The sequence below is a fragment of the Ruegeria sp. CDSB022 genome, assembly GCF_059611145.1.
Map to the genome: position 1 here is coordinate 57,672 of NZ_JBXWOZ010000007.1, position 53,278 is coordinate 110,949.

At 57.9% G+C, this 53,278-nt stretch carries 64 protein-coding genes (1 of these 64 running past the window's edge); 42 read left to right on the top strand and 22 right to left on the bottom strand.

Annotation, left to right across the window (positions count from 1 at the left end):
* Window positions 1–34: 34 nt before the first annotated feature.
* Window positions 35–133, bottom strand: coding sequence for an isopropylmalate isomerase (locus AC2FIZ_RS12750; protein ID WP_271950909.1), 99 nt, complete (start codon window positions 131–133; stop codon window positions 35–37).
* 102 nt (window positions 134–235) lie between these two features.
* Between AC2FIZ_RS12750 and AC2FIZ_RS12755 the strand changes: the two genes are divergently transcribed.
* The 4 genes from AC2FIZ_RS12755 (at window position 236) to AC2FIZ_RS12770 (ending at window position 3,115) form a co-directional block, all read left to right on the top strand.
* Window positions 236–1,588, top strand: coding sequence for a mechanosensitive ion channel family protein (locus AC2FIZ_RS12755; protein WP_281995561.1), 1,353 nt, complete (start codon window positions 236–238; stop codon window positions 1,586–1,588).
* Window positions 1,589–1,750: 162 nt separating this feature from the next.
* Window positions 1,751–2,113 (top strand): ribosome silencing factor, encoded by a 363-nt coding sequence (gene rsfS, locus AC2FIZ_RS12760; protein ID WP_142638376.1) that lies wholly within the window; start codon window positions 1,751–1,753, stop codon window positions 2,111–2,113.
* Window positions 2,114–2,157: 44 nt separating this feature from the next.
* Window positions 2,158–2,628: a 23S rRNA (pseudouridine(1915)-N(3))-methyltransferase RlmH gene (gene rlmH / locus AC2FIZ_RS12765; RefSeq protein ID WP_281995562.1), complete on the top strand. Its 471-nt coding sequence runs from the start codon at window positions 2,158–2,160 to the stop codon at window positions 2,626–2,628.
* 1 nt (window position 2,629) lies between these two features.
* Window positions 2,630–3,115, top strand: coding sequence for a flavodoxin family protein (locus AC2FIZ_RS12770; protein WP_142638373.1), 486 nt, complete (start codon window positions 2,630–2,632; stop codon window positions 3,113–3,115).
* A gap of 2 nt (window positions 3,116–3,117) precedes the next feature.
* Here the strand turns inward: AC2FIZ_RS12770 and AC2FIZ_RS12775 are convergent, their stop codons facing one another.
* The 3 genes from AC2FIZ_RS12775 to AC2FIZ_RS12785 form a co-directional block, all read right to left on the bottom strand.
* Window positions 3,118–3,465 carry a hypothetical protein gene (locus tag AC2FIZ_RS12775; RefSeq protein WP_281995563.1) on the bottom strand — a complete coding sequence of 116 codons (348 nt, stop codon included), beginning with the start codon at window positions 3,463–3,465 and terminating at the stop codon, window positions 3,118–3,120.
* Window positions 3,466–3,655: 190 nt separating this feature from the next.
* A complete protein-coding gene (locus AC2FIZ_RS12780; protein WP_271950893.1) occupies window positions 3,656–3,790 on the bottom strand; it encodes a hypothetical protein in 135 nt (44 codons plus the stop codon).
* A 424-nt stretch (window positions 3,791–4,214) separates the two neighbouring features.
* Window positions 4,215–4,925: a DUF599 domain-containing protein gene (locus AC2FIZ_RS12785; RefSeq protein WP_142638369.1), complete on the bottom strand. Its 711-nt coding sequence runs from the start codon at window positions 4,923–4,925 to the stop codon at window positions 4,215–4,217.
* A gap of 82 nt (window positions 4,926–5,007) precedes the next feature.
* On the opposite strand from AC2FIZ_RS12785, the gene AC2FIZ_RS12790 reads away from it, so the two are divergent.
* The 6 genes from AC2FIZ_RS12790 (at window position 5,008) to AC2FIZ_RS12815 (ending at window position 11,205) form a co-directional block, all read left to right on the top strand.
* The gene (locus tag AC2FIZ_RS12790) at window positions 5,008–6,456 is read left to right on the top strand and encodes an FAD-linked oxidase C-terminal domain-containing protein (RefSeq protein ID WP_281995564.1); all 1,449 of its coding nucleotides are present in this window, start codon (window positions 5,008–5,010) and stop codon (window positions 6,454–6,456) included.
* 21 nt (window positions 6,457–6,477) lie between these two features.
* Window positions 6,478–7,578 (top strand): FAD-binding protein, encoded by a 1,101-nt coding sequence (locus AC2FIZ_RS12795; RefSeq protein WP_282022201.1) that lies wholly within the window; start codon window positions 6,478–6,480, stop codon window positions 7,576–7,578.
* 4 nt (window positions 7,579–7,582) lie between these two features.
* Window positions 7,583–8,905 (top strand): glycolate oxidase subunit GlcF, encoded by a 1,323-nt coding sequence (gene glcF, locus AC2FIZ_RS12800; protein ID WP_496791106.1) that lies wholly within the window; start codon window positions 7,583–7,585, stop codon window positions 8,903–8,905.
* 106 nt (window positions 8,906–9,011) lie between these two features.
* Entirely contained in the window at window positions 9,012–9,803 is a 792-nt protein-coding gene (locus AC2FIZ_RS12805) for a trypsin-like serine peptidase (protein WP_271950881.1), read from the top strand.
* A 38-nt stretch (window positions 9,804–9,841) separates the two neighbouring features.
* Complete coding sequence (locus AC2FIZ_RS12810; protein WP_496791107.1) at window positions 9,842–10,615, top strand: trypsin-like serine peptidase; 774 nt, start codon at window positions 9,842–9,844, stop codon at window positions 10,613–10,615.
* A 122-nt stretch (window positions 10,616–10,737) separates the two neighbouring features.
* Window positions 10,738–11,205 carry an Hsp20 family protein gene (locus AC2FIZ_RS12815; RefSeq protein ID WP_142638359.1) on the top strand — a complete coding sequence of 156 codons (468 nt, stop codon included), beginning with the start codon at window positions 10,738–10,740 and terminating at the stop codon, window positions 11,203–11,205.
* A gap of 122 nt (window positions 11,206–11,327) precedes the next feature.
* Here AC2FIZ_RS12815 and AC2FIZ_RS12820 read toward each other — a convergent pair whose 3' ends face one another.
* Entirely contained in the window at window positions 11,328–12,803 is a 1,476-nt protein-coding gene (locus tag AC2FIZ_RS12820; protein WP_142638358.1) for an NAD-dependent succinate-semialdehyde dehydrogenase, read from the bottom strand.
* Window positions 12,804–13,061: 258 nt separating this feature from the next.
* Between AC2FIZ_RS12820 and AC2FIZ_RS12825 the strand changes: the two genes are divergently transcribed.
* From AC2FIZ_RS12825 to AC2FIZ_RS12855, 7 genes are all read left to right on the top strand, one after another.
* Window positions 13,062–14,141 carry a hypothetical protein gene (locus tag AC2FIZ_RS12825; protein ID WP_496791109.1) on the top strand — a complete coding sequence of 360 codons (1,080 nt, stop codon included), beginning with the start codon at window positions 13,062–13,064 and terminating at the stop codon, window positions 14,139–14,141.
* A 270-nt stretch (window positions 14,142–14,411) separates the two neighbouring features.
* Window positions 14,412–15,530, top strand: a complete 1,119-nt coding sequence (locus tag AC2FIZ_RS12830; protein ID WP_496791110.1) for a hypothetical protein — start codon at window positions 14,412–14,414, stop codon at window positions 15,528–15,530.
* 22 nt (window positions 15,531–15,552) lie between these two features.
* Window positions 15,553–17,481 (top strand): AAA family ATPase, encoded by a 1,929-nt coding sequence (locus tag AC2FIZ_RS12835; protein ID WP_496791112.1) that lies wholly within the window; start codon window positions 15,553–15,555, stop codon window positions 17,479–17,481.
* Complete coding sequence (locus AC2FIZ_RS12840) at window positions 17,478–17,810, top strand: hypothetical protein (protein WP_281995570.1); 333 nt, start codon at window positions 17,478–17,480, stop codon at window positions 17,808–17,810. The genes AC2FIZ_RS12835 and AC2FIZ_RS12840 overlap by 4 nt, the downstream gene beginning before the upstream one ends.
* A gap of 148 nt (window positions 17,811–17,958) precedes the next feature.
* Window positions 17,959–19,296 (top strand): DUF6638 family protein, encoded by a 1,338-nt coding sequence (locus tag AC2FIZ_RS12845; RefSeq protein ID WP_496791113.1) that lies wholly within the window; start codon window positions 17,959–17,961, stop codon window positions 19,294–19,296.
* Between the two features lies 1 nt (window position 19,297).
* Window positions 19,298–19,564: a hypothetical protein gene (locus tag AC2FIZ_RS12850; protein WP_271950857.1), complete on the top strand. Its 267-nt coding sequence runs from the start codon at window positions 19,298–19,300 to the stop codon at window positions 19,562–19,564.
* A gap of 10 nt (window positions 19,565–19,574) precedes the next feature.
* Complete coding sequence (locus tag AC2FIZ_RS12855; RefSeq protein WP_281995572.1) at window positions 19,575–20,219, top strand: DUF1523 family protein; 645 nt, start codon at window positions 19,575–19,577, stop codon at window positions 20,217–20,219.
* Between the two features lie 52 nt (window positions 20,220–20,271).
* Here AC2FIZ_RS12855 and AC2FIZ_RS12860 read toward each other — a convergent pair whose 3' ends face one another.
* The 6 genes from AC2FIZ_RS12860 to AC2FIZ_RS12885 form a co-directional block, all read right to left on the bottom strand.
* Window positions 20,272–21,366: a flagellar basal body P-ring protein FlgI gene (locus AC2FIZ_RS12860; RefSeq protein WP_496703064.1), complete on the bottom strand. Its 1,095-nt coding sequence runs from the start codon at window positions 21,364–21,366 to the stop codon at window positions 20,272–20,274.
* On the bottom strand, window positions 21,363–22,370 hold the full coding sequence (locus AC2FIZ_RS12865) for a flagellin (protein WP_496791114.1): 1,008 nt from the start codon (window positions 22,368–22,370) through the stop codon (window positions 21,363–21,365). The genes AC2FIZ_RS12860 and AC2FIZ_RS12865 overlap by 4 nt, the downstream gene beginning before the upstream one ends.
* A gap of 2 nt (window positions 22,371–22,372) precedes the next feature.
* Window positions 22,373–23,824, bottom strand: coding sequence for a flagellar hook-associated protein FlgK (flgK, locus tag AC2FIZ_RS12870; RefSeq protein WP_281973563.1), 1,452 nt, complete (start codon window positions 23,822–23,824; stop codon window positions 22,373–22,375).
* Between the two features lie 33 nt (window positions 23,825–23,857).
* Window positions 23,858–25,153, bottom strand: coding sequence for a flagellar hook protein FlgE (locus AC2FIZ_RS12875; protein ID WP_271950842.1), 1,296 nt, complete (start codon window positions 25,151–25,153; stop codon window positions 23,858–23,860).
* 98 nt (window positions 25,154–25,251) lie between these two features.
* Window positions 25,252–26,091 carry a flagellar motor protein MotB gene (locus tag AC2FIZ_RS12880; RefSeq protein WP_496791115.1) on the bottom strand — a complete coding sequence of 280 codons (840 nt, stop codon included), beginning with the start codon at window positions 26,089–26,091 and terminating at the stop codon, window positions 25,252–25,254.
* Window positions 26,092–26,176: 85 nt separating this feature from the next.
* On the bottom strand, window positions 26,177–27,514 hold the full coding sequence (locus tag AC2FIZ_RS12885; protein ID WP_496689864.1) for a FliI/YscN family ATPase: 1,338 nt from the start codon (window positions 27,512–27,514) through the stop codon (window positions 26,177–26,179).
* Window positions 27,515–27,601: 87 nt separating this feature from the next.
* Here AC2FIZ_RS12885 and AC2FIZ_RS12890 point away from each other — a divergent pair, with 87 nt between their 5' ends.
* From AC2FIZ_RS12890 to AC2FIZ_RS12930, 9 genes are read left to right on the top strand one after another with little or no spacing between them, the layout of a single operon-like run.
* Window positions 27,602–27,988: a FlgB family protein gene (locus tag AC2FIZ_RS12890; protein ID WP_496689863.1), complete on the top strand. Its 387-nt coding sequence runs from the start codon at window positions 27,602–27,604 to the stop codon at window positions 27,986–27,988.
* 13 nt (window positions 27,989–28,001) lie between these two features.
* Window positions 28,002–28,388 carry a flagellar basal body rod protein FlgC gene (gene flgC / locus AC2FIZ_RS12895; protein WP_496689862.1) on the top strand — a complete coding sequence of 129 codons (387 nt, stop codon included), beginning with the start codon at window positions 28,002–28,004 and terminating at the stop codon, window positions 28,386–28,388.
* 11 nt (window positions 28,389–28,399) lie between these two features.
* Complete coding sequence (fliE, locus tag AC2FIZ_RS12900; protein WP_142638325.1) at window positions 28,400–28,690, top strand: flagellar hook-basal body complex protein FliE; 291 nt, start codon at window positions 28,400–28,402, stop codon at window positions 28,688–28,690.
* Window positions 28,691–28,693: 3 nt separating this feature from the next.
* Window positions 28,694–28,966: a flagellar biosynthetic protein FliQ gene (locus tag AC2FIZ_RS12905; RefSeq protein WP_496689861.1), complete on the top strand. Its 273-nt coding sequence runs from the start codon at window positions 28,694–28,696 to the stop codon at window positions 28,964–28,966.
* Window positions 28,966–29,676 carry a flagellar hook-basal body complex protein gene (locus tag AC2FIZ_RS12910; RefSeq protein WP_281995579.1) on the top strand — a complete coding sequence of 237 codons (711 nt, stop codon included), beginning with the start codon at window positions 28,966–28,968 and terminating at the stop codon, window positions 29,674–29,676. The genes AC2FIZ_RS12905 and AC2FIZ_RS12910 overlap by 1 nt, the downstream gene beginning before the upstream one ends.
* A gap of 21 nt (window positions 29,677–29,697) precedes the next feature.
* Window positions 29,698–30,483, top strand: a complete 786-nt coding sequence (gene flgG / locus AC2FIZ_RS12915; RefSeq protein WP_142638319.1) for a flagellar basal-body rod protein FlgG — start codon at window positions 29,698–29,700, stop codon at window positions 30,481–30,483.
* Window positions 30,483–30,899: a flagellar basal body P-ring formation chaperone FlgA gene (flgA, locus tag AC2FIZ_RS12920; RefSeq protein ID WP_281973569.1), complete on the top strand. Its 417-nt coding sequence runs from the start codon at window positions 30,483–30,485 to the stop codon at window positions 30,897–30,899. Before flgG ends, flgA begins: the two co-directional genes overlap by 1 nt.
* Window positions 30,899–31,630: a flagellar basal body L-ring protein FlgH gene (gene flgH / locus AC2FIZ_RS12925; protein WP_425595610.1), complete on the top strand. Its 732-nt coding sequence runs from the start codon at window positions 30,899–30,901 to the stop codon at window positions 31,628–31,630. Before flgA ends, flgH begins: the two co-directional genes overlap by 1 nt.
* 12 nt (window positions 31,631–31,642) lie before the next feature.
* Window positions 31,643–32,152 carry a flagellar basal body-associated protein FliL gene (locus AC2FIZ_RS12930; protein ID WP_282022185.1) on the top strand — a complete coding sequence of 170 codons (510 nt, stop codon included), beginning with the start codon at window positions 31,643–31,645 and terminating at the stop codon, window positions 32,150–32,152.
* 17 nt (window positions 32,153–32,169) lie between these two features.
* Here the strand turns inward: AC2FIZ_RS12930 and AC2FIZ_RS12935 are convergent, their stop codons facing one another.
* From AC2FIZ_RS12935 to AC2FIZ_RS12965, 7 genes are all read right to left on the bottom strand, one after another.
* Window positions 32,170–32,556, bottom strand: a complete 387-nt coding sequence (locus tag AC2FIZ_RS12935; protein WP_281995582.1) for a hypothetical protein — start codon at window positions 32,554–32,556, stop codon at window positions 32,170–32,172.
* Window positions 32,556–33,641, bottom strand: coding sequence for a flagellar type III secretion system protein FlhB (gene flhB / locus AC2FIZ_RS12940; protein ID WP_281995583.1), 1,086 nt, complete (start codon window positions 33,639–33,641; stop codon window positions 32,556–32,558). Before flhB ends, AC2FIZ_RS12935 begins: the two co-directional genes overlap by 1 nt.
* Window positions 33,638–34,411, bottom strand: a complete 774-nt coding sequence (locus tag AC2FIZ_RS12945) for a flagellar biosynthetic protein FliR (protein WP_281995584.1) — start codon at window positions 34,409–34,411, stop codon at window positions 33,638–33,640. Before AC2FIZ_RS12945 ends, flhB begins: the two co-directional genes overlap by 4 nt.
* Window positions 34,408–36,435: a flagellar biosynthesis protein FlhA gene (gene flhA / locus AC2FIZ_RS12950; protein ID WP_496791134.1), complete on the bottom strand. Its 2,028-nt coding sequence runs from the start codon at window positions 36,433–36,435 to the stop codon at window positions 34,408–34,410. Before flhA ends, AC2FIZ_RS12945 begins: the two co-directional genes overlap by 4 nt.
* Before the next feature lie 69 nt (window positions 36,436–36,504).
* Window positions 36,505–37,203, bottom strand: a complete 699-nt coding sequence (locus tag AC2FIZ_RS12955; RefSeq protein WP_496694097.1) for a lytic transglycosylase domain-containing protein — start codon at window positions 37,201–37,203, stop codon at window positions 36,505–36,507.
* A 73-nt stretch (window positions 37,204–37,276) separates the two neighbouring features.
* Window positions 37,277–37,705, bottom strand: a complete 429-nt coding sequence (locus tag AC2FIZ_RS12960; RefSeq protein WP_142638301.1) for an Lrp/AsnC family transcriptional regulator — start codon at window positions 37,703–37,705, stop codon at window positions 37,277–37,279.
* A 55-nt stretch (window positions 37,706–37,760) separates the two neighbouring features.
* Complete coding sequence (locus AC2FIZ_RS12965) at window positions 37,761–39,080, bottom strand: MFS transporter (RefSeq protein WP_496791117.1); 1,320 nt, start codon at window positions 39,078–39,080, stop codon at window positions 37,761–37,763.
* A gap of 161 nt (window positions 39,081–39,241) precedes the next feature.
* Between AC2FIZ_RS12965 and AC2FIZ_RS12970 the strand changes: the two genes are divergently transcribed.
* From AC2FIZ_RS12970 to AC2FIZ_RS13000, 7 genes are all read left to right on the top strand, one after another.
* Window positions 39,242–39,856: a ribonuclease D gene (locus AC2FIZ_RS12970; RefSeq protein WP_281995587.1), complete on the top strand. Its 615-nt coding sequence runs from the start codon at window positions 39,242–39,244 to the stop codon at window positions 39,854–39,856.
* Complete coding sequence (locus AC2FIZ_RS12975; RefSeq protein ID WP_281973575.1) at window positions 39,853–40,821, top strand: KpsF/GutQ family sugar-phosphate isomerase; 969 nt, start codon at window positions 39,853–39,855, stop codon at window positions 40,819–40,821. The genes AC2FIZ_RS12970 and AC2FIZ_RS12975 overlap by 4 nt, the downstream gene beginning before the upstream one ends.
* 11 nt (window positions 40,822–40,832) lie before the next feature.
* Window positions 40,833–41,432: an LPS export ABC transporter periplasmic protein LptC gene (locus AC2FIZ_RS12980; RefSeq protein WP_496791118.1), complete on the top strand. Its 600-nt coding sequence runs from the start codon at window positions 40,833–40,835 to the stop codon at window positions 41,430–41,432.
* Window positions 41,433–41,474: 42 nt separating this feature from the next.
* The gene (locus AC2FIZ_RS12985; RefSeq protein WP_142638458.1) at window positions 41,475–41,927 is read left to right on the top strand and encodes an LptA/OstA family protein; all 453 of its coding nucleotides are present in this window, start codon (window positions 41,475–41,477) and stop codon (window positions 41,925–41,927) included.
* A complete protein-coding gene (gene lptB / locus AC2FIZ_RS12990; protein WP_142638291.1) occupies window positions 41,927–42,685 on the top strand; it encodes an LPS export ABC transporter ATP-binding protein in 759 nt (252 codons plus the stop codon). The genes AC2FIZ_RS12985 and lptB overlap by 1 nt, the downstream gene beginning before the upstream one ends.
* 252 nt (window positions 42,686–42,937) lie before the next feature.
* Entirely contained in the window at window positions 42,938–43,501 is a 564-nt protein-coding gene (gene hpf, locus AC2FIZ_RS12995) for a ribosome hibernation-promoting factor, HPF/YfiA family (protein WP_271950796.1), read from the top strand.
* A gap of 60 nt (window positions 43,502–43,561) precedes the next feature.
* Window positions 43,562–44,026, top strand: a complete 465-nt coding sequence (locus tag AC2FIZ_RS13000; protein WP_281973576.1) for a PTS sugar transporter subunit IIA — start codon at window positions 43,562–43,564, stop codon at window positions 44,024–44,026.
* 48 nt (window positions 44,027–44,074) lie between these two features.
* On the opposite strand, the gene dalA is transcribed toward AC2FIZ_RS13000, so the two are convergent.
* A complete protein-coding gene (gene dalA, locus AC2FIZ_RS13005) occupies window positions 44,075–44,590 on the bottom strand; it encodes a divisome-associated lipoprotein DalA (RefSeq protein ID WP_142638285.1) in 516 nt (171 codons plus the stop codon).
* A gap of 168 nt (window positions 44,591–44,758) precedes the next feature.
* Between dalA and AC2FIZ_RS13010 the strand changes: the two genes are divergently transcribed.
* Window positions 44,759–45,358 carry a L,D-transpeptidase gene (locus AC2FIZ_RS13010; RefSeq protein ID WP_142638283.1) on the top strand — a complete coding sequence of 200 codons (600 nt, stop codon included), beginning with the start codon at window positions 44,759–44,761 and terminating at the stop codon, window positions 45,356–45,358.
* A 139-nt stretch (window positions 45,359–45,497) separates the two neighbouring features.
* Window positions 45,498–45,680: a hypothetical protein gene (locus AC2FIZ_RS13015; RefSeq protein ID WP_142638281.1), complete on the top strand. Its 183-nt coding sequence runs from the start codon at window positions 45,498–45,500 to the stop codon at window positions 45,678–45,680.
* A gap of 76 nt (window positions 45,681–45,756) precedes the next feature.
* Here AC2FIZ_RS13015 and hemH read toward each other — a convergent pair whose 3' ends face one another.
* Complete coding sequence (gene hemH, locus AC2FIZ_RS13020) at window positions 45,757–46,806, bottom strand: ferrochelatase (protein WP_281995589.1); 1,050 nt, start codon at window positions 46,804–46,806, stop codon at window positions 45,757–45,759.
* Between the two features lie 57 nt (window positions 46,807–46,863).
* Window positions 46,864–47,694, bottom strand: coding sequence for a methyltransferase domain-containing protein (locus AC2FIZ_RS13025; RefSeq protein ID WP_281995590.1), 831 nt, complete (start codon window positions 47,692–47,694; stop codon window positions 46,864–46,866).
* 16 nt (window positions 47,695–47,710) lie between these two features.
* On the opposite strand from AC2FIZ_RS13025, the gene AC2FIZ_RS13030 reads away from it, so the two are divergent.
* The 4 genes from AC2FIZ_RS13030 to AC2FIZ_RS13045 are packed head-to-tail and all read left to right on the top strand — an operon-like array spanning window position 47,711 to window position 50,020.
* Window positions 47,711–48,439: a ComF family protein gene (locus tag AC2FIZ_RS13030; protein ID WP_496791119.1), complete on the top strand. Its 729-nt coding sequence runs from the start codon at window positions 47,711–47,713 to the stop codon at window positions 48,437–48,439.
* A 37-nt stretch (window positions 48,440–48,476) separates the two neighbouring features.
* Window positions 48,477–48,734, top strand: a complete 258-nt coding sequence (grxC, locus tag AC2FIZ_RS13035; RefSeq protein WP_142638273.1) for a glutaredoxin 3 — start codon at window positions 48,477–48,479, stop codon at window positions 48,732–48,734.
* Window positions 48,734–49,564: a carbon-nitrogen hydrolase family protein gene (locus AC2FIZ_RS13040; protein WP_142638271.1), complete on the top strand. Its 831-nt coding sequence runs from the start codon at window positions 48,734–48,736 to the stop codon at window positions 49,562–49,564. The genes grxC and AC2FIZ_RS13040 overlap by 1 nt, the downstream gene beginning before the upstream one ends.
* A 15-nt stretch (window positions 49,565–49,579) precedes the next feature.
* Window positions 49,580–50,020, top strand: a complete 441-nt coding sequence (locus AC2FIZ_RS13045; protein WP_142638269.1) for a MarR family winged helix-turn-helix transcriptional regulator — start codon at window positions 49,580–49,582, stop codon at window positions 50,018–50,020.
* Between the two features lie 2 nt (window positions 50,021–50,022).
* Here AC2FIZ_RS13045 and ubiG read toward each other — a convergent pair whose 3' ends face one another.
* Window positions 50,023–50,769 carry a bifunctional 2-polyprenyl-6-hydroxyphenol methylase/3-demethylubiquinol 3-O-methyltransferase UbiG gene (gene ubiG, locus AC2FIZ_RS13050; RefSeq protein ID WP_142638267.1) on the bottom strand — a complete coding sequence of 249 codons (747 nt, stop codon included), beginning with the start codon at window positions 50,767–50,769 and terminating at the stop codon, window positions 50,023–50,025.
* A 48-nt stretch (window positions 50,770–50,817) separates the two neighbouring features.
* On the opposite strand from ubiG, the gene pip reads away from it, so the two are divergent.
* The 3 genes from pip to rimP form a co-directional block, all read left to right on the top strand.
* Window positions 50,818–51,795 (top strand): prolyl aminopeptidase, encoded by a 978-nt coding sequence (pip, locus tag AC2FIZ_RS13055; RefSeq protein WP_142638265.1) that lies wholly within the window; start codon window positions 50,818–50,820, stop codon window positions 51,793–51,795.
* Window positions 51,792–52,613: an ABC transporter substrate-binding protein gene (locus AC2FIZ_RS13060; RefSeq protein ID WP_496689854.1), complete on the top strand. Its 822-nt coding sequence runs from the start codon at window positions 51,792–51,794 to the stop codon at window positions 52,611–52,613. The genes pip and AC2FIZ_RS13060 overlap by 4 nt, the downstream gene beginning before the upstream one ends.
* A 161-nt stretch (window positions 52,614–52,774) precedes the next feature.
* Window positions 52,775–53,278: the 5' portion of a ribosome maturation factor RimP gene (gene rimP, locus AC2FIZ_RS13065; RefSeq protein ID WP_142638261.1), read on the top strand. 87 nt of this gene lie beyond the right edge of the window; the window shows 504 of its 591 coding nt (coding positions 1–504); its start codon is at window positions 52,775–52,777; its stop codon lies off the right edge, out of view.

Genomic DNA, 53,278 nt, shown 5'->3' on the forward strand with positions numbered 1-53,278 from the left:
ATTGAGATTTAGCTGGCGAGTGGCTGGACGCCGTTTATAGGCGGGCCAGAACCGTGCGGGCGGCCCCAAAGAACCGTTCACGCAGTCGCGTGCGGTCTTGCAACGTAGGTGCTGGGGTCAGATTGAGTCTCATGCGCATCAGATATATCGCGTCAGTCCGTCAATCAAGGCGCAATCCTGCGGCGGGCTTGCATCATGCGTCAACGCTGTCCAAGCTGACAAGCAGGAGACGTGCATGAACCCAGACCTGATACCCAGTTCGCTGTCTGATCTGTATCAGACCATGATCGAGGCCTTTTCCCTGCAATTCGATAGACTGGTCGATCTGGTCATTACACCGGGCTGGCGCCAACATCAGCTGGTCATCATCCTGGGTCTCTGGGCGCTGGCCTATGTGTTGAAGCTGTTTACGCAGGGCCGATGGGAGGCCTGGGCCCGTGCCCGCTCTGGTTGGCCCAAATGGCGGTTGCGTACGCTGATCCAGCTGATGCAACGTCTAACGCTTGTCTATTTCGTCACGCTGTCCTGGATGCTGTATCTGGTGATGCAGCAGATCACCTGGCCATCGCGCAGCTATATCATCGGGGTGGTAGCAACTTTGGCGACCGCCTGGCTGGCGATTGCGCTTGTGGCCCGTCTGGTCCGAAACCGGACGCTGCGGCGAATTTTCAAATGGGCAATGTGGGCCTATGCGACGCTGATTGCGCTGAACTTGACCGATGACGTCGCCGGGTTTCTGGATGGGGTGGCGATTTCGATCGGGGATTTGCACCTCTCGGCGTTGGGTATCCTCAAGGCGCTTTTGCTGATTGGCGTGTTGTTGACGCTGGCCCGTCTTGGCACCGGTGCTGCTGAACGTGGCCTCAAACGCAATGACGATATCTCGCCGTCAATGCAGGTCTTGTTGGCCAAGGGATTACAGGTCGTCATCTATGGCGCCGTCTTCATGGCCGCCATTCGGACGCTGGGCTTTGACTTGACGGGTATTGCGCTGTTGTCGGGGGCCATTGGCGTCGGCATCGGCTTTGGTTTGCAGAAAGTGGTGTCGAATCTGATCTCGGGCATCATCATCCTGATGGATCGGTCGATCAAACCGGGCGATGTGATTTCGCTGGGCGACACGTTCGGCTGGATCAACGCGCTGGGCGCGCGCTATGTCTCGGTGGTCACACGGGATGGGCGCGAATACCTGATCCCGAACGAGGATTTGATCACCAATCAGGTGGTAAACTGGTCGCATTCGGACCGGTTCGTGCGGCTGGATCTGACATTTGGCACTAGTTACACGGATGACCCCCATAATGTGCGGGCAACGGCAATCCATGCGGTTAAATCTGTCGAGCGTGTGCTCAGTGGCAGCGGACATGACGCGGTTTGCCATATCACCGGCTTCGGCGACAGCAGCGTGGACTATGTGCTGCGGTTCTGGATCAGCGATCCGACCAAAGGGCTGACCAATATACGGGGCAATGTCTATCTGGCGCTGTGGGACGCATTCCAGGCCGAAGGCATCTCGATCCCCTTCCCGCAGCGAGAGGTGCGCGTGCTGAACGACGACACCGATGCGCAACAGCTTGCCACCGACTAAGCAAACGTTGCGGCCCTTTGGCCCCGTGTTCATTGAAATGTTGCAATCTCCTTGCTACCTTATTAGTACCCCGGCGCCGGGATATCATGGCGCGCAGCAAAGGAGGACTATGTCCTGTCTCTACACACTCAGGCGGGTTTGCCCGCCGAAGATGGGGCCAACATGATGGCCCACTCTCAGTCAATCAGCGATAAGCTGCTTGAACGCATCCTTTCCTCACTTTCCGATGACAAGGCCGAAGACGTCGTGCAGATCAACCTGCAGGGCAAATCGTCCGTCGCGGATCACATGGTCATTGCCTCGGGTCGGTCGACCCGTCAGGTCTCGGCCATGGCGGAAAAGCTGACGGATCGCATCAAGCAGGAATTCGGTTTCACCTCGAAGGTCGAAGGCAAGGATGCCGGCGACTGGGTGCTGATCGATACGGGCGACGTGGTCGTTCATATCTTCCGCCCCGAAGTGCGTGAATTCTATCAGCTGGAAAAGATGTGGCAGCCTGCGGGCGGCAGCGCCTCGGCCAACTGAGGCGCTATCCCGGCCTGCATTAACGGGCCGGCGGCGAGAGAGATATGCGGATCAGCATAGTTGCGGTCGGGCGATTGCGCGCCGGACCCGAGAAATCCCTGCTTGATGATTACCTGACCCGATTTGATCGGACCGGCCGCGCGCTGGGCCTTGGGCCTGCGCGGGTGATCGAGGTCGAAGACAAGAAAAACGCAGGGATGGGGGCCGAGGCCACATTGCTGCGCAAGGCGCTGCCCAAAGGCACCGTAATCTGCACGCTGGATGAACGGGGGCGGGTGATGTCCTCGCCCGATTTTGCCCAAAAGCTGGGCGGTTGGCGCGATGTGGGGCGGCAGGATCTGGCGCTGATCATTGGCGGTGCCGACGGAATAGACCCTGATCTGCGCGCCGAGGCGGATTTCTCCATCTCTTTCGGGTCCATGGTCTGGCCCCACATGCTGGTCCGTGTGATGCTGGCCGAGCAACTTTATCGGGCCGCAACCATCCTGTCGGGCGGTCCCTATCACCGGGTCTGACATGGCGCAGCTATTGATCGTTTACCATTCACGCACCGGCGGCGCCCGGCAGATGGCCGAAGCTGCTGCCGAAGGTGCGCACGATGAGGCCGACACCGTTTTGAAGCCCGCAGAGCGGGCTGGACCCCAAGATCTGCTGGCCGCAGATGGCTATATCTTCTGCGCACCCGAAAACCTGGCGGCGATTTCGGGCGTGATGAAAGAGTTTTACGACCGCTGTTATTATCCGGTTCTTGGTCGCATCGAAGGTCGCCCCTTTGCCCAGATGATCTGTGCCGGGTCCGACGGGCAGAATGCGGCACGACAGACGGCCCGAATTGCAACCGGATGGCGGCTGAAAGAAGTTCAGTTGCCGTTGATCATATGCACCCATGCACAAACGCCCGAGGCGATCCTAGCCGAAAAACGCATCCCCGAAGAAGCACTGCAGACATGCCGCGACTTGGGGCAGGCGATGGCCGCAGGGCTGGCGTTGGGCGTATTCTGAGGTCAGTTCAGCGGCACAACAATGATTTCGTCTGCCCAGCCATCCACGCTGCAACGGGCCTGTATCTGGACCTGAGATTTACCATCAGGAATTGCCACCCCGCCCAGCGAGCGGGTAAAGGGCTGTTCCGTCTCATGCGGGTGATGCAACACACGCATCCCCAGCTCATTCCCGTCCATATCCAGCACACGCCAGCCATCGGCATAGTGATCCCATCCGGTGTCCGGATGCCGGATCGTCACGTCGAAACGCCAACTGCCACCGCTGGACGAGGCGTTGACCTGCTCGATCGTTGGCGGATCGGCTAGGGTGGGGCTGGCCAGAAAGGTGCAGAGAATCACATATCGCATGTTTCGATCCTAAACTCTTGGCGGTATAGAGCTTCGCTCTAATAGAATCAGCTCCCGGCCGAATTCTATGGAATTGCCCACTGCAGCAAGGCTTGTATTTGGAAGCATATTTTTAATGCAAGCTATGCAAGGTGAAACAGACAGTTATCGGAGCGTGTCTAGAGCACGAATTGAGCGTTCGATTCTCAAGCTACTGAGACCACTTGAACTTGCCAGTTTGTTTACCGTTCATGTCGTGAAAAGTACCCTTTCCACTGGGCTTGAACAAATAAACGACCCCGAATTCCTTGAAGACGACCTGCAGACCGTTCTTGGTCTTTGTCATCGGATTGTTTGCCGGCGAAGTATTAGTGTCTCGCAAGCACAAACCACTGTTGGATTTACAAGATACGATCTGCGGACTGTAAGGCCCTCCGTTCTTTGAGTGCCATTCGGAAGTTACCGTAAGTCTGGACCCTGCCGCGATATCCTGAGCCAAGGCCGGTGACATCGAAGTCAACAAAGTTATTGCTATGCCTACGAACACTTTTTTCATGGAACTATCTTTCTTTAAAAAATTTGAAGCATCTTGGCAGATTTGAGTTAACTGTCAAATCTTGTCGGCAAGGATAATGCTACTCGGCTGCTCAGGACTCAGATCGGACAATCGTTGCGTGTTGACCAAAAGCTCGCTTCGACCCACATGAAAACCTGCTGGCAAAAAGTAAGAACCAAAAGCCGGGCGTCAACGCCACGGCGATGGCATGGGGTCACGACTGCGTGTTGCCAACCTGCGCCATCAAGATCGCGCGGGATTGCGAGGCGAATTCGCGTCGGTAAAGCAGGCCTGCAGTGATAACTGTGCCGACGATCAACGCGAGTGGCCCCAGAAACCATGCAAGCAAGGCCAGTGCGAAATAGGTAGAGCGCAGCCCGCGGTTAAAGCTGCGGGCGGCGGTGACACAGATCTCGGCCGATTGCGTGGCGCGGGGATAGGCGATGGGATTTTCGGGCTCATTCGGGACCGCGGCCATCAGTACCGCGCAATAGCCGAACAGACGATGCGCCCAGACATATTTCAGAAAGGCATTGGCCAGCAGCAGGACGACGGCGAGTATCTTGATCTCCCACACCAGGGCTGGAAAGCTGCCGATGGCCAGATCACTGGCGACACCGGCCAGACGCTCGGTATTGCCCAGCAGGGCCAGGCCACCACCGATGGCAATCATCGTGGTCGAGGCAAAGAAGGTACTGCCTTGCCGCATCGTGGCCACGACCTGCGCGTCAAACATCCTTGGCTGGCGTGTGACCATCTCGCGCATCCAGTCGCGGCGATACTCATCCATCATCAAGGCCACTGACCGCTTCTTTGGCGACGGGTTTTCGATCATCCACCCAAGGCACAGCCAGGCCCCCATCATCAGCGTTATGGCGGCAAAATCCAAAGGGGCAAACAGAGCGGCGCGGTCAATCCAGGTCATGGCCGTGACAGTACTTCCGGAAGTCGGAACTTGCCATACTGACAAATTGGTAATATTATTTTACCAAACCAAGGAGCCTGCCATGGAAATGCCAAAGCCAAGCCCTGATGTCCTGCGTCGCAAAGATGCGGTGGTGGCGCGCCTGTCGGGGGTTCTGCCGGACGACGCGATCATTTATGACCCGGCCGAGACACGCGCCTATGAATGCGATGCTTTGACCGCCTATAGATGCCCGCCGATGCTGGCGGTTTTGCCTTCGACAACGCAGCAGGTCTCGGATATCTTGCGCATTTGCCATGACGAAGGCGTACCGGTGGTACCGCGCGGTGCAGGTACGTCGCTGGCCGGGGGCGCGCTGCCAACAGCTGATTGCGTCATACTGGGCGTGGCCCGGATGAACGACGTGCTGGAGGTTGATTATGACAACCGATTCATCAAGGTCCAGACTGGGCGCACCAACCTGAGCGTCACCGGCGCGGTCGAGGAAGAGGATTTCTTTTATGCCCCCGATCCATCGTCGCAACTGGCTTGCGCGATTGCGGGCAATATCGCGATGAATTCCGGCGGGGCGCATTGCCTGAAATACGGGGTGACCACGAACAACCTGCTGGGTGTGACCCTGGTAATGATGGATGGCAGCGTAGTCGAAATCGGTGGCGCTCATCTGGACGCGCCGGGTCTTGACCTGCTGGGGGTGATCTGCGGGTCCGAAGGGCAACTGGGCGTTGTCACCGAAGCGACCTTGCGCATCCTGCGCAAGCCAGAAGGCGCACGGCCCGTCCTGATGGGGTTTGATGACAATGAAATCGCAGGCCAATGCGTTTCGGACATCATCAAGTCCGGTATCTTGCCTGTCGCGATTGAGTTCATGGATCGCCTGTGCATTCAGGCCTGCGAAAACTTTGCGCATGCCGGGTATCCGGAATGCGAAGCATTGTTGATTGTCGAGGTCGAAGGCTCGGAGGCCGAGATCGACAGCCAGCTGGCCAAGATTGTCGAGATTGCAAAACGCCACGATCCGGTCGAGCTGCGCGAGAGCCAGTCGGCGGATGAAAGCGCCCGGATCTGGTTGGGCCGCAAATCGGCCTTTGGCGCCATGGGGCAGATGAACGACTATATGTGCCTAGATGGGACCATCCCGGTATCGGCGCTGCCCGCCGTATTGCGCCGGATTGGTGAGCTGAGCGATGAGTTCGGCCTGCCGGTTGGAAATGTATTCCATGCCGGCGACGGGAACATGCACCCTTTGATCCTGTTTGATGCCAACAAACCCGGCGACCTCGAAAAATGTGAGGCGTTCGGTGCGGAAATCCTGAAACTTTGTGTGGATGAGGGCGGTTGCCTGACCGGCGAGCACGGTGTGGGAATCGAAAAGCGCGATCTGATGCATCATCAATATGCCCCTGCCGATCTTGAGGCGCAGATGGCGGTTAAAGATGTGTTCGATCCAGGATGGTTGCTGAACCCGGCTAAAGTGTTCCCGCTGGACGCCTCCGAACCGCGTCGCAACCCGCAAATAGCCGAAAAATAGGCTCTAACAAAGAGATATATGATGAAACCCACGTCCGAAACTGAACTGGCCCAGATGGTTGCCGGACTTACAGGCGCCGTGCGTATCACAGGCGGCGGCACTCGTGGCATTGCGGGTTCCGGCCAAGTGATTGAAACCTGCGGGATGACAGGCATCACACTGTATGAACCCGGCGCCTTAACGCTGGTTGCGCAGGCCGGAACACCGCTAGCCGAGGTTGAGGCCGCATTGGACGCCGAGGGCCAGCAACTGGCCTTTGAGCCGATGGACCATCGCAGCCTGTTGGGCACCCAAGGCGAGCCGACCATCGGCGGTGTGGTTGCCGCCAACATCTCGGGGCCGCGCCGCATTCAGGCAGGCGCATGTCGCGATTTCTTACTGGGGGTGCGATATGTCGATGGCACCGGGCAGGTGATCAAAAATGGCGGGCGGGTGATGAAGAATGTCACTGGCTATGATCTGGTCAAGCTGATCTGTGGGTCCTGGGGAACGTTGGGCGTGCTGACCGAAGTGTCGCTGAAAGTCCTGCCCAAGCCGGAACACACAGCAACGCTGTCAGTGACCGTATCTAATGCAGAAGCAGCGATAAAAACGCTGTCCGCAGCGCTTAGATCTCCGTTCGAGGTCACTGGCGCAGCTTATGACCCGGAGTGCGAAAAAGCCTTTGTTAGGGTCGAAGGATTTGCGGACTCCGTCGCTTACAGAACCGAGAGGCTGACATCCGAACTGTCTGGGTTCGGCCAGATCGCAAATGTCGATGAACCGGCAACGCTGTGGACGGCGACCCGCGATGTTCACGCGTTCCGGGGCAAGGCTGGCGACGTGTGGCGTCTGTCTGTCACGCCCGGTGACGCCCCGATGATCGCGGCGCGGGCCGAGGCTGAACAGGTGTTCTACGACTGGGGCGGCGGTCTGATCTGGCTGCGCCTTCCTGCGGGGACCGATTTGCGGGCGCGACTTGGCACTTTTTCTGGTCATGCAACCCTTGTGCGCGGCGATGCGGAAACGGTCGAGCGGCTGGGCCGGTTCCAGCCTGAGAGTGTAGCTATACAGGCTCTAATAAAAGGCATTCGGGCGAAATTTGATCCCCGAGGGCTGTTTAACCCGGGGCTGATGGGGTAGGGTAATGCAGACAGATTTCACCGAAAAACAGCTGCAGGATCCGGCGATCCAACGCTCGAACCAGATCCTGCGCAGCTGTGTTCATTGCGGCTTTTGTACCGCCACTTGCCCGACTTATCAGGTGCTGGGGGATGAGCTCGACAGCCCGCGCGGACGGATCTACCTGATCAAGGACATGCTTGAGAATGAGCGTGTCCCGGATGAGAAAACCGTCAAACATATCGACCGCTGCCTGTCCTGTCTGGCCTGCATGACCACCTGTCCGTCGGGCGTTCACTATATGCATCTGGTCGATCACGCGCGCGAGTATATCGAGCAGAATTACAAACGCCCGCTGACCGATCGCCTTCTGCGTTGGGTTCTGGCGCAGATTCTGCCCTATCCGATGCGGTTTCGCTGGGCCCTGATCGGGGCCAAGCTGGGCCGTCCCTTCCGGTTTCTGATGCCGGATGCGCGGCTGCGGGCGATGCTGGAGATGGCACCAAAACATATCCCTCCGGTCAGCCGCAACGATGACCCGCAACGCTTTGCCCCTAAAGGAGCGCCGAAAAAGCGCGTGGCACTGATGACAGGCTGCGCCCAAAAGGCGCTGAACACGGATATCAACGACGCCACGATTCGCCTGCTGACCCGACTGGGCTGCGAAGTCGTTGTGGCCAAAGGCGCGGGATGCTGTGGTGCGCTGACCCATCACATGGGCAAGGTGGCTGACAGCCATAAAGCGGCGGCGGCCAATATACAGGCCTGGACCAGAGAGATCGATGGCCAGGGGCTGGATGCCATCGTCATCAACACCTCAGGTTGTGGTACGACCGTCAAGGATTACGGGCACATGTTCCGAAACGAGGCTTTGGCGGCAGATGCCGCGCGGGTTTCGGCGATTGCCATGGATATCAGCGAATTGCTGGTGCAACTGGACCTGCCCGGAGGCCAGCACAAGGGCATGACCGTCGCCTATCATGCCGCTTGTTCTTTGCAGCATGGGCAAAAGATCAAAAACCATCCCAAAGACCTGTTGAAGAATGCGGGTTTCACCGTGTTAGAGCCTTCAGACAGCCATCTGTGCTGTGGCAGCGCCGGGACCTATAACCTGATGCAGCCCGAAATCTCGGGTTTGTTAAAGCAACGCAAGGTTCGGACGCTTGAGGCTAAGAACCCTGATGTTATCGCTGCAGGCAATATTGGTTGCATGATGCAGATCGGTTCGGCCACGCAGATACCTATTTTGCATACGGTCGAGCTGTTGGACTGGTCCACAGGCGGGCCGTTGCCGCGTGCGATGCAGCAGGGTCATGAGGTGGGAACGGCCGTGCCGATCCTGCGTTAGCTGCCTGATGCAGGGCTGCATCAGATAGAACGGGAAACGTACCGGCCCTATTTTCGCCGTACCCGACAGCTATGAGTATGCGCTGGAAGCAACGCCGGAGAACCGCTTGAAAAACTGGATCAAGGCTTTTGCGCTGGCACTCATGCCGATGGCCGTACTGGCGCAGGATAGCGGGCTGAAAAGTCTGGACACCACCGATGCCGGGCGGGCCTGGATGGCTGTCGGGCGCTTGAATATTGACGGCGAAGCATTCTGCACTGCGACGCTGATTGCGCAGAACCAGGTGCTGACGGCAGCGCATTGTCTTTATGATAAGGCCACAGGCCAACGTATTGACCTGTCTAAGGTCGAATTTCTTGCCGCCTGGCGTCTGGGTCGGGCATCAGCCTATCGTGCGGCGCGCAGGGCGGTGATTCACCCCGATTACTTTTACGACGACGAAACCCCGACCAACCGGATCGGTAGCGATATTGCGCTGATCGAGCTATGGCAGCCAATCCGCAGTACCTCGGTCATTCCATTTGATACCGGCGATCGGCCCGTTCGCGGACAGGAAGTTGGGGTAGTGTCCTATGCGAAGGACCGCGCCGAGGCGCCATCATTGCAGGAGGTCTGCTCGGTCGTGACCGGCGTTTCCGAGGTTCTTGTCCTGTCCTGTGATGTCGAGTTTGGATCCTCCGGCGCCCCGGTATTTGCGTTCGAGGGCGAAAGACCACGGATCGTCTCGGTCGTGGCGGCCAAAGCGGAATTCAATGGCGAGCCTGTGGCCATAGGTACCGCGGTCGAGGTTTCGTTGCCTTTGCTGCGGAGTGAACTGTCCGCCGGGCGAGGGTTCAGCGGCTCGGAAACCGGCGATTCGGCAAGCCGTCATATTGGCGCCAGGTTCGTCCGGCCATGATGCGATTTTGGGCAAGCCTGTTTTTATGCCTGGCTATGATGACAACGATGTCCCAGGCGCAAAGTGCAAAACGCAAACTCACCGACCGCGATGACCTATATGGCTGGGAGGCCGTCGGCCGCCTGGATATCGGCACCGAGGGGTTTTGTACGGGTACGTTGATCGCACAGGATCTGGTACTGACCGCGGCCCATTGCGCCTTGGACAAAAGAACCGGTCAAGCCTATGGGCCAGGGCAGGTAACCTTTCGGGCAGGGCTAAGCGACGGAACTGCGTTGGCAGATCGCAAGGTGGTGCAGATCGCGGCACATCCGGATTACACACGTTTCGCTCAACTGTCGCCCGATGCCGTGCGCGTTGATGTCGCGTTGATGCGGCTGGATCAACCGATCCCCTATTCCGTGGCCGATCCCTTTGCGTTGCATAACGGGCGCGTGGCGGGGGATGAGGTCAGTCTTGCATCGTATGGTCGGGGCCGATCGAATGCGATTACGCGGGAACGGTCCTGCAAAATCCTGCAGCGCTATCAGGGCCTGATCACATTCAACTGCGACATTACCTTTGGGTCCTCGGGTTCGGCTCTGTTGGCGCGAAACGGTCCGCGCTGGCAAATACTTTCAGTAGTCTCTGCAGTTGGTACGGATGGTCGGCAGAAAGTGGGATTCGGTATGGAATTGCAGGAAATTGTGGCCGATCTGAAGGCGACTCTGCGCCGGGATGCCCCTAAACCAAAGGCGACAATAAAGCGATTGCAGGTGGGATCAGGCAAGTCGGATACCGGTGCGAAATTCATCAGCTCCGGAGGGGGTTGAACTCGGCCAGAACGTTTCCCATGTCAAATGTATCGGGTCGCCGCAAACGGGGCCTGAGACAATCGAACGCCCGTCCGATCGGAGGGCATTACGTTCATCGCTCAAACATGAGGATACGACATATGCGTACATTTGACTTTGCACCGCTGCACCGCGCCACTGTAGGTTTTGACCAGATCGCTGACATGATGGATCGCGTTCTGACCAATGATGTGGCTCAACCCAGCTATCCGCCCTACAACATCGAAAAAACCGATGTCGACACCTATCGTATCTCGGTTGCTGTTGCCGGTTTTTCCGAGGCCGATCTTTCGGTCGAAGTGAAAGAGAATTCGTTGGTCGTCGCCGGTAAGAAAACTGCGGAAGACAAAGATCGCAGCTATCTGCACCGCGGCATCGCCACCCGCGCGTTCGAGCGCCGTTTTGCCCTTGCCGACCACGTTCGTGTTACCGGTGCCAGCCATGAGAACGGCATGCTGAATATCGATCTCAAGCGCGAGGTGCCCGAAGCCCTGAAAGCCCGCCGGATCGAGATTTCGTCCAGCAAGGCCATCGAAAAGGATGTGGTTGACGCCAAAGCCGTAAACTGAGGCAGTCAGTCACCACGCCGCGGTAATCGTTCCTCTCTGGATTACCGCACCATGCGCCCCGCGTTCCTCCAGACGCGGGGCGTTGCCTTTACGGCCATCTGTACAGCGAAGGTTTGGGCGGATCAGACCGACAGGCAGATGTATTTCATCTCCAGATAGTCTTCCATGCCATGATGGCTGCCTTCGCGGCCCAAGCCGGATTGTTTGACGCCGCCAAACGGGCCCAACTCGGTTGAGATGATGCCGGTGTTCACACCAACGATCCCGTATTCCAGCGCTTCGGCCACTTTGTAAACGCGGCTGAGATCCTTGGCATAGAAATACGAGGCCAGACCAAAGATCGTGTCATTGGCCATGGCGATCACGTCGTCTTCATCCTCGAACTTGAACAGCGGTGCCAGCGGGCCAAAGGTTTCGTCCTGCGCCACCAGCATGTCCTGCGTCACACCGGTGACAATGGTCGGCTCAAAGAAGGTGCCGCCCAGATCGTGCGGCAGGCCACCGGTCAGGATTTGGCCGCCTTTGTCGGTTACATCCTTGATATGTTCCTGCACCTTTGCAACGGCGTCATCATTGATCAGCGGTCCGGTGGTGATGCCTTCGTTCAGGCCGTCGCCGACGTTCAGAGCCTCGACCGCGGCCTTCAACTTGGCCGCAAACGCGTCATAGACACCGGCCTGCACATAGATGCGGTTGGCGCACACACAGGTCTGGCCGTTATTGCGGAACTTGCACATCATCGCGCCTTCGACGGCGGCATCCAGATCGGCATCGTCAAATACGATGAACGGCGCGTTGCCGCCCAGCTCCATCGAGCATTTCATCACCTGTTCCGCCGCCTGCCGCAGCAGGATGCGCCCGACTTCGGTTGAGCCGGTAAAGGTCAGCTTGCGCACGCCGGGGTTTTCGCAGAATTCCTTGCCGATTTCGCTGGCGCGCGACGAGGGCACCACGTTGAACACACCGGCGGGGATGCCTGCCTGCTGGGCCAATGCGCCCAGAACCAGCGCCGACAAGGGTGTCTCGGCGGCAGGCCGGGCGACAAAGGCGCATCCGGCGGCAAGCGCCGGCCCGGCCTTACGGGTGATCATCGCATTGGGGAAGTTCCAGGGCGTGATCGAGGCCGCAACGCCGATGGGCTGCTTCAGCACCATGATGCGTTTGTCGCGCTGATGACCTGGAATAGTCTCGCCATATACGCGCTTGGCCTCTTCGCCGAAAAACTCGATGAACGAGGCACCATAGCCGATCTCACCCACGGCTTCGGCCAGCGGCTTGCCCTGTTCGGCGGTCAGAATCTTGCCCAGATCCTCGGCGTTTTCCATCATCAGATCGTACCAGCGGCGCAGGATCACCGCGCGTTCCTTGCCGGTTAGCTTGGCCCATTCCTTTTGCGCGGCCTCGGCCTGAGCGATGGCACCTGCAACCTGTGCACGGCTCAGATCGGCGACCTCGGCGATCACATCGCCCCGCGCTGGGTTGGTGACGGAAAACGTCCCATTGTCACCATCGACCCACTGGCCGCCGATATAGGCCTTGGTCACCAGCAGATCGGGGTTTTTCAGAATGGATTTCAGGTCGGTCGTAGTATCCAGCATGGGTCAGACTCCGGCAGAAAAGGGTTTGCGCGCACCCAAACAGGTGGCGTCGCATTTGTCTATGTCCACTCGGCGGGCAGGATCAATCCAGATTTGATCAAATTCATCGTTGCAGAGTGCAGATATCTCGCCTGCGTGGCCTATCTTTTTCGATACGAAATTGTAAAAGTCTCGGTGATTTGAGGGATCAAGGGGATGTAAATGAACATAACATTCCCTATCTTATTGGGTAAATAAAGAAAACAGGGGACAGCAGAGATGTCGAACCAGCAATTCGAAGCGTTGATTGAAGAAACACAGACGAAAGTGCGCGAAAGCCAGTCGCAGATCCAAGGGCTGACCTCGCGGATTGAGGCTGCACGGGCCAAGATTGGCACGGCCGAGGCGGATATCGATATCGAGAACGCCACTTTGGAAGATGTGCACGCCCATACCGAAGTCATGAACGCCAATATCGCCGAGCTGATCATGGGTCTGGATGACGTCACCAGCGCATTCTCTAAGGATTTTGACGAGATGCGTTCAAAATCCGGGTGGGAGACGTTTGTTGGCATCTTCTCGAAGGGTAAATCTGAATCGATGCGGCAGGAGCGGATGCGCACAGCCAGTATTGACGACAAGCTGCAGGACCTGATCGCCAAATCCGACGTGATCGTGAAGCTGCTGGAAGGGCAGCTGTCGGTGCTGGAAGAACAGCGCGTGAAGGTTGAAAACAACCTGACCGGAACGCTGGATGACCGCGAGGCCACCGTGGCCGAGCTGGAAGCGCTTCGCACTGAAATTCAGGGCATGGACCCGACGATCATCACGCTGGAGAACAAGATCAGCGTCGAACAGGACGCCGCCGCGCGCACCCAGCTGGAAACTGAGCTGGCCGAGCTGAACAAGCAATACAACGCCAAGGTTCAGGAAGAGCAGGTCAAGCTGGCCAAGTCGCAAACGCTTGAGCGCTATATCGAAAAGGGCAAGACTTGGGTTGACTCCCTGCAGAACCAGGCGGCGACGCAGATGGTGCTGATCAACAAGCTGCAGACAGACACGCAACAACGCGTGGTTCTGTATGACGCCCTGACCAAATCGCTGAAAACCGCGCAGCAGCAGGACGTGGCCCACCGCATCAACGAGATCGGCGTGCAGACGGACCAGGAGGCGCAGACCGCCATGGCCGCCATCGGCACCGCGACCAACCAGAAGATGGCCGACATGCTCGAGGCGCATGAGGACCACATGGTTTTTGCCCGCGACGTGCTGGAGAAAAAGGCCAAGGCGGATGAACGCTTTGCCCGCCGGTTTGCTTCGATTGTCGAGAAGCATGATAAGAATTTGTATGGCGGATGAGACAGTCTAGTAGTCGTAGAATCGGAGACCTCTGGCTTACCCTCCTTCTAATAGCCTCACCTTTCGCTGCATTTTGTCTGGCTTACATGCTTCTTTCACTGGACGCCTTCCCGAGACTGGCAACCCTTCTTACTTTGTTTGTTTTTACCGTTGGCCCGATTTGTTTGGTGATTGGGTTATTGGCCCTCATCTTGTACCTATTTTGGCTTATCGTTAGTCTTTCTTCCCGTACGAAGCAGCGGGGAATGAACCAAAGTGATCCTCCTGCCTATGACTAACCCCACCCAAGACCATGTCGGCCTGACCGATACCTTCGCCTCGCGTCGTTACTTTCGCAAATTCGAGGTAATCACCGTCCACCTTCTGCGCGTGGCCGCGACGATGGAGGCGGAGGGCGCGATCTCAAAACAAGAGGTGCGGATCGTGTCGAGCTATCTCTCGGGGCTGCTCTACACCTTCCGTGCGCTGTCCATGAAATACCTGCTGGTCGGGCGCGATACGGGGCGGTTCTTTGGCAGCCTCGCCATGGACAAGCGCGACAGCGGCTTTCCGGTGGCGGCCGAGCTGCTGACCATGGCCAATGACGCGCAGCAGGCGCAGGTGCATCTGGCGAATATGCCGTCCGAGGATGAGCTGAAAACCGACATGGTTCGCACCATCATCAGCGACCGGGAGATCCCGACCAAGCTGCAATTCGCGCTGTCCCAAAGGCTCTATTACGAGGAATTGCTGAAGGGTGAGCTGTTCTGGGCCCGCAACGATCCCGAATGTCACTGGATTGGCAATGAGGGCGAGCGGCGAAAATTCCTGATCCACTGGGCCGTCTATGACAGCCAAATAAACCTGCCGGTCATCTACCTGATGGAGTTGGAGGATTCGGGGCGCACGGCCCTGCCCAAAGATCAACGCCGCTGGCCCGAAGTGCAGGCGCATCTGATGGCGCAATCCTTGGGTGGTCTGAAACTGGTGACCATCGCCAAAGGCTTTGATCAGGATTTCGACGACCTGCATCCCAAACACCTGCGCCGCATTCATGTGGGGCCAATGTATTCCTCGGCCTTTACCGAGCAATCCGGCCCGCTGCGGCAGGTGCTGGAGGATGCGAAATCCCCTGCGGGTCAGGATTGGGCCTTGGCCTGGACCACTGAAGCGCTGCGAAGCGAGGATGTGATTCAGGAACGCTCAGGCTGGTTCGGGACTGTCGACCGCGAGGTGTTTGCGCTGGACCCATTCGGCGGGCAGGGGGCCGAGACGGGGGCGACGCAAACCGAGCGCTCGATCATTCTGCCACAACGCCCGTTCCAGGTACTGGCCGAGCGCAACCCGCCGGGTTTTGGTGACGTGCGCAAGTTCGTCGTCAGCAAGACCGGGCAGGTGTTGAGATATTGAAGACAGTAAAGGCTATTTTGAGATGAGTTTGACGTCAGACCAGATGGAATTGCGCGAAGACGATATTCGCAAGCACTACACCGCGGCCACCGCTTTGCTGAACGGGTTCGAACACGCCCCGCGGATTGCCAAAGCGGTTGAGGCCGCGGTTGAGAGGTCGCCGGGCGTATCCACAGGTCGGCGGTTTCGGTCTACCACGCCGGGTCTGGTGACACGGCGCACTGTGCGGGCCGACGGGGTGCATCTGGTGGAACGGATTGAGGCGTCTGATGATGGCGATACGCTGGTTTCACCCCCGCAGGCCACCACGCAACAGGCCATTCGCCGCGCCATCGCCATCGCTCTGGCCGTGTCTGAGGCCTATGCGGAACAGACCCCGCTGACCGATCTGAAACGCGCGAACCTGGCCGGGGATCTGCCCGCCGCGCGCAAGACCGAATTCTCGGAATTGCTGACGGCTGAGGCCTTAATCACCTCGCACACATTCGGCAATGCGCTGGCCTACCTGATGTCCTCGCATCTGGGCGAAACCACCGTCGATATCGGTGAGATCGAAGAGGTCCTGACCGACAACGGCCAGCTTGCCCTCCATGGCGCTCTGTGGGAGTTGGACCAGACGCTGGCCAAACACGCCCCCGACGACGCGCATCTGATCGCCGCCACCAGCGCCTATGCCGAGCAACTGATGGAGAAGGCCGCCCTGCGCGCGCAGACTGCAGGCCATCTGGCCCCGTTCCAGAACGCCGCCTGGCATATCGAGGCCGACGACTTGACGATCCGGGGGTTTGAGCCCGCCTCGAAGGCCAAATCCACCACCCTGACCATGACGTTCAAGAAGCCGAACGAGGTGGTCGGCAACCATATCGCCAAGTATCAAGCGATGAAGCTGGCCAAGATGGTAATGGCCTATGACTTTGACCGCCGCCTGAACCCGTTCGCCGAGCTTGGCGGGTTCATCTTCACCTTCATGGGCGACGGCAAACCGGGCACCGGCAAGACCACCCTGATCCAGATGATGGCCGGACTGATCAACGACTATTGCCAGAACGCGGGCTATCCGTTCCGCTATCAGAACCTGAGCACCGATAATATCGACAGCTATCAGGGCAAGTCCGGCCAGAACGCCAAAGCCTTTATCAACACGATCATCGACCCCTCGGTCATCGGCTTCGGCACCATTGATGATATCGACCAGCTGGCGGGCAAACGCGGCGACCGGCAGTCCAGCGCCGGGCAGTTGGAAATCACCGCCGTTCTGATGGAGAGCTTTGCCGGCGCCAACACCGTCGTGCGTGGCAACTGCACCTTTGGCATGTTCTCGAACTATCCCGAGAATGTGGACGACGCCCTGCGCCAGAGGGCGGGCGCACGGTTTCTGGTGGACGGGCCGCAAACGCGCGAGGATTACATCGACATCCTGCACCTGCTGATGGGCCGCAACCACGACATCCCGCTGGGCGAGCACGAAGCCTATGCCGCGCAAGAGATCAAGAAGGCCGTCGCTGCCAGTTTCGAAAGCCACTCCCGGCCGCATGAAGAGGCTCTCTTGCAGGTCTATGACCGGGTTTCAGGGCAGATCGGGCAGTTGGACACGATTGCCAAGATGGGCACCTACCTGAAGGCGATCCAACAGGCGGATGAACGGTTCACCGGCCGCGCGATCAAGAACATCACCGATGCGGTCAAGGTCCGCGCGATGGATTTCGAACTGCCCGACGAATGGATGGAGAACCCCGACCTGTTCCTGTTCCGCGACTACGTCACCAAGAAGGCCATGATCGAGGACCTGCGCCAGCCGATCACGGTGGAAATGGTGATGCAAGAGATCAATCGCTACGCCGACAGCGAGTTCCGCTATGCCGACAAGAGCGACGAGGTCGCCATCGACAACGCGGTGCGTGAGATGGGCCGGATGGAAGAGGCCAAGCGGCGGTATCTGGAGGGGAAGTGACCTATCTGATCGCCATAGGTCTACCGCTACTGGTGAGTACTGCGGTTGCTATACTAATAGGTTTACGAGCCTATCACACGGCTCGTGCGACCAAAGAGAATGGAAAGGAATGGCTTCTTCCATTGTTGGCCTACGGTGCGGCTTGCGCACCTCTAACAATTCTTGCCAGCTATGCTTTAACGGATGTTTTTGTCGACCGCTTTGCTGTGGACGCTGGCAACGCAAATCCCGCAGATGTTATGGTCTATTTTCAGCTACAGTTCTGGTTGATAGCAATACCCGTTGGATTCGCGATCATTTTTGCCTTCGCAAGAGGATTGCGCGCATGAGTTTTGAGTTAGAGAAAATCGTGGTTCTGGTTGAGCGTGATATCGCGGCGAAGCCGCGACGCGCCCGACCCGCTCCCCAGGGCGGGCGCGTTCCGCACCCACCCTCGGGCCGGGAGCATCGCTACCGTTGCGCGGGAAGGCAAACGTCATGATCCGCCTCATCGAAAAAGGCCTGATGTTCGGCAACCTCGTCCACATCTCCAGCCCGGCTCTGGTCGAGCGGTATAACCGCGCGTTGCAGCATCTGGCGGGCAGGACCACGGCGTTGACGGATTTCCATGTCGATATCTCGGGCTACTCGCCTGAAGTGGGGATTGAGCTGGAGGATGAGCTCTACCTCAACCCCAACGGGGTCAACCGGCAGTTCATCCTGCTGACGACCGAACAGAAACGTGCGCCTCTGCTGAACGTCAAATTCTCGACCTCGCGCGATATCCTGCGCGAATTTATCGAGATGAACGAGGCGCAACTGTTTGCCCTGACCGCCACCGATGCGGTGGCCGGAGAACTGGTGAACTCGGTCTTCAAACTCAGCAATCCCCGCGATCTGTTCAACCTGCGCAAGATCGAGATTGAGGCCGACACCGCAGGCGGCACCCTGCGCAAGGCCGAGCAACTGGCAGGTATGGTCGAACGCTTCAAGACCGAAGAGGATGCATGGTTCGACGATGTCCTGATCGCCAAAATGATCGAAACCTCGAAGGAAACCGGTGACGTCACCCGCAACCCGGTCCGTCTGCGCCATACGGCGTTTGAGCAGCAAAATTTCTGGACGGCGCATTTCGGCGGGCTCTATCTGTTCCCGGATCTGGATCATCCGGCGGCTATCTGCATGGGCGAAAAGCCCGACGATCTGAACATCAAATACACGTTTGACCCGTCGCAGCGGAACCAGATCGCCAAGTTCCTGGACTATAACGACCTGGTCGAACCCATCGTCAAGGCGCGCGGCGTGGATGCTGCTGCGATCCTGCAGCAAAAGATGGACTTCCTGACCGTCGACGCGGCCGCTGATGCCGGGGTCGATCTGACTGGCCTGAACCGCAGTGATATGCGTCGGCTGGCGCGCACCCACGCGGATCGGTTGCCAGAGGCCTATCATGGACTGGCGCAGCTATTGCGTTGGGCGACGGATGGCGGGCGGTGGCCCCGGATCACCTCGGATCATTCGGCGTATTTCTATACGCTGCGGGCCGCCGATACGCCGAACCGTGATCTGGTGAACATGCTGCTGGCCGAATTGGCCCCACTGGACCCGCGCCAGATGTTCATCTGCCACAAAGAGCTGTTCTATAGCACCTACAAATCCTGGTCCGAGGCCAAGAAGGCCTATGTTGCTGATTTCCTCGCGCGTGAGTATCAGGTGGACAAGGCGGGTGCCCGCGCTGTCCTGTTCGGACATGAGCCGGATATGAGCGGTCGAGACAGGATCAACGAGACCGTTATCGCCCGCGTTGGTCCCTGGGGCGCGTTAGGAAAGGATTGAAATGTTCGGAGCGATGCGCCTGTTTCTGGTCCTGCTAGTCATCCAGACCGTGGCCTATTTTGCCCTGTCGCTGTATTCACGCAGTGTGCGTCGCCGCAGGCTAGAGCATTGGTGGGACGAAAAGGGCAAAACCGGAGACAAGGCAGCCTTTGTCGCACGGGGGCTGCACGTCTATGACAATTCGTTCCGGCGCAAATTGATCCTGGGTGTCTATGTTGTGCCTTGGGTAGCGATCGGGTCGCTGATCTACATTGTGAACTACATGTGAGAGGTAAAGCATGGCCTATTTGAAATGGGCATTCATTCTGATTTTCTGGGGAACGGTCGCCGTAGTCCTTCAGTATTCTCTGCCGCAACGGGATGTGGTTCGGATCGTCAACACCTATGAAGAACGGCAGGACCTGAACGACTGGACCCGGATCTTCTGGTCCGAGCCCGATGATCAGTCGGCCAGTCTGTCGAACCGGGATGTACAGTTCATTCAGGCCGTACGTGCCAATGGCAAACCGATTGTGTATCGCAACGAAGATACCAGCTGGGGTTGGCCGCCCTATTTCAAATTCGACACTGCCAATTTGTATACCGAAGCCAATGACGCGATCTCGGACAAAAACGACCCGGACTGGGTTGCCGTGACGCATTATGGCTGGCGGAATGAGTTCATGTCGATCTTTCCAAACGCTGTCTTTATCAAACATGTCGATGGTCCGGATGCGCGTCTGATCCCTTGGTTCAACATCGTCTTCCTGACGGTCTTCTTTGCGATTGTCTGGGCAATCTGGGTGCGCTGGCGCAGGTTCCGCCAGGCGCGGATCGATCCGATGATCGAGAGTGTCGAGGATGGGTTGTATGCAACCAGCGACGCCATCGGCGAGCATCGCAACCGATTCCGCAAATGGTTGGACAGTTGGAAAGCAAAGTGACGTGAATTCCCGGCGGGTCTTGGGGCTGTGCGCCTACCGCCGGGATAGCCCTTCATCGAACGATGAACTCGGCGTGTAATGCTCCGGCCGCTTTGATCGTTTTCAGGATGTCGATCATGTCGCGGGGTGAAACACCCAAAGCGTTAAGCCCTGCGACGACTTCGGACAAGGTCGTGGCCTCGGGAATTTCCGCCAGACCGGTGCCTTCCTCTTCTTCGATACCGGCTACGGTACGCGGAACCACGACGGTTTCGCCTCGGGCGAACGGGTTCGGCTGAACCGCGATAGGGGCCTCTTCGACCGTCAGTGTCAGGTTGCCCTGCGAGACTGCCACGCGTGAGATCCGCACTTCCTGACCCATGACAATCGTGCCCGAACGCTGATCGACTACTACTCGCGCCTTTGTTTCTGGCTCTACTAGGATATTTTCAATGCGCCCAAGCGCATGCGCGGTCGAGATCGCCTGTGTCGCTGCAATATTCAGTTCGACCGTCCCGGAATCGCGCATGATCGCTACGGCCCGGTTGAATTCGGTATTGATTGCCTGCTCGATCCGACCGGCGGTTGTGAAATCCGGTTCACGCAGAGCCAGGCGCATTTGGGTCAGATCGGAAAGCTCAAAGTCGATTTCGCGTTCGACCCGAGCTCCGGATGGGATCACACCGGATGTCGGCACCCCTTGGGTGACCGAAGCCGCATCGCCTTCGGCAACGGCGCCACCCGCCAAAACCGACCCCTGCGCCACCGCATAGATCTGGCCATCTGCGGCATTCAGAGGTGTCATGATAAGCGTCCCGCCCAACAAGCTTTTGGAATCGCCGATTGCCGAAACGGTGACGTCAATCTGCCCACCAACCCGCGAAAAGGGGGGCAGGCTGGCGGTTACAAGAACGGCGGCCACGTTTTTGGGGCGAAAATCCTCACCATTCACGTTCACACCAAGCCGTTCCAGAATATTGGACATGATCTCTTCGGTGAACGGAGAATTCCTGAGCCCATCGCCGGTTCCATTCAATCCGACCACAAGACCATAACCAACCAGATCATTGCCGCGCACCCCGTCGAAATCGACAAGGTCCTTCAGCCGGATTGCCCCGGCAAAAGACAGGCTCGGAAGCAGGATCAGGAGAATGGCAAGTAATCTCATCTCAGGAAATTCACCAACGATAGGTTCGCGTTGCGAACAGTGACAGAATACAGGCTTTCCAATTGAAATTGGACAGTCTGCAGTTGCACTGCGGTTTGATACGGGTCCGCGGCGATCAGAGATTTTCGGCTGTATTCCAGGCTTGTACGCGCCGCCGCATTGCGCGTGGCGGCTTGTTCAATCCTGGCTTCGGCGGCGCCAACTTCCGCCCGCAAATTCACTGTTCCGTCCTGCGTGTTGGCAAGCTCGCTCCCGAGTTGGGTGAATAAGGACGTCCGCAGATCATTCGGCAGTCCCAGACCATCGACCGAAACCAGGGCGGCAACGGCGATATCCCTTAACGCCGCTTTGAGTGTTGGATCGGTCGCAGTGATCGGAATGGAGACACTTTCGTTTTCCGAAATGCTCATCGGTGCCAGAGTTGTGTCTGCGCCCTGATAGATAACCGCATCGAAACCCGCAGGATCATTGAACCAGTCTTCCGCAGCTTGTGTGATGTCCGTGAGTGTTGTCAGCCCCGTCAACTCAGCCTCTAACGCTGTCAACAAGGTATCCGCAGATGACAGAGGCGATACATCAGTATCCACGCCGGAAAACAGGTTTCGGCCACCCGCACGGGTATTCAAAGCAGACATGACCGTATCCAGCTCATTTCTGGCCTGAACAGAGGCATGTTCATGGGTGACCGCCTGATTGGATGTCCCATATGCCAGCAAGGACGACGTCAGGCGCCCCACCGCGTCATCGATTGTTGTCAGGCTAAGCTGCATGGCGTCGGTGAACAGGCCAGCTTCGGCTGTGGCCACCTGAAAGGCATCCAGGCGTGACAGGTTTCGATCCATATCCAGAAGATAGGAATAATCCCCGTCCAGATGGCCGGAGACATCCTGCACTTTGCCTGAAGACATCTCATAAGACAGGGATTCGATCTGATTTTTGATATCAGTCGCCCGCGATTTCAGGGTCAATCCGCGCGCGAGGTCGCCCATAGAGGTTACATTCATCATCACAGCCTCAACAACGTATCCATAAGTTCATCGACGACCGAAACCAGTCTGGCATTTGCCGCATAGGCTTGTTCGATTTGCATTAGCCGCTGCAATTCCTGATCGGTATCGACGCCCTGTTCGGCCTCAATGGCCATCATTTCCAGATTGGCGCTGTTTGCAAACACCCGCCGCCCATCGGCCACATGTGCGTCCGACCCAATCCGTGACAACAGCGCCTCTGAGATGTCTGCGGCAGGCATGTTTCCGGCCCCGAAAACAGCGCCGGAAACAGGGCGTTCGTCGTTCAGAATTGAGCTGAAGGCGCGCAGCTGGCTGGCATCTCCGGCGCTGCCGGGTGTGGCCGCACCCAGCCCGGCGCGAAGTTTCCAGCTCTCTCCTCCGGCGTCCGGGTCGACGATTGCGTTCAAGCTGATGCGCGAGGCCAATCCCGTCACCGATGCCGGATCAAACCGGTTGCCGTCATCGGTGAACACGCCCGGATCCGTGGCCAGCGCGGTCGGATCCAGCCCCGGCGTTTCGAACCTTTCGATAAGATCGCGCGCAACAGCATCCAGATCGACCTGAGCCTCAACCGCGATTTCATCCCGAATCTGGAATTGGGCCATCAAGGCACCGCCGCGAATTTGGGCAAAATCGCCACTGGTGCGGACAGTGTTTCCGTTCATCTCAAGCCCGGACAACAACCCGTTTGCCAGGGTCATATGGGGCTTGGTGTCGCCGGTTGTCGAAAAGGAGAACTCGGCCGCAGTGTTTTCCAGCAATATCAAGCCGCCATCAGAATAAAGCGAGACCTGATCATTGTCCCTTTGAATCACATTTACAGGAACCAGTTCGTTGACCTGATCAATCAGGACCTGTCGTTGATCCAGTATCCCACCAATATCGGCGCCGGAATACTTAATGGCCGGGATCTTGGCATTCAGCTCTTCAATATCCTTGAGGGTCTGATTCAGGGTGTCGACCTGTTTGCCGATGGACCGGTCCGCGTCGGATCGCATCTGACGCAACCCTTCAGAGGCTGCGTTCAGACCGCGTGCCAGATCCTGAGCCGTGCGCGCTACCTGGTCCAGTCGTTCACTGGAATCCGGCAGGCTTGCCGCTGTTAGCAGGCTGCTGTCAAAATCAGCCAGCCGAACCGAAAGCGATGCGGGATCATCGGCGGACCCTACCAAAGATTCCAACCTTGTGTGAAAGTCTGAAATGGTGGTGTGGAAGGCCAGATCGGCATCCGTGGCCCGGCGGTTGGACGTGAGGACGGGATCCTGATGACGAATGACACCTACGGTACGCACGCCGTGACCGGAAATCGTGTTGGTTGCCAGTTCCAGTGACCTGCGCGCGTAGCCGGGCGTCAATGCGTTTGCGATATTTTCGGACACAACCGCCGCACCGCGACTGGCGGCGGTCAGGCCGCCCAACGCGTTGTTCAATGCTGTGGACATATTCATTCTGCAGGTCCCTTTCCTGAATCAAAACCCTGATCAGCGTTTGATATTGGTTGTTTCCTGAAGCATCTCATCCACCGTTTGGATAACCTTTGCGCTGGAAGAGTAAGCCCGCTGTGTCTGGATCATTGAGGTCAGCTCGGTCGCCACATCGGTAGTGGATTCTTCGCGCGCAAAAGAAACCAGGTCGCCGGTTGGCCCGTCCCCCGCATTCCACAGAAAGAACGTCCCGCTTTCCCGGGATGGTGCATAGGTCTGGCTGTCCAGCGCGGTCAGTCCATTTGGGTTCGGAACATCCGCCAATGGGATTTGGTACATGCGTCGGCTGACACCGGTATCGTAGAACGCATAAACATACCCGTTTTCGTCAACCTGAACGCTGGTCATGGTGCCGACCGCCGAACCGTCGCGCGTGATCGAAACTGGTGCAAATGTATCGGACAGTTGCGTGATTCCGTCGGCATCTCCGATTTCCCCTATATTGATCTCCATTGGGCCGCCGGCCACGTTCACCACAACGCTGCCGGTTGCTGGGTCATATGCACCGCCGGTGACCGCAGTTACGCTGGCCAGCGTGCCACCCGCAGTTCGGCTATCGGTGAAGGTCAGGGTGTATTCACCGATAATGGTGCCGCCCGAGGCTGAATCGCGCATGATCATCGTCCATTCGTTACTGCTGCCGGTGGCCGGCACTGTAGGGACGAGTTCGATATCAACGCTTTCGGATTTTCCCAGATTGTCGAAATATTCAACGGACAAGGGTTGCATGTCGCCAGGGGAACCCGCATCCGTAGCGGTCGCGGGCAGGTTCATGCGCAGATTCATCTGCGTCGTGGGCGCGCCCGACAGTTGATTAACACTGAGCTGAATGGGTTCAAGCGCAGCTGGAGTGTCACGCGGAACCGCAGGGATGGTTCCATCCGCATTCGCACGCCAACCCAGCAGAACAAGCCCTGATTCGGTGACCAGATATCCTTCTTCATTGGTGCGGAACGACCCTGTCGTGGTCAGCAACATCTCATTCGAACCGGCCGCGATCTGAGAACTTGGTCGTACAGGCATCATGCCGCGCCCACGCACCGCAAGGTCGGTGGAGTTGTTGGTTGTCACCAGCGAACCGCGCTGGTCGATCAGGCGTTGGCTGGTGGTGCGAACGCCCCCAGCGGAATAGCTGCCGCCCTGGCCGGAGGTGACCATCGAATGGAAATCGGTTTCGACCCGTTTATACCCGAAGGTCGACGAATTCGCGATATTGTCCGAGATCGTCGCCAGCCGGTTTGCATTGGCCTTCAATGCGGCCACACCAGCGTTCAGCGAAGAGGAAATTGTCATTGGCACGCCCTTCTGTTGCGTCAAATCTTGATGCAACAGCTAACGCGCTGGGCCTTAACAGCGCGCTAACGGGTAAAATGCCGTCTATCCTTTTATTCTCAGGTGCCGCGCAGAAAGATAATCTCGATCCTGTTGTTGCGTACGGCCATCGGGTTTTCATCCGACAATTTTCGATCAGCATGACCGGTTACGCGGTCCAACCTGAGCGGCGCAACACCCTTGTCCTGCAGCATTTGGCGAACTTGCTGAGCGCGCGAGGTAGACAAATCCCAGGCCGGGTTTTTGGCCAGAACCACCGGCGAGGAACCGACATGCCCTCCGACCGCCATGTCATTTGTCACCAGATCAGAGGATCGGGCCACCAACAATGTCAGAGCACGCAGCATATTGGTTGGTTGGTTCGTCCCTGATTCGAACAGAGGTTGATCCTTGGTGGCAAAGAGTTCGATCACCAGACCCTCATCCGTCACGCGGGTGACGATATGTTTGAGGACCTTGTCGGACACCATGCTTTCGCCGGTTCGCCCCATAAGCTCTGATTCCAGTGAGGAAAAGTCTTCGACCGTTTCTTTTCCGCCGCCGTCCGAGCTGACGCCAACCGATCCACGTGCTTGTCGCGCGGGCGTCGGGCTGCGTTTGCTGGCGCCGGTGCCGTCCATGACCAGAGTTTCCTCGGAGAACATGTTATTGCCGCCAAAGGCCCCATCGCCGCCACCCGAAACCGGGTTTATGGGAATGGTCGGCGAAAAATAATCCGCAAGCCCTTTGCGTTGCTGTTCCGTTGTTGCATTCAGCAGCCACATCAACATGAAGAACGCCATCATGGCCGTGACAAAGTCGGCATATGCGACTTTCCACGCGCCACCATGGTGACCATCGCCACCTGACACACGTTTCTTCTTGATGATGATTGGCGCCACATTGGATTGCGCACCCATCTCCACCACCTTTTTATCACCCAGTTACAGGGGTAGCCGGGCAGGTCTTAAGGTGGGCTTAACACTTAAAACTGTCTTGAATTCCTCACTGCGGTAATGCTGCCCCGGCACGGCGCAGAATCAGTTGCAGGTGGTTGAAACTGTTGCTGATTCCTTCCGACTCGGCCTTGCCGAAAAAACCATCAAGCTCGTCATGAACCCGGACTGCCTGATCCAATAACGGGTCTGCCCCTTCGGCATAAAGCCCGGCTTTGATCATAACCTCGGATTGCTCGTAACTGCCAACCAGCTTGCGGGTTTCCGAGATCATCCGGTTTTCCGCCTCGGAGGCAGCCCCCGGCAGGCTGCGTGAAACCGACCGGCTAAGGTCAATGGCGGGGAAACGGCCGCGCTCGGCGATTTCGCGGCTCAGGACGATATGCCCGTCCAGAACGCCACGCAGAATGTCCGCTATCGGTTCATCCATGTCCGAGCCCGCAACCAGAACGCTGAAAACTGCTGTGATATCACCCTGATCAGCCGTGCCCGGCCCGGTTCGTTCGCAAAGACTAGCGATCAAGGGCGTGACCGAAGGTGGGAACCCGCGCAAAGTGGGAGCCTCACCCATCGCAACGGCGATTTCGCGGTGCGCCTCGGCAAAGCGGGTGACCGAATCGGCCAGAAACAGGACGTTCAGCCCCTGATCCCGCAGGAATTCCGCGACTGAAAGTGCCGACCATGCACAGCGCCTGCGGGCCAGCGCAGACTGATCCGAGGTTGCCGCCACAACCACAGATCGTGCCAACCCCTCGGCCCCAAGCGCATGTTCCACGAACTCATTGACCTCACGACCCCGTTCGCCGACCAGAGCGACCACAACCGCGTCTGCCTGTATCGACCGCGCCAGCGTCGCCAACAGGGTCGACTTGCCGACCCCGGACCCGGCGAACAGGCCGATACGCTGCCCCTGCACCACAGGCAACATGGTGTTCATGATGCTCAGCCCGGTTTCCATCCGCGCGCCCAGCGGTTTGCGGGCAACGGCAGGTGGAGGGCTTTGCAGGATGTCTCTTTCCTGAGTGCCCGACAGCAACGGCTTGCCGTCCAGCGGTTTGCCGAAGGGATCAACGACCCGGCCCAGCCAGTGCAGTCCGGGGGAAAATGCCGGTGTCTGATTTAGAATCACCCGATCACCCAAGCAAACCCCATCGGGTGCAGCGGCGGGTAACATGTGGATCAGATCCGATTCGACATGCAGAACTTCACCCGCCAGATCAGGGCCGCTGCGCCGCCGCAGGGTCAGGTTGTCGCCGATGCGGGCAACGTACTCCAACCCCTCTATTTCTATGACGCCGCGCCCAACACTGGCCACGCGGCCCATATGGCGCATGGCGGACAGACGGTCGAATTCGCATTTCAGAAGCATCGGGTCGAGATTGGTCATCGTGGGTTCTCCAACGGGTTTCTGAAAACGGTTTCTAAAGGAATCGGGGTTAAGCCTTGATTGAAATTGATCGAGGGAGAAGCCCCGATGTTCTCTGACCTGAACGTCTTTAAGACAGCGTACGCAATGGCAACCCATGCCGGGCAACGGCAGTCTGTCATTGCGCGAAACATGGCAAATGCGGATACGCCGGGTTATCAGCCCCGCGATATCGAGACCTTTCAGAAAGCTTTCGAAAATTCCGGGCATGAGGTTGCGATGGCCGCCACGCGGGCCGGGCATCTGAACGGCGCCGCCGCAGCCCAACCCTGGGCCGAGTTCGATGCCGCGCCCTCGGGCGATCCCAACGGAAATGGTGTTTCTCTTGAGGAAGAAATGCTCAAAGCGGTCGAGGTCAAGCGTCAACATGACCGCGCGTTGGCGATCTATAAATCCTCGATTGGCATCCTGCGTACCAGCCTTGGTCGCGGGTGAGGAGGGCTGAGAGATGAGCGATTTTTCCCATTCCCTTTCCGCCTCGACCAGCGCCCTGCGCGCGCAGGCGGCCCGTTTGCGGCACGTCTCCGAAAACATCTCGAATGCGGATACGCCGGGATATCGGCGCAAAACCGTGCCGTTTGAAGCGGTCAGCAAAGATGGTGCGCAAATGGTCGAGACCGGGCGCGTTAAGCTTGATCGTCGCGACCTGTCGCGCATCTATGACCCCGGCCATGCGTTGGCCGATGAGACCGGCCATTATCGCGGGTCCAATGTAGATTTGATGATCGAAATCGCTGACGCGCGTGAAGCGCAGCGCAGCTACGAAGCCAATCTCAAGATGTTCGACCAGACACGACAAATGTCGTCGAGCCTTATGGAACTTCTCAGAAAATAAAGGACACCAGAATGGATATCCGATCCCTGACCGCCGCGCAGAGCTATGCCGTAGCGCGGCCCGCTACACAGCCCGACCCCGACCTTGCCGGAATGGCACAGGGGTTGCGCTCAACCTTTCAGGACTTTGCCGCAACATTGAAACAGTCCGAGCAGATGTCCGGCGCGGCGATGACCGGCCAGGCCGATCCGCACGCGCTGGTTCAGGCGTTGGCGCAGACCGAACTGGCCGTCGAAACCGCCGTCATCGTGCGCAACAAAGTGGTCGAGGCCTATCAGGAAATCCTGCGGATGCCGGTCTGATCGATGCTCAGCGAAGGTCTCTATTATGACATCGTCCGCCAGGCATTGTGGGTTGCGGTGATCACATCCGTCCCGATCCTGGCGGTGGCACTGGTCTCGGGTCTGGTTGTGGGTCTGTTCCAGGCGCTGACCTCGGTGCAGGAAATGACGCTGACCTTCGTGCCAAAGCTTATCGCCATCGTGATCATTTTCTGGATTTCGATGGGGTTCATGACCCAGACGCTGGTGTCGTTCTTCACCTCAACCCTCATCCCACTGATCGCCGGAGGCCGCTGATGGATACCTCATATACCACCTTGTCCCGCCAATCGGGGCTGATGAATGAAATGCGGCTGGTGGCGAACAATATCGCCAACGCCAATACCACGGGGTACCGCCAGCAGGGCTTGGTGTTTTCCGAGTTCGTGAAAGCCTCGCCGGGCAATCCGTCCTTGTCCATGGCGCGGGCAGAGGCACGCAATACCTCGTTGCAACAAGGCGTTCTGACCGAAACCGGCGGGCAATTTGATTTCGCCATCGAAGGCGACGGGTTTTTCATGATCGAAACCCCCAGCGGCAACCGGCTGACACGGGCGGGTGCGTTTTCACCCAGTGCCGAGGGTGATCTGGTTACCATGGATGGGTACCGGGTTCTGGACAGCAACGGCGCCCCTGTTTTCATTCCGCCGGATGCCGCGTCGATTGATGTCGGCAGCGACGGCACGCTCAGTATCGAAGGGCAGGTTCTGGGACAGATCGGCGTCTACCGCGTTGCTGATCCCACGAGCCTGGTGCGCGAAGGCAGCACGCAATTTCGGTCAGATGCAGCGATTGAACCCGTGGATGAGCCGGTCATTGTGCACCGATTCCTCGAGGGATCGAACGTGAACGCGATCGAACAGGTCACCCGGATGATCGAAATCCAGCGCGCCTATGAGTTGGGGCAGAGTTTTCTTGAAACCGAAGACGAACGTGTGCGTGGGGCGCTTAAGGCGCTGATGCGCTGATTTGATAACGGAGGAATTGATATGCGGGCACTGAAAATCGCAGCGACAGGCATGACCGCGCAGCAGATGCGGGTCGAGACGATCTCGAACAATCTGGCGAATATGAATACCACAGGCTACAACGCGCGCCGCGCTGAGTTTGCAGACCTGCACTATCAACAAATGGCGCGCGCGGGGACGGTGAACGCCAATGACGGCACCGTCTTGCCCACAGGTATCCAACTGGGTCTGGGGGTGCGCCCGGCTGCGGTCACCGTGCAGCTGGCACAGGGTGCGTTGGCGGCCACTGGCAGCGATTTGGATGTCGCAATCGAAGGGCGCGGCTATCTTGAGGTGACGTTGCCCAGCGGTCAGTCTGGCTTTACCCGTGACGGCAGCCTGAAACGCTCGGCCGAAGGGTTGATCGTCACTTCAGATGGCTTCGCTGTCGCGCCAGAGATCACAATCCCAGACGATGCAAGGTCGATCTCGATCAATGCATCGGGTGAGGTCTACGCCTATTTCGATGATACCGCCGAAGGACAGTTGCTCGGTGAATTCACCCTGGCCAGTTTTTCCAATGCCAAGGGGCTGGAGGCGATCGGCAGCAACCTGTTCAAAGAAACCGAAGCCTCGGGCGCGCCTGTTATCGGCACTCCGGGCGAGGGTGGGATGGGCACATTGCGTCAGGGATATCTCGAGGACAGCTCGGTAGATGCCGTGCGCGAAGTCACCGAACTGATCGAAGCCCAGCGAGGGTATGAGATGAACGCCAAGGTCATCTCGGCCGTCGATCAGATGATGGGCGCAACAACGCAGGTGCGGTGATGCGCGCCCTATTCATAGCACTGGTGACGATCAGCCCGCTTTGTGCCTTGGCTGAGATCGTGGTGCCGATCCGGACCATACGCGCCAAAGAGGTGATCTCGGCCGCCGATCTTGAGATCAAAGATCAGGTTGTCCTCGGAGCGGTTACAAACCCCGATGATTTGATCGGTCAGGAAGCACGCGTCGCGCTTTACCCCGGACGCCCGGTGCGCGCTGCCGATGTTGGACCGCCCGCATTGGTGGACCGCAATGATCTGGTGGTTCTGGTCTTTGACCGCCAGCCCCTATCGATCACAGCCGAAGGCCGTGCCCTTGGGCGTGGGGCTGTCGGTGATCGTATTCGCGTCATGAATCTGTCGTCCCGCACTACCGTCGTTGGCTTTATCCGACCAGACGGTCAAATCGAGGTAAAATGATGTCCGGAAAACTAAAATTGTTGATGATGGCAAGCCTGGCTCTGACCGCCTGCGGTCGCATAGATCATTTGGGAAAACCGCCAAGTTTCACACCCGCGGACGAATCTGCTGAACATGTCGCCATGCTGTGGCCGGGTTTACCGTTGCACACGCAGCCGCAACGCAATGTGGATCGGTCATCGCTGTGGAGCGGGGGGCAGCAATCGCTTTTGGGTGATCAGCGCGCGATCAAAAAGGGCGATATCCTGACAGTTGTGATCGAGCTGGACGAGAAAGCCGAGATTTCCAACGATACGAACCGCTCGCGCAGCGGGTCCGAAAGCCTTGAGGTTCCAGAGCTGTTCGGCCTGCCGCAGCGCGCATTGGAACGGCTGCCCGATGGGGCGACGCTGGACGAAGCTGTCGGGATCGACTCATCCTCGGTCAGTAAAGGCAAGGGCTCGGTCAAGCGTAAGGAAAAGCTGACCCTGCGGGTTGCGGCGACCGTCATCGACGCCTTACCGAATGGCGTGCTGGCCATATCCGGCTCGCAAGAGCTGCGCGTTAATTTCGAGCTGCGAGAGCTTTTGGTCACGGGATATGTGAGGCCACAGGACATCTCGCGGAAGAATGAAATCACCTATGACAAGATCGCCTCGGCGCGCGTGTCTTATGGTGGCCGAGGCCAGATCACGGATGTGCAGCAGCCTCGTTACGGCCAGCAGGTCCTCGATACACTTTTGCCGTTCTGAGGTCGTATAACAATGAAAAAGCTACTTCCTATATTGTTTCTGCTTGTTGGCCTAGGCGGTGGAATTGGTGCGGGAATTGCCATGTCTCCTTCTGGAAAAACCAAAGATGGTGACATGGATAAATCCGCTGCCGCCGAACCCAAGAAAGCCAAGGAGAAGGCCACTAAGACCAAGTCGGACAAAAAGGATACGTCCAGCAAGTATGAATATCTGAAGATGACGAAACAGTTTGTGATCCCGGTCGTGAAGTCCGACCGGATTGCCGCGTTGGTCACAATGTCGCTGAGCCTGAAAACCAAACCCGGCGTTGCTGAAACGATTTATGAGTTTGAGCCAAAGTTGAGAGATGGGTTTCTGCAGGTTCTTTTCGATCACGCAAATACCGGTGGTTTCAACGGCAACTTTACGGAATCCGACAATCTGGATTTGGTCCGAAAGGCTTTGCTGCAGGTCGCCAAGAAGGATTTGGGTGATGACGTGCTGCAAGTCCTGATCATGAGTGTTAACCGTCAGGATACTTGAAGCCTGTTTCGGCCCGCTTATTGCCGCGATCGCTTTTTCATAAGCATGTCTCGGCGGGCCTTTTGTTGTTCTTCAATCAGCTTTCCTAGAGCCTGTTTGCGTCCGAACGCTTTCCGCAAGGCTTGCATCTTGGTTAGCTTTTGCGCTCGGACGCGCGCAAGGTCTGTATTGAGTTTTCGTCGGGTTGCCTCTTCCCATCCACGCCACAGAACATCAGTGCCGGTGACCTGATATCCATCAGCTTGGCCGCTGTTTTGACGGGTCTGCTGAAGCTGTGCGTCCAATCGGCTCAGTTTTTGCAAAATCTCGGCCTCGGCTTCGATATATGGGCGCAAGGTCTGTTGCTCTTTTTGGAAGGCCGCGTCGGATAAACGCTTCAGATCGGCAAGTCCGGTAAACCGCATCAAATTCTGTCCTTCGCACGCTTGCGCATGGCTTCGGCAAAGCGAATGGCCGCAGCGACAGGGCGATAGTGTTCGGGGGCGATCTCATTCCCGATTTCGACGGTCGCATGAAGGACCCGCGCGGTGGGGGGATCCGAGTGGATCGGAACCCCGGCCTCGGCGGCCGAGGCGCGGATGGCGGCGGCAATCTGGTCGACACCTTTCGCCACGCAGATCGGTGCTGACCCGGCTGTCCGCTGCCATTTAAGAGCCACCGCATAATGGGTCGGGTTCACGATGACTACATCCGCAGTTGGGACATCCGCCATCATCTGATTTGCCGCAATTTCCTGCGCGCGCTGGCGGCGCTGTTGTTTGACATGCGGGTCGCCTTCGGCGTCTTTGGTCTCGTCCTGAATTTCTTTGCGGGACATCCGGTTTTTGCGCATATGTTCGGAGTATTGCCACATATAGTCGACGACTCCGATGGCCAGTGCGATGGTGACGACGATGAAGAGGAACCGGAATAAAAGGTTCATCATCAAGACGATCGACGATTGCGGTGGCGCGGCGCTGGTAGTCAAAATCTCGGGCAGGTTGACGCGCAGAAACAAAAACAGGCAGATGCCGTAGATCAGAAGCTTTGCAAAGCTTTTGGCAAATTCGAACAGACCGCCGCGCCCGAATTTGTTCTTGGCGTTGGAGAGGATCGAAATTCGAGACAGCTTGGGCTGCAGCTTGCAAGGGGCAAGGATCAGAGCCTTTTGGGTGATCAGGCTTAGCAAAACCGCAGTGGCGGGAAGAACAAATATCGTTGCCATCGAGATTGCGGCCTTGCCCAGCATCCCACCCACTAGGCCGTCGGCCGGGCCAGCCGTCAACATGGTGCTGATCTTATCGGATTGGTCGATCAGGACGACAAACAAGGTGCCCAGATGCTGAACGCCCATTTGGCCTGCAAAAAGCAAACCGATCAGCAGCCCGACATACGCCGCGACAACAGACAGGTCGTTTGACTTGGCGACCTCACCCTTTTCCTGTGCTTTCAGAAGTTTTTGCGGCGTCGGGTCGTATGACTTGTCGCTGTCGTCGTCCTGTCCGCTCATCTCGGATCTTTCAGCGGGTTCTGCATGAAATCAAACAGGGCATCGGACCAGACCGACAAGATCAGAGGCGCACCGGCGAACAGCAGGAACAGCCCCGCAAATGTGATGGCCGGGGCGCCGACAAATGCCACCATCAGCTGTGGCATGGCGCGGTTGATGACACCAAGCGCAAGGTTGTAGATCAAAGAGGCAATCACAAAAGGTATCGCCAGTGCGAATGCCAGGCTGAAACTGTACGAGACCCGTTCCACGCCCCATTGCGACAAATCCGGCGCTGCAGGTGTGGTTCCGGTGGGAAACAGATCGTAGCTGTGGACCAGGAACTCTGCCAAGCGGATGTGCAGGCCAAGCAATACGGCAAGGGTCAACCCGGCCAATGTCAGCAGATAGCCCATGGCCGGAACCGGATCAGCCGCTGCCCCGCCCAGAATTTGCGAGAGTGACGTTGCCTGTGCGGCGATGGACCCTGCCGTCTGCAGGGTCAGAACAAAGATGCGCAGCGCCATCCCGAGCGCCATTCCGACAAGAGTTTCGGTGGTGATCAGCTGGACCATGGACAGGAATTCGGGATCGAATTCCTTTGTCGGCACTGCCGGTGCCACGATCAACGTAAAGGCAACGGCAGTGCCAAGTTTGACACGGGTGGGGATGCTGCGTTCCCCGAATGCGGGCATCAAGGATACCATTGCCGAAACGCGTAGGAAAACACCAAAGAAATGCCAGGCCCCAGAGCCCAGGTGCGACAAGAGTTCGGGTGGGAGGGCGATCATGCGGGTACCGTGCCTACAAGAGCGGGCCGCGCCTCGAGCCCGATTTCCTCAAATGACAGGACCGGATTGGACACGCCGCGCGCATGCATGATCGTACGCAGCAGCCTGCGGCGCCGGGTCGAGGTCACGACGGCGGGAAAGATGCCATGGTCAGCAGAATGTGAGACACTGTCCACCACGCCGTCTGCAAGCTTGTTGAACAGGTCCGGCGGCAGGGCGACATCCAGCCCTGCATTGGGTGCATCGACCTGATAGGTGGCAAATGTGTCTTCCCATTCCGGTGCAAGCTGGATCAGCGGGATCGACCCGTCTTCGCGTTTCATGTCGGCCACAAGCTGGAACCCAAGCCGCTGTCGCACCAGTTCGCAAATCCCTTCGGGTTGCGTGGTGGTCAGGCGCGCCTCGGCAATGCTTTCGAGGATAAGCGCCAGATTGCGGATCGAAACCCGTTCGTCCAGCAACAGGCGCAGGACTGCGTGAAGTGTGTCGATTGGAACCTTGTCGGGGATCAACTCGTCCAGCATTTTCCGGTTTGCCTCGGCGCGAACCGGGTCGCTGAGCCGGGTCATCTCGGACAGCAGTTTGCGCAGGGCCTTGAGCGTCAACAGACGCGAGAAGTTCTGTTTGATGATTTCCAGCAGATGTGTTGCCAGTATTTCCGGAGGCGAGACAATCGTAGCGCCGCTCATTGCTGCGGCCTCTTGATCCTTGGGCAGGATCCAACGTGCAGGCGCACCATAGACGGGTTCGGTGACATCCCTCCCCTCGGGCAAAAGATCGTGCCCGTCCTGAACCAGCGCCAAGATCAGATCGGGGTTCAGGGCACCGCGGGCCTGTTCCACGCCGTGCACCTTGATCACATATGTCCCCATCGGCAGCTCGGCCCGGTCGGTCAGGCGGATATCGGGCAGGATCAATCCAAAGGTCGAGGCGACATAGGTCCGCATATTCGCAATGCGCGCATCCAGACCGGTGCCCGGGTTCAGGACCATGCTGACCAGATCCGGTGCGAATTCCAGGTGAACATCATCGAGGTCGAGAATATCGCCAATCGCCTGCGACACCGCTGTGTCCGTCTCATCCGTCGCAGTTTGAACCTGGGTCTCTTGCTTTTGCTGTTTTCGGTGCACCGCATAGGCGGCATAGCCCAAAACGCAGGCCCCCAGAATAAAGGGCAGAAACGGCAGACCCGGAACCAGCGCGAAAAGCACCATCAAACCGGCAACAGTGCCAAGGGCGGCCGGGTGGCGCCCCAGTTGCGATAAGATGGCGGTGTCAGTTGCGCCCTGCGTGCCACCACGTGCCAGAAGCAAAGCGGAGGCGATCGAGATGATCACAGCCGGTATCTGCGAGACTAAGCCATCGCCAACAGTCAGGATGGCGTAGGTTTCGAACGCCGATGACACCGGCATCCCATGCACGATCACGCCCATGACCAGACCCATGACCAGATTCAGCAGGGTGATCAAAAGCCCGGCAACCGCGTCTCCTTTGACGAATTTCGACGCCCCGTCGAGCGAGCCGAAAAAGGTGGTTTCCTGTTGTTCACGTTCGCGCCGTTCCTTGGCCTCTTGATGATCGATGGCGCCCGCGGACATATCGCTGTCGATGGCCAGCTGTTTCCCGGGCATCCCATCCAGGGCAAATCGCGCACCAACTTCGGCCATGCGGGCCGCGCCTTTGTTGATGACCATAAAGTTCACGATTAACAGGACGCCGAACACGACAAGGCCCAGGAATATGCTGCCGCCCATGACGAAGCTTGCGAATCCCTCGATCACATCGCCGGCGGCATTGGGGCCGGTGTGCCCCTGACCGATAATCAGCTTGGTCGATGAGACGTTCAACGACAGCCGGAGCATCAATGACCCCAGAAGGATGGTCGGGAAGGAAGAGAAATCCAGCGGCCGCTCGATAAACAGGGTCAGCGTGAAAATCAGGATCGCCAGGGCGAAGGACGTGGCCAGTCCGACATCCAGAACCCAGGACGGCATGGGCAGGATCATCATCACGATGACGGTCATCAACGCAAGCGCCAGCAAAACAGTCGGAGAAAACAGGGAGCGGACATCAAGTCTGGGCACGTAATTCTCCTAGTTGAAGGCGATGAAGGCTGTTTGGGTGTCCGCAGCTGGCATCAAAGAGCCCATCGCACCCGTCGGAAACTGGGTGATTTGCACCGGGAACAGCGGTGCGGCGGGTTGTGTGAAGGGATCACGCGACATGCGGGCAGTTTGCACCGCCGTGCCCGGGTCAAGCTGAGCATGAACAATCTGGTAGCGGCTGGAATAGGTCTTGGCCAAAGCCGGGGTTCGCGAGTGATAGGCCCCCGCCGCTGCCGGCCACGACCCAAGTTCGGAATATAGTTGTTTCAGAAACCGGGCCGCGTAATTGGCGTTCGTCTCGGGATCGAACATGGCATCAATCGACTGAAAGGCCTGCCCGTGCCAGCGATAGTTGATTTGAAAGCACCCGATATCGAAGCTGCGTTTTCCGGCTTGGAAAATATCCGCGACATAGGCTTTAGCCTCCTGCTCAGATCGGAACCAATGGCCGCGCCCTTCGACATTGATTGCCCATGGCCAAGGCTCAAGTCGGCCTTTGATCGCGCGGCCAGTTTCAACCCGCGTTATGGCGCGCAAAACATCAAGCGGTATGTCTTGGGCGAGGGCCGCGCGGCGGGCGGCCTGATCACATGTCTGAGACATCCGGGTCTCCGCGCCCGCAAAGCTCTGACGCGCTGCCAGAAGCAACGCAACACATGCTATGACAATGAATAGGCGATTTGGCATTCTGCCGGTCCGGGATTCTGATCAGTCCGGGCCACGCTAGCCTTGCCTTGGTTTACAGAGGGTTATCAGTCAATCAGATTCGATCAATCCGCCGGCCAAAAACAACGCTCGTATTGGTGCGCAGAACACCGGGGATTCGTGCCAGATCATCAACGAGAATATCCAGATCCTCGATCCTTGGTGCGTCAGCGGTCAACAGCAGGTCAAAGTCACCGTTGATCGAAAGACAGAGTTTAACCTCGGGATAGGCCTCGAGCCGCTTGATGATACGGGTGGTTTCCTTCTGTTGGACCTCGAGCAGAACGACAACCTGGACGCGGGGGGCATCTTCGGGGCTGTTCAGGATCACGGAATAGCCGGCAATGATGCCGCGTTCTTCCATCCGGCTGATGCGTTCATGCACGGTTGTCCGGGCAACGCCCAGTTTTGCCGCGATTTTTGTGGTCGACTCGCGGGCATTATGTTGCAGGACTGAGATGATGCGGCGGTCAAGCTGATCCATTGGCGCTCCGGTGCGGGTCTGGTTTTTCCGGTTTAGGGCAAAACGGCAGCAGGGCTCAAGGCTCACGCGGGATACGGGGGTGCAGGTCGTCTATTATGACGGGATGAGCATGCGGTGGCGGGCCGGCCATGTGCGGGTGGTCACGCGGCAGGTCAGGATGGTCGTGGATCACCGAATGCAGATCAGAACGCGGCCAAAGGGTGACCGCACCGATAATACCCAGAAAGGACATCGCCGCCATAAAGCTCAGGGCGGTTGTGGCCCCAAACAGGGTCATCAGCCCGCCTGCCAGAGGATACAGCACCAGCCAACAGCAATGAGACAGCGTGAATTGGGCCGCAAAGACTGCGGGGCGGTCTTCGGGATGGGCCGAGCGGGTCAGCAGGCGGCCAGACGGCGTCAGCGTAGTGGAATAGCCAAAGCCAGCTAGGGCCCACAAAACGATCAACAGACCCAAAGACAGCGGGGTTGTCGCAAATATCACGGCGGCTCCGGCCATGGTGGCGCAGCACAGAAGGGCGCCGGCCAACATGACCTTTCGATCCTCGATCTGGTCCAGCATCCGGGGCAGGATAAAAGCGGCAAGCATAGAGCCGCCACCAAAACCGGCCAGCGCAGCGGCAACGGCGCTTTCCGACAGCCCCAGATCTGATCGCACGATGACCACAGTGTTGACGATCACCATTGAGCTGAGTGCTGCCGCGCTCCAACTCAGGGCAAGAAGGCCCCGCAGCCGGGGTGTGTTCAAATAGATGCGTATGCCACGTGTTGTCCGTTCGTATATCCCGCGCGGCTTACTTGGTTTGGGTGATGGCAAAGCCACCGACACCACCAGCAGCGCCGAAGCGACAAATCCCAGGGCGGTGCCCCAGAAAAGGCTGTTGAAGCTGACCAACAATAACAGGGCTGCGGCGAATACGGGGCTTAGCAGGCTCTCCAGATCATATGCCATCCGCGATAGGGACAGGGCGCGGGTGTATTCGCGCTCATCTGTCAGTACATCGGGGATTGTAGCCTGAAATGCAGGGGTAAATCCGGCCGAGGCGGATTGCAGCACGAAAATCAGGACATAGACCTGCCAGACCTCGGTCACAAAAGGCAGACACAGCGCGACAGCCGCACGGATCAGGTCAAGCACCACCAGCATCTTGCGCCGGTCCAGCCGCTCGGCAAACGCGGCCGCCAATGGCGCAACCGTTACATAGGCCACCATTTTGATGGTCATCGCGGTGCCCAACACCAGCCCGGCCGCATCCCCTGCCAGTTCAAAGGCCAACAGACCCAGCGCGACCGTGGCCAGCCCAGTGCCCGTCAGGGCAACGATCTGCGCGGCCAACAGGTGGCGATAGGTCCGGTTTCTTAGAACGCTTAACATTGATTGATATCTGCCGCAGTCTAAAGGCTCTGTCACCCCAAACCTTCGTTTAGGTCTTGACCAACTGCGACAGCGGCAACCGGCTGGCGTACAGGGATGGCGTTGAGTTTAGGGAATAAAGCGCCTATCTCGGTGGCGATACCGCGCAAAGGATTACTCGGGTGGCTAACTATTTGTACAAAAACGACCTGCCGGACGGGTTGGATATGGGGCCGGTGGTGGCCATTGACTGTGAAACCATGGGTCTAAACCCGCATCGCGATCGCCTCTGCGTGATCCAGATGTCGGGCGGCGATGGCAATTCGCATATCGTTCAGGTCGAAAAGGGCCAGACCGAGGCACCGAACTTGCGTGCCATGCTGGAAAACCCGGATGTGCTGAAACTGTTCCATTTTGGCCGTTTCGACATTGCCGCGATGTATCATGCCTTTGGTGCGTTAGCCGCGCCAGTCTATTGCACCAAGATCGCCAGCCGTCTGGTGCGCACCTATACCGACCGGCACGGGCTGAAAAACCTGTGCAACGAGTTGATCGGCGTCGATATCTCGAAACAGCAGCAGATGAGCGATTGGGGCGCCGAAACGTTGAGCGAGGCGCAGCTGGACTATGCCGCCTCGGATGTTCTGTATCTGCACCGCCTGCGGGAGGAGTTGAACAAGCGCCTGGCGCGAGAGGGCCGGACCGAGATGGCGCAGGCCTGTTTTGACTTCTTGCCGATGCGTGCGAAACTCGATCTCGCCGGTTGGCCAGAAACGGATATTTTTGCGCACTCATGACTGATACCGAAGCATTTCTGAGAACCGCCCGTCAGGTGGTGACAGACGAGGCCCGCGCGCTGGAGGTACTGGCCGACGGTCTGGATGAACATTTTGCCCAAGCGGTTCAGCTGATTTTGCAGGCCTCGGGCCGCATCATCATCAGCGGCATCGGCAAGTCGGGTCATATCGGGCACAAGATCGCGGCCACGCTGGCCAGCACCGGTACACCGGCCTATTTCGTGCACCCGGCCGAGGCCAGCCATGGCGATCTGGGCATGGTTTCAAAAGGCGATGTGGTTCTGGCCATCTCGAATTCGGGCGAAGCGCCAGAGCTTGCCAACCTGCTGGCTTTTACCCGCCGCTTTGGCATTCCACTGATTGGCCTGTCCAGCAAGCCGGAAAGCACGCTGATGAAACAGGCAGACGTGCATCTTTTGATCCCGTCACTGGGCGAGGCCTGCGGCTATGGCATGGTGCCTTCGATCTCCACGACGTTGACTTTGGCCATGGGCGACGCGCTGGCGATAGCGTTGATGAAGTATCGCAACTTCAAACCCGAAGATTTCCGCGCCTTTCATCCCGGTGGCAAACTAGGTGCACAGCTGAGCACGGTGCAGGATCTGATGCACAAGGGCGATGCGTTGCCGCTGGTTTCGGTCGGAACACCCATGAGCGATGCGCTGATCGAGATCAGCCGCAAGGGCTTTGGCGTTGCCGGGGTTACCGATCCGCAAGGTCAGGTGGTGGGCATCATCACCGATGGCGACCTGCGGCGTCATATGGAGGGCTTGCTGGGCAAAACGGCCGAGCAGGTGATGACGCAGAACCCAACAACCATCCCGCCCGGCGCGTTGGCCGAAGAGGCGGTGGCCATCATGAATGACCGCAAGATCACCTCTTTGTTTGTGGTCGAAGAGGGCAGTGATCGCCAGGCCCTGGGCGTGCTACATATCCACGATTGCCTGCGCGTTGGTTTGGGGTAGAGGGGCGTTCGATGGACGGACATTCCCGGATGGTGCAATTTCTGAAGGTGTTGCTGCTTTTGGCAGCCATTGTGCTGCTGTCGACGGTTTTCCTGCTGTCACGCAGCATCGAAACCAGCGTGTCCGTTCCGTTTACCCAAAAAGACATAGATGAACGTCTGGCCGACCAAGTGGTGACCCAACCCCATTATCTTGGAACAACCAGAAAAGGCGAGGAAGTTCAAATTCAGGCGGCCCAAGCGACCCAGGGGCGCGAAGGGTCATTGCCCACGACTGCCGAATTTAGAGGGCGGTTGGGATTGTTGAATGGCGGCGTCATAACGATGGATTCAAATTCCGGTATGATCCGCCCGGACAAGAATTCCGCAACGTTTGTTGGGGACGTCCTGATAACGACGACAGACGGAATTCAGGTCAGAACTGATCTTCTGAATACCTCTCTGGATGAAATCCGCGGCGACACTCCGGGTCAGGTCGATGGCACCGGCATCATCGGAGATTTTTCCGCGGGACGCATGACATTTGGAACCGAAAAAAAGGATGGGCCGGTCCATATTCTTTTTACAGATGGTGTTAAGCTGGTATACGAGCCTGAAAAAACAGAAAGATAAGCCGTGATTGATTTGCGATTTGCTGTTGTTAGTTTTGCGCTGATGGTCGGTGCCTTTTCGGCGTCGGCACAGGAAACGCAGGTCGCCTTCGGGTCAGCCAAGGCGGATCCAAGCCAGCCGGTCGAGGTCACCTCGGAATCCCTAAACGTCAATCAAGAAGACGGCACGGCCGAGTTTATCGGTAACGTCCTGATCGTGCAGGGTGAGATGCGCCTGACCGCCGAGCGGGTCTTGGTCATCTACAACGCCGACAGGTCCGGAATCGAGCGGATGGAGGCGACAAATGATGTGGTTCTTGTCAGCCCGCCTGATGCAGCCGAAGGCGACTGGGCCGAATACACAATCGACTCGGGCGAAATCGTGATGCGCGGAAATGTGCTTTTGACGCAAGGCCCCAGCGTTATCAGCGGCGATCAGATGAATGCCAATCTGACGACCGGAACGGCAAAGATGACTGGCCGCGTCAAAACCATTCTGAATCCGGATAGCAACTGATGGAGCGTCCGAATTTGTCTGTGGCCGAAGGCGGTTCCGGCCTCAGGATCGAGAAACTGCGGAAATCATACCGTAAGAAGACCGTGATACGCGAAGTCTCGATGACGTTGGGCCGGTCCGAGGTGGTTGCCTTGTTGGGTCCGAACGGATCAGGCAAGACCACAACGTTCTATTCGGTCGCCGGGCTTGTCTTTCCCGAAGCTGGCACTGTGACCATTGACGGCCAAAACGTGACGACCCTGCCGATGTATAGGCGCGCGCGGCTTGGGATCGGATATCTGCCGCAAGAAATGTCGATTTTCCGCGGGATGAGTGTCGAAGACAACATTGCCGCCGTTCTGGACATCACCGTGAAGCACAGCCATCGCAGGAAAGAGCGGCTGGAAGAGCTGTTGTCCGATTTTTCGATCGAACATCTGCGCCGCGCCCCGGCATTGGCATTGTCGGGTGGCGAGCGTCGCCGTGTCGAAATTGCCCGTTGTCTTGCGGCTGATCCGAAATATCTGTTGCTGGACGAGCCGTTTGCAGGCGTGGACCCGATCAGCGTCGGCGATATCCGCCATCTGGTAGCGGACCTGAAAAAGCGCGGCATCGGCGTGCTGATCACTGACCATAACGTGCGCGAAACACTGGAAATCGTGGACCGGGCCTATATCCTGCATGATGGTCAGGTGCTGATGTCGGGCACGCCGGATGAAGTCGTCGAGAACGAAAATGTCCGCCGGGTTTATTTGGGCGAAAACTTCCGTATTTCATAGGCTTGCGCGGAATTGCGCCCAGCGCATGGCCGAAATCACGTATATACACGCCTGTTTTGATTGACTCTGCCGCCGTCTCTTGCCTCAATTGGGTTATGGCATTTCTTCAGTTCCAGTCGGGATCGCGGTGCACCTTTGCTAAGGGGTACGTTTCTCAGCAACTGCGGAATATGCCGATATCCCCCACCCGATAAAAACACGTGCGCTGCGTAACGCAGCGTCAAAATGGGTGTGAATTGTGAAGGAGATCACATGCGTTACCAAATTAGCGGAAAACAGATCGACATCGGCGAGGCACTGCAGACCCATGTGCAGACCGAGCTAGGGGAGGTTGTTGGAAAATATGCCCAGCGCCCGACCGACGCCAATGTCGTCTTTTCCCGTTCTGCGCATGAGTATGTTTGCGAAGCCACCGTGCATCTTTCGACCGGCCTGACTGCGCAGGCCAAGGCCCACGCTATCGAAATCTACGCAGCATTCGAGGCCTGCTGTGACAAGATGGAAACGCAGTTGCGCCGGTATAAGCGCCGCCTCAAGGACCATCACAAGGACCGATCCGAGCCGGTTGAACTCTTTGGTGCTTCCTCTTATATCCTCGCCTCTGACGAATCAGAGTCGGCTGATGAACCTGAAACGCTGCAGCCGATGATCGTGGCTGAGATGGAAACCAAGATCCCATCGTTGAGTGTTGGTGAAGCCGTTATGCAGATGGAACTAGCCGGCGCCCCGGTGCTGGTGTTCCGGAATGAAAACAAGGACGGATTGAATGTCGTGTATCGCCGTGAGGACGGCAACATTGGCTGGATTGATCCGTAACAGGCAAGAATAGCAAGGCAAGCCCCTGTGCAAGCAGGGGCAAGGCCATGGAGCGTGATCATGGAGCTTTCGAGCATACTGAAGCCCGAGGCAGTACGTGTATTGTCCGCCGCTTCCAGCAAGAAGCGGTTGTTTCAGGAAATCGGCGATGTTGCCGAGGGGGCCCTTGGTCTTGAAGCGCAGGTTGTTGTGGATGGCCTGCTCGAGCGGGAGAGCCTTGGCCCAACAGGCGTTGGTCATGGAGTCGCCCTGCCACATGCGCGGCTGGGTGATCTGGCCGAAGTGGCTGGCGTTTTCGTAATGCTGGAAAAGCCGATTGATTTCGGTGCGGTAGACCGCCAGCCGGTTGATGTCGCTTTTGCGTTGTTTGCCCCAGAAGAGGCGGGCGTGGACCACCTAAAGGCGCTTGCGCTGGTGTCCAGAACGCTGCGCAATACGTCGGTTTGCGCAAAGCTGCGCGCCAATCCTGATCCGGTCAAGCTCTATGCAATTTTGACCGAGGCGCAGTCGGTCCAGGCGGCTTAACTGCCCCAAAGGCAAAAATAGCCCCCGGTTTTCGGGGGCTTTTGCGTTTTAACCACCGGTTCCCATTTCCAGGGTCCACCAGATCTTCCCGCCGTTCTCCTGGTGCCAGGCAAAGCCCATCTGGGTGGCTTTGGCATCCATGATGACATTTCGCGGTCCGGGTTCCTGCATCCAGGCGGCCAGCGTTTCGGTCTCGGTCTCATAGGTTTCCGAGATCGCCTCGCCGAGGAAGGTGCCGTAATAGCCGACGCGCGTCGCCCGATCCAACGGCGAAGATCCGTCCGAGCCAAAGTGCCAGGGCCGATTCTGTCGCGCCATATCCTTGGAATGGGTGGCGGCCGCGGCATTGAGCTGAGCATTCAGTTGTACCGGCTGAAGGCCCGATGCCTGGCGGAGGGCGTTAACCGAATCCAACATCCGGAATTGCAGCTTTTCTGGATTGCCACGGATCTTGTACACCGTTGGCAGGGGGCGCCCATCTGCCCCATAGGTTGGGGATCCACCCGGCGTACAGGCGGCCAGTGCAATAAAGCTAGCAAACAGTAATGAAATGATACGCGTCATGATCGACCTGATTATTGTGTTGCCATACGGCATAGCGTGACAGAAGGCTGTGGGCAAACGCACAATGGCTTTGTTCTGCGTGATTCTGCCGGTTTCAATTGCGACTGAAGCATTCTGGCAATAAAATGCACAGGATTTTTAGATTTTCTGTGAAAAGGACCTGCGATCATGGTCAAGAAAAGCATTACTCATACAACCCGACGCGGATTCGTCGCGGGTGTCTCGGCTCTGGTCGCCTCGCCTGCGATTGCCCAATACACCCCCGGAGACCCGCTGCGCCCCGCACCCGAGGACGAACCCGCGGTGCGCCGTAACATCTCTGGCTTCAGGGCGCTGGACTGGCAGCCCTATTTTTCCAACACGAAAAACGGCGCTATCCTTGTCGATACAGTGTCGCGGGCGCTGCATTACTGGTCTGACGATCAATCGGTGTACAAACTATACCCGTCGTCGGTTCCCCTGACCGAAGAGCTGACGCGCCGCGGCCGGACCAGTGTGATCCGCAAGGTCGAGGGCCCAAGCTGGTCGCCAACACCTTCGATGAAGAAAAGAAATCCGGAATGGCCAGACTATATCCCGCCGGGTCCGGATAACCCTCTGGGAACACATGCTTTATATCTAAGCTGGAAATATTACCGAATTCACGGAACCCATGATACGCGCAAAATTGGGCGCCGATCTTCGAATGGGTGCATCGGTCTTTTCAACAACGATATTGCCGAACTGTTCTCAATGGCCAGGGTTGGCACGCAAGTGTTGCTAATTTGACGACATTTCCGCGCAGGTACCCGCTTGTGGCGCAACTTCCATTTGCATTCCAGTTGGATAGCTGATTAGAAAAAAACACGAGGTAAGTCTTGAGTGCATGGTTTCACTATACGGAACCGTGCGTATCCTGGAGGTTAATATGAAGAAACTCGTTCTCGCCGCTGCACTGACTGCTGCTGCTTCGACCGCTTATGCAGGCAACCTGGAAGAGCCGGTTGTTGAAGCACCTGTTGTTGTTGAAGAAACTCAGGGTTCGTCAAACGGCATCATCCTGCCGCTGATCCTGTTGGTTGTTGTTGCCGCAGCTGTTGCAGCAAGCTAATTCGACAAGCGATATCTAAAGAAAAGGCGGTGGAGCTTTCCACCGCCTTTTTTTTGTGCCTAGTCGACTGGGTGGCTTAGTCCAGCCAACCCTTCAAATTATCCTCGATCACCTTGCCCAGGGCCGCTATGTGCGATTCGTCATCGTTCAGGCATGGGATATAGGTAAAGCTTTCGCCGCCCGCGTCCTCAAAACTCTCTTTGATCTCTTCGTTGATCTCTTCCAGCGTTTCGATGCAATCGGAGGAAAACGCTGGTGCGATAACGGCGATCTTCTTCTTACCCTGTTTTGCCAACTCGGCCACATGGTCGACCGTATATGGCTTGAGCCATTCTTCCGGGCCGAATCGTGACTGGAAGGTCGATACAAGCTGGTCGTCAGACCAGCCCAACCTTTCTTTCAGCAACCGAGTCGTTTTTGCGCATTGGCAGTGATAGGGGTCGCCTTGTTGCAAGTAGCGTTCCGGCATGCCGTGGTAGGAACAGACCAGTATGTCCGGTTTGTCCACCATCGCGGCATAGGCCTTTTCAACCGAGCCCGCCAATGCGTCGATATAGGCGGGTTCGTCAAAATAGGCGGGCACGGTACGGCTGGCGGGTTGCCACGTTTCATCCATCAGGGCGCGGAAAAACTGATCATTGGCCGTGGCCGTCGTGGCGCCTGCGTATTGCGGGTAAAGCGGAAAGAACAGAATCCGGTCGCAGCCCGCTGCGACCATTTCCCGGACCTTTGATTTGGTCGATGGGTTACCATAGCGCATGCAGAACTCGACCATGACCCTGTCGCCATAGCGTTCCGTCATCGCGTCCCGCATCTTGGCGGTCTGCTCTTTGGTGATCGTCATCAGCGGGCTTTCGCCCTTGTCGTGGTTCCAGATCGACTTGTACGCCTCACCCGAGCTGAAGGGCCGTTTGGTCAGGATGATCCCCTGCAGGATTGGTTGCCATTTCCACTTGGGATAGTCGATCACGCGCTGGTCCGACAGAAACTCGTTCAAATAACGGCGCATGGGCCAATAGCTGTAATCGTCTGGGGTGCCGAGATTGGCCAGCAGGATGCCGACGCGGCCCGTTTTGACTTTGGGGTGATCCGCCGGGGCATGATCGGGGCGTGTGGCGTCAAACATGTTTCACTTCCTGAGATGTCTTTGCTTCGGGCTGAGATAACCGGAATTCCGCATTCGTCAATCGGACAGTTTGCCTTCGCTTGCGCCCAGAGCATCCGCAAGCCGCATCTGGGCCGAGCCCGGACGCAGCGGTTTTGGCTGGCTTTCATCGGGCGACCAGCCAGTTAGGCAGACCAGCTCGAATGTTGCCTTGAGGCGTTTCTGATCAGTGCTGAAATGATTGGCATAGATGTCTTGCGCCCGGGCAAAGACCTGCCGGTTTGTGGGGTGTTTCATGCGGTTTTGCAGGCTGTTGGTTTCACCCATTGCCCGCAGGTCATGCATCAGGTGGGTCAGATCGCGATATTCCGCCGTCAGCCGCGCGGTATCAGCAACCGGCAGGGCCAGTCCGGCGCGTTGCAGCAACCCGCCCAGATCGCGCAGCTCGGCCATAGGCGCGATGCGGGGGCTGAGGCCGCCCGTGACCTCAACCTCGGCCTGCCCAAGTGCGGCGCGCAGTTCCCGCAGGGTTTCACCGCCCAGACAGATCACCAGCAACAGCCCATCAGGTTGCAGCGCGCGGTGACACTGGATCAACTGCCCAACCGGATCATTAGCCCAGTGCAGAGCCATGGCATGGATCACCAGATCATGGGCACCGGGGGTCAAGTCCAGCACCTCGTTATCCGGGATGATCCGCGCCATTGGCAACACATCCTGCCAGACTTGCGCAAAAGGGGTCACGATCGCTGGGTCCGTAAAGCTTTTATTAACCAAGGCGAGCCGATCCTGAACCTCGTCAACTGCGGCGCGGTGCAAGAACAAGGCATCTTCCCGTGCGCGGGACCGACGCCGTGCAAGGATTGCGCGGTCGAACAGTGAGGGTGCGTTGGAATCAGGCAGTTTCATAGGGCGCAACTATCGCATGTGGCAGCGGATTCAAACCGCTGTCCAGATGATCTATCCCCCGCGCTGTCTGGGATGCGGTGATTTGACCGAGTCGGATTTCGGCCTCTGTGGCTCCTGTTGGCGTGAAACGCCCTTTATCGGTGGCGCTGTATGTGAAAGCTGCGGCGTGCCCTTGCCGGGTGAGGCCGATGGCCACCGAATCGAATGTGATGACTGTATGAAAACGCCGCGCCCCTGGCGCGATGGGCGGTCTGCGCTTTTGTATGATGGCAAGGCGCGATCCCTGATTCTGGCTCTGAAACACGGGGACCGGCCCGAGCTTGCACGCCCTGCGGCGCGCTGGATGGCCCTGGCGGGTCGGGATTTGTTTCGCGAGAACATGCTGATCGCGCCGGTACCGCTGCATTGGTCCCGGTTGCTGAAACGCAGGTACAACCAATCCGCCCTGTTGGCGCAGCATCTGGGGCGGCAAACCGGGTTGGAGGCCTGTCCGGACCTTTTGGTCCGACGGACAAGAACGCCGGTTTTGGATGGAAAAACAGCCGCACAGCGCATGGAAACGCTGGAGAATGCGATTGCAGCGCATCCCAGGCGGCTTCGGCAGATGCAGAGGCGCGATATTCTGCTGGTCGATGATGTCATGACATCAGGCGCAACATTGACCTCATGTGCACGTGTCTGTCGTGCATCCGGGGCAAATCATATTTTTGTGTTGACCCTAGCGCGCGTTGCCAAGGATACCTAACTCGCCCAGGATTGTGCGAAACCCAAAGGTACGGAATATGAAATCGGTAGAAATATATACCTCGCCGCTCTGTGGCTTCTGTCACGCTGCAAAACGGCTGTTGAATCAGAAGGGCGTCGAGTTTCAGGAAGTCGATGTCCTGAGGAACCCAAAACGCAAACCTGAAATGATCCAGCGCGCCGGTGGCAAGCGCACCGTACCCCAGATCTTTATCGGATCGCAGCATGTGGGTGGATGCGACGACCTGTATGAGCTGGAACGTCAGGGCAAGCTGGACGGTTTGCTGGCGGCCTGATGAAAAGCGTCCTGCTTCAGATCACCTCGTCGGATGATCCGGCTGAAAACCTGAAAATGGTGCGCGCCCTGATGTCCGAAGCGGCAGGGCAGGGTGCGCGGTTCGTTCTGACGCCCGAGGTGACGAATTGCGTGTCCACCTCGTCCACACGGCAGCGGGAAATCCTGCAATACGAAGAAGATGACCTGACACTAGCGGGGCTGCGCGAGCAGGCCGCGAGCCTGGGGATCTGGTTATTGATCGGCTCGTTGGCGATCAAAACACATGATGCGGGTGGTCGGTTTGCCAATCGGTCTTTCATGATTGATCCTCAGGGGCAGATCGTGGCGCGGTATGACAAGATCCACATGTTCGACGTGCAGGTGTCCGAGGCCGAGACGTTTCGCGAGTCCAAAAACTACCGTCCCGGCACACGAGCGGTCATAGCCGAGACAGATTTCGGCAAGGTGGGTCTGAGTATATGTTATGATATCCGCTTCCCCCAACTGTACGCATCTCTGGCGCAGGCTGGAGCGCGCATTCTGACGGTTCCAGCCGCTTTTTCACCGGTCACGGGTGAGGCCCATTGGAAGTCGCTGTTGCGGGCGCGGGCGATTGAAAACGGATGCTGGGTGTTGGCCCCGGCGCAGACCGGTGAACACCCTAAAACCAGGGGAAAGACCCGCAAAACCTACGGTCACAGCATGGTCGTTGCCCCATGGGGAGAGGTCGTCATCGACGCAGGGACCGATCAGGGCATTCACTTTTTCAATTTGGATGATAGTTCTGTTACAGAAGCACGAAGCCGCGTGCCTTCGCTGACACATGTCCGTCCCTTTGACGGCCCCTGATCCAGAATCTGGACTATGACAAACGATACCAATGCCCTCGCGGTCACGCTGTTCAGCGAGATCCTGACCGCAGACCAGTTATTGCGTAACCGGCTCAGCCGGGTGCTGCCCAGGGGCATGGAAATTTCGCATTTCTCGGTTTTGAACCATCTTGTCTTTGTCGGCAACGAACGCAGCCCGGCACAGCTAGCCGATACGTTTCACGTGACCCGAGGTGCCATGACCAATACCTTGGCCAAGCTGGAATGGGCCGGATATATCCACATCCGCCCCGACTGGGACGACGCCCGCCGCAAGATGGTCGCCATCAGCCCCGCTGGGCGGAGTGCTCGGGATCAGGCGATCTCCTCCATTGCGCCGCTGATCAACCGCGTGGTCGGAGAGCTGGGGCTGGAGCGGGTCCGCAGCACGCTGCCCGTGCTGCGGGATTTGCGATTGCAGTTGGAGGGGGAGTAGGTTCACCCCGGCTTCACGCTCGCCGTCACATAATTCACGCTTAAATCCCGGTCCGAGATCGACCAGCTCCACAGGATCGGGTTGAATACGAAACCCTTGCGGTCCACCGGGTCCAACCCGGCTTGACGCAACAGGTCGAACAACTCGTCAGGGGTGATGAACTTGTTCCACTCATGCGTGCCGCGCGGCAGCCAACGCATGATCACCTCGGCACCAAAGATGGCCATCGCATAGGATTTCGGGTTGCGGTTGATGGTCGAACAAATCTCAAGCCCACCTGGTTTCAGCAAATCCCGCGTGGCTGTCAGAAAGCTGAGCGGGTCGGCCACATGTTCGACCACCTCCATGTTCAGAATCACATCAAACTGCTCACCTGCGGCGGCCATCGCCTCGGCAGTGGTGTGGCGATAGTCGATCCCAAGCCCTGATTGCTCGGCATGGATGCGGGCGACGGGCAGGTTGCCCTCGGCGGCATCGGCGCCCACGACCTCGGCGCCAAGGCGAGCCATGGGTTCGCTCAGCAAGCCTCCTCCACATCCGATATCCAGCAGGCGCAGGCCCTCGAACGGGCGCGGGGCTTTCAGATCACGGTCAAATTCGCCTGCGATTTGCTGTGTGATATAATCCAGACGACAGGGGTTCAGCATATGCAGGGGCTTGAATTTCCCATGCGGGTCCCACCATTCGGCGGCCATCGCCTCGAATTTTGCGATCTCGGACGGGTCTACCGTGTTCGGATGCGCTTGCATTCCTGTCTCCGTATGCTCTTTTACGTTTAAGGACTATATAGGGCCATAATGGACAAGTACCCGGACCAAAAGCGCGCAGTGCAATATCTTTACCCGCCGATCGACCCGTTCGATCAGCGAATGGTCGATGTGGGCGATGGTCACCTTATCTATATGGAACAATGCGGCAATCCGGATGGCCTGCCGGTGGTCGTGTTGCACGGAGGCCCAGGTGGCGGATGCAGCCCCGCAATGCGGCGCTATTTCGATCCGGACGTCTTTCGGGTGATTCTGTTTGATCAGAGAGGCTGTGGACGCTCGCGCCCGCACGCGTCGGTCACAGACAACACAACCTGGCATCTGGTGGCCGATATCGAACGGCTGCGCACCCTGTTGAACATCAGTGACTGGGCCGTTTTCGGTGGAAGCTGGGGCGCAACCCTGGCGTTGATCTATGCGCAGGCGCATCCCGACCGGGTGAATAGGCTGATATTGCGCGGCGTGTTTCTGGCAACGCAGGCCGAGCTGGACTGGTTCTATGGTGGTGGCGCGGGCAAGTTCTGGCCCGAGCAATGGTCCAAGTTCACCGCTCTGCTCTCCGAGACTGAGCTTTCCGACACGATTGGGGCCTATAACAAACGTCTGTTCTCAGGGGATCGGGCGACTGAGGTTCTGTACGGACGGGCCTGGTCCGCTTGGGAAAATGCGCTGGCGTCAATCCATTCGAACGGATCCACCGGAGAAAGCCCGGGTGAGTATGCGCGCGCCTTTGCCCGGCTTGAGAATCACTATTTCATCAATCGGGCTTTCCTTGATCAGGACGGGCAGATTCTGGAGCAGATGGATCGGATCGCTCATATTCCCGGCCATATCGTTCAGGGCCGCTATGACATGATCTGCCCACCGCATTCTGCCTGGAACCTGGCCGAGCGTTGGCCGAATGTCGAATTGAAGATGGTCCGTCAGGCAGGCCATGCCCTGTCTGAACCCGGCATCAGTGCCGAACTGGTCCGCATTATGAACCGCGTGGCCGAGGGGGTAGCATGACCCGCATTGACCGCCGCGCGTTGTTTGCATCAGGTGCCGCTGCGGCGCTGTTGGCGGCAACAGGCGCCTCACTGGCGAATACGCCCAAGCCGGGCGGAACCCTGCGGCTTGCGGTGCCGCGTGACGACAGTCTTGAACAGGTTGCACGGGGGGCGGTGTTTGACACGCTGACCGAAATCGCACCAGACGGTACCTTGCGAGGTGAGCTGGCAACAGGATGGCAGACCGATACGGATGCCCGGATCTGGACGTTTGATCTGCGCGATGATGCGGTGTTCCACGACGGCGTAGCATTGGATATCGCTGATGTGATGGCGGTTTTGGCCGAAGTCGGGCGCGCCGAAGCGCTGGCCCCTAACCGGCTGCACCTTGAACTGGCTAAACCTAATCCCGGCCTGCCTTTCCTGCTGGCCGAAAGTCAATTTGTCATCCCGCGGGCTGGTCAGAGCGTCAAACCGCTGCAGATCGCCAATGGCACCGGTTGCTACCGTGTCGAACGGGCTGAGGATGATCGCCACTTTCTGGGCCGCAAAGTCGTTGACCATTATAAGAGCACTCAGGCCGGCTGGGCGGATACTTTTGAGATTATCGTCATTCCTGATGCCCGCGTCCGGGCCGAAGCATTGCGGGATGGCTATGTGGATATTGCTGCCCTGCCATCATCCGAAGGCTTGAATGGACTGCGCGGTCAGCGCCTTCACCCCAGCGAATCGGATATTGCGCTGGCTGCTGCTGCTCATGTTGGTATGCCCCAGCAGATCGGCGGCGCGCGCGCGCTGGACGACGGACGCATCGCTGAACGGTGGTGGTTGGCGTAAATTCCGGTCAGGGTTCCTGCCGGGGGTTGCAGACTCGGGAAACCCTGCGTATATGCAGTTGCAACAGCGGCGTGTCAGACTTCTGGTCTGGGGCTCCACCGGGAATTTCGACGGGCCGCGCGCCCGTTTTTTTGTGCCCGACTGACAGGGTAGAGTAGCTGATGACAAACGAACTGATAGCCAAAGCTGCCATCGATCGGAGACTGGCCGAGATCATCACCCCAGTGATCGAAGATCTGGGGTATGAGCTGGTCCGTATCCGCCTGATGAGCGGCAAGCAGACCACCTTGCAGATCATGGCCGACAAGCCCGATGGTGGCATCGAAGTGGATGATTGCGCCGAGATATCGAACGCAGTCAGTGCCACACTGGATGTCGAAGATCCGATCCTTGACGCCTATGCGCTGGAAGTGTCCAGCCCCGGCATCGACCGGCCTCTGACACGTCTCAAGGATTTTGAGATGTTCGAGGGCTATGAGGCAAAGATTGAAACCGCCGAACTGATCGACGGCCGTCGCCGCTTCAAAGGTGAGCTGGCCGGGATCGAAGGCGATGAGGTTTTGATCAATATCTCCGAGGGAGATGAGACAATCACCATCGGCTTGCAGTTTGACTGGCTAAGCGATGCCAAGCTGGTCCTGACCGATGATCTGATCAAAGAGATG

What these genes read in the sequence shown, in the direction of transcription:
- AC2FIZ_RS12750 (WP_271950909.1), bottom strand. Translation starts at nt 133, where the DNA reads ATGAGACTCAATCTGACCCCAGCACCTACGTTGCAAGACCGCACGCGA.
- AC2FIZ_RS12755 (WP_281995561.1), top strand. Translation starts at nt 236, where the DNA reads ATGAACCCAGACCTGATACCCAGTTCGCTGTCTGATCTGTATCAGACC.
- rsfS (WP_142638376.1), top strand. Translation starts at nt 1,751, where the DNA reads ATGATGGCCCACTCTCAGTCAATCAGCGATAAGCTGCTTGAACGCATC.
- rlmH (WP_281995562.1), top strand. Translation starts at nt 2,158, where the DNA reads ATGCGGATCAGCATAGTTGCGGTCGGGCGATTGCGCGCCGGACCCGAG.
- AC2FIZ_RS12770 (WP_142638373.1), top strand. Translation starts at nt 2,630, where the DNA reads ATGGCGCAGCTATTGATCGTTTACCATTCACGCACCGGCGGCGCCCGG.
- AC2FIZ_RS12775 (WP_281995563.1), bottom strand. Translation starts at nt 3,465, where the DNA reads ATGCGATATGTGATTCTCTGCACCTTTCTGGCCAGCCCCACCCTAGCC.
- AC2FIZ_RS12780 (WP_271950893.1), bottom strand. Translation starts at nt 3,790, where the DNA reads ATGACAAAGACCAAGAACGGTCTGCAGGTCGTCTTCAAGGAATTCGGG.
- AC2FIZ_RS12785 (WP_142638369.1), bottom strand. Translation starts at nt 4,925, where the DNA reads ATGACCTGGATTGACCGCGCCGCTCTGTTTGCCCCTTTGGATTTTGCC.
- AC2FIZ_RS12790 (WP_281995564.1), top strand. Translation starts at nt 5,008, where the DNA reads ATGGAAATGCCAAAGCCAAGCCCTGATGTCCTGCGTCGCAAAGATGCG.
- AC2FIZ_RS12795 (WP_282022201.1), top strand. Translation starts at nt 6,478, where the DNA reads ATGAAACCCACGTCCGAAACTGAACTGGCCCAGATGGTTGCCGGACTT.
- glcF (WP_496791106.1), top strand. Translation starts at nt 7,583, where the DNA reads ATGCAGACAGATTTCACCGAAAAACAGCTGCAGGATCCGGCGATCCAA.
- AC2FIZ_RS12810 (WP_496791107.1), top strand. Translation starts at nt 9,842, where the DNA reads ATGACAACGATGTCCCAGGCGCAAAGTGCAAAACGCAAACTCACCGAC.
- AC2FIZ_RS12815 (WP_142638359.1), top strand. Translation starts at nt 10,738, where the DNA reads ATGCGTACATTTGACTTTGCACCGCTGCACCGCGCCACTGTAGGTTTT.
- AC2FIZ_RS12820 (WP_142638358.1), bottom strand. Translation starts at nt 12,803, where the DNA reads ATGCTGGATACTACGACCGACCTGAAATCCATTCTGAAAAACCCCGAT.
- AC2FIZ_RS12825 (WP_496791109.1), top strand. Translation starts at nt 13,062, where the DNA reads ATGTCGAACCAGCAATTCGAAGCGTTGATTGAAGAAACACAGACGAAA.
- AC2FIZ_RS12830 (WP_496791110.1), top strand. Translation starts at nt 14,412, where the DNA reads ATGACTAACCCCACCCAAGACCATGTCGGCCTGACCGATACCTTCGCC.
- AC2FIZ_RS12835 (WP_496791112.1), top strand. Translation starts at nt 15,553, where the DNA reads ATGAGTTTGACGTCAGACCAGATGGAATTGCGCGAAGACGATATTCGC.
- AC2FIZ_RS12845 (WP_496791113.1), top strand. Translation starts at nt 17,959, where the DNA reads ATGATCCGCCTCATCGAAAAAGGCCTGATGTTCGGCAACCTCGTCCAC.
- AC2FIZ_RS12850 (WP_271950857.1), top strand. Translation starts at nt 19,298, where the DNA reads ATGTTCGGAGCGATGCGCCTGTTTCTGGTCCTGCTAGTCATCCAGACC.
- AC2FIZ_RS12855 (WP_281995572.1), top strand. Translation starts at nt 19,575, where the DNA reads ATGGCCTATTTGAAATGGGCATTCATTCTGATTTTCTGGGGAACGGTC.
- AC2FIZ_RS12860 (WP_496703064.1), bottom strand. Translation starts at nt 21,366, where the DNA reads ATGAGATTACTTGCCATTCTCCTGATCCTGCTTCCGAGCCTGTCTTTT.
- AC2FIZ_RS12865 (WP_496791114.1), bottom strand. Translation starts at nt 22,370, where the DNA reads ATGAATGTAACCTCTATGGGCGACCTCGCGCGCGGATTGACCCTGAAA.
- flgK (WP_281973563.1), bottom strand. Translation starts at nt 23,824, where the DNA reads ATGAATATGTCCACAGCATTGAACAACGCGTTGGGCGGCCTGACCGCC.
- AC2FIZ_RS12875 (WP_271950842.1), bottom strand. Translation starts at nt 25,153, where the DNA reads ATGACAATTTCCTCTTCGCTGAACGCTGGTGTGGCCGCATTGAAGGCC.
- AC2FIZ_RS12880 (WP_496791115.1), bottom strand. Translation starts at nt 26,091, where the DNA reads ATGGGTGCGCAATCCAATGTGGCGCCAATCATCATCAAGAAGAAACGT.
- AC2FIZ_RS12885 (WP_496689864.1), bottom strand. Translation starts at nt 27,514, where the DNA reads ATGACCAATCTCGACCCGATGCTTCTGAAATGCGAATTCGACCGTCTG.
- AC2FIZ_RS12890 (WP_496689863.1), top strand. Translation starts at nt 27,602, where the DNA reads ATGTTCTCTGACCTGAACGTCTTTAAGACAGCGTACGCAATGGCAACC.
- flgC (WP_496689862.1), top strand. Translation starts at nt 28,002, where the DNA reads ATGAGCGATTTTTCCCATTCCCTTTCCGCCTCGACCAGCGCCCTGCGC.
- fliE (WP_142638325.1), top strand. Translation starts at nt 28,400, where the DNA reads ATGGATATCCGATCCCTGACCGCCGCGCAGAGCTATGCCGTAGCGCGG.
- AC2FIZ_RS12905 (WP_496689861.1), top strand. Translation starts at nt 28,694, where the DNA reads ATGCTCAGCGAAGGTCTCTATTATGACATCGTCCGCCAGGCATTGTGG.
- AC2FIZ_RS12910 (WP_281995579.1), top strand. Translation starts at nt 28,966, where the DNA reads ATGGATACCTCATATACCACCTTGTCCCGCCAATCGGGGCTGATGAAT.
- flgG (WP_142638319.1), top strand. Translation starts at nt 29,698, where the DNA reads ATGCGGGCACTGAAAATCGCAGCGACAGGCATGACCGCGCAGCAGATG.
- flgA (WP_281973569.1), top strand. Translation starts at nt 30,483, where the DNA reads ATGCGCGCCCTATTCATAGCACTGGTGACGATCAGCCCGCTTTGTGCC.
- flgH (WP_425595610.1), top strand. Translation starts at nt 30,899, where the DNA reads ATGTCCGGAAAACTAAAATTGTTGATGATGGCAAGCCTGGCTCTGACC.
- AC2FIZ_RS12930 (WP_282022185.1), top strand. Translation starts at nt 31,643, where the DNA reads ATGAAAAAGCTACTTCCTATATTGTTTCTGCTTGTTGGCCTAGGCGGT.
- AC2FIZ_RS12935 (WP_281995582.1), bottom strand. Translation starts at nt 32,556, where the DNA reads ATGCGGTTTACCGGACTTGCCGATCTGAAGCGTTTATCCGACGCGGCC.
- flhB (WP_281995583.1), bottom strand. Translation starts at nt 33,641, where the DNA reads ATGAGCGGACAGGACGACGACAGCGACAAGTCATACGACCCGACGCCG.
- AC2FIZ_RS12945 (WP_281995584.1), bottom strand. Translation starts at nt 34,411, where the DNA reads ATGATCGCCCTCCCACCCGAACTCTTGTCGCACCTGGGCTCTGGGGCC.
- flhA (WP_496791134.1), bottom strand. Translation starts at nt 36,435, where the DNA reads ATGACCGTCATCGTGATGATGATCCTGCCCATGCCGTCCTGGGTTCTG.
- AC2FIZ_RS12955 (WP_496694097.1), bottom strand. Translation starts at nt 37,203, where the DNA reads ATGCCAAATCGCCTATTCATTGTCATAGCATGTGTTGCGTTGCTTCTG.
- AC2FIZ_RS12960 (WP_142638301.1), bottom strand. Translation starts at nt 37,705, where the DNA reads ATGGATCAGCTTGACCGCCGCATCATCTCAGTCCTGCAACATAATGCC.
- AC2FIZ_RS12965 (WP_496791117.1), bottom strand. Translation starts at nt 39,080, where the DNA reads ATGTTAAGCGTTCTAAGAAACCGGACCTATCGCCACCTGTTGGCCGCG.
- AC2FIZ_RS12975 (WP_281973575.1), top strand. Translation starts at nt 39,853, where the DNA reads ATGACTGATACCGAAGCATTTCTGAGAACCGCCCGTCAGGTGGTGACA.
- AC2FIZ_RS12980 (WP_496791118.1), top strand. Translation starts at nt 40,833, where the DNA reads ATGGACGGACATTCCCGGATGGTGCAATTTCTGAAGGTGTTGCTGCTT.
- AC2FIZ_RS12985 (WP_142638458.1), top strand. Translation starts at nt 41,475, where the DNA reads ATGGTCGGTGCCTTTTCGGCGTCGGCACAGGAAACGCAGGTCGCCTTC.
- lptB (WP_142638291.1), top strand. Translation starts at nt 41,927, where the DNA reads ATGGAGCGTCCGAATTTGTCTGTGGCCGAAGGCGGTTCCGGCCTCAGG.
- hpf (WP_271950796.1), top strand. Translation starts at nt 42,938, where the DNA reads ATGCGTTACCAAATTAGCGGAAAACAGATCGACATCGGCGAGGCACTG.
- AC2FIZ_RS13000 (WP_281973576.1), top strand. Translation starts at nt 43,562, where the DNA reads ATGGAGCTTTCGAGCATACTGAAGCCCGAGGCAGTACGTGTATTGTCC.
- dalA (WP_142638285.1), bottom strand. Translation starts at nt 44,590, where the DNA reads ATGACGCGTATCATTTCATTACTGTTTGCTAGCTTTATTGCACTGGCC.
- AC2FIZ_RS13010 (WP_142638283.1), top strand. Translation starts at nt 44,759, where the DNA reads ATGGTCAAGAAAAGCATTACTCATACAACCCGACGCGGATTCGTCGCG.
- AC2FIZ_RS13015 (WP_142638281.1), top strand. Translation starts at nt 45,498, where the DNA reads ATGAAGAAACTCGTTCTCGCCGCTGCACTGACTGCTGCTGCTTCGACC.
- hemH (WP_281995589.1), bottom strand. Translation starts at nt 46,806, where the DNA reads ATGTTTGACGCCACACGCCCCGATCATGCCCCGGCGGATCACCCCAAA.
- AC2FIZ_RS13025 (WP_281995590.1), bottom strand. Translation starts at nt 47,694, where the DNA reads ATGAAACTGCCTGATTCCAACGCACCCTCACTGTTCGACCGCGCAATC.
- AC2FIZ_RS13030 (WP_496791119.1), top strand. Translation starts at nt 47,711, where the DNA reads ATGTGGCAGCGGATTCAAACCGCTGTCCAGATGATCTATCCCCCGCGC.
- grxC (WP_142638273.1), top strand. Translation starts at nt 48,477, where the DNA reads ATGAAATCGGTAGAAATATATACCTCGCCGCTCTGTGGCTTCTGTCAC.
- AC2FIZ_RS13040 (WP_142638271.1), top strand. Translation starts at nt 48,734, where the DNA reads ATGAAAAGCGTCCTGCTTCAGATCACCTCGTCGGATGATCCGGCTGAA.
- AC2FIZ_RS13045 (WP_142638269.1), top strand. Translation starts at nt 49,580, where the DNA reads ATGACAAACGATACCAATGCCCTCGCGGTCACGCTGTTCAGCGAGATC.
- ubiG (WP_142638267.1), bottom strand. Translation starts at nt 50,769, where the DNA reads ATGCAAGCGCATCCGAACACGGTAGACCCGTCCGAGATCGCAAAATTC.
- pip (WP_142638265.1), top strand. Translation starts at nt 50,818, where the DNA reads ATGGACAAGTACCCGGACCAAAAGCGCGCAGTGCAATATCTTTACCCG.
- AC2FIZ_RS13060 (WP_496689854.1), top strand. Translation starts at nt 51,792, where the DNA reads ATGACCCGCATTGACCGCCGCGCGTTGTTTGCATCAGGTGCCGCTGCG.